Here is a 57,667-nt window from a genome sequence, read left to right as displayed (position 1 = left end):
AAACGGGTCGTATCGTTGTCCATGACCGCCTTTTCGTGGTTTCCCCAGATCTTCGCAACAAACTTACCGTCCATTTCACGGACCATGTCCACAGTTTCGTTCGGGCGCATGCCGTAATTGACCAGGTCACCCAGCAACACGAACTTGTCGACACGGCGACGTCCGACTTCTTCGAACACCGCATTCAGAGCCGTCACATTCGCATGGATATCCGACAACAGCGCTAGTCGCATTTTTATTTCCTCAGGAACTCCATGAGAGCGTTCTTGTTCTCGACGGGTGTTGTCGTCGGGCGGCCCAAATCCTTGCGGTTGCCCTTCTTTACCTTGACTTCGAGGAGCACGGGACCTTCAATACTGCGCAACTTGCCCAGCGCTTCAGCGAGCGATTCCTTACTATCGGCAGTCAGGGCGTCCTTGTAACCCACAGCGCGTGCCACAGCGGGAATATCAATCTTGAGGCCAACCGTCGGCTGGCCGCCCACAGAATCGTGAGCGCCGTTGTTGAATACCACGTGGACGTAATTTGCAGGGGACTTGCTCGCGACAATCGCCATGGACCCCATGTGCATGATGGTCGCGCCGTCACCGTCGAAGCACCAAACCTTGCGGTCATTCTTTTCCATCGCGATGCCGAGCGCAATCTGCGAGGCGTGTCCCATGGAACCCACCGTCAAAAAGTCGCGTTCGTGGCCTTCGCCCTTCTGGGCGCGGTATTCAAAGAGTTCGCGGCTGATCATGCCCGTCGTAGAGACAATGACATCCTTTTCGCCAAGCGCTGCGGCCACCGTCTGGATGGCTTCTTCGCGGCTCATCGTCAAATCGTTCTTCTCGACGCTCTGGAGCTTGTAATCCTCAAAGGTGTCCTTCTCGATGACAAGCGCGTAGACCTCGCCCGTTTCCTTCATCGTCTTGACTGCCTTCGCAATCTGCTTCGCGGCCTTGTCCTCTTCCTTGCTGAGCACGTCGAAGTTCACACCCATCGTGTTGAGGATGCCGGTCGTGACCTTGCCCTGCTTCACGTGCTGCGGCTCGTCGTGAACGCCGGGGCGTCCGCGCCAGCCAATGAGGAGCAGCACGGGAATGTTGTAGACTTCCTTGTCTGTAAGCGAGGCGAGCGGGTTGATGATGTTGCCTTCACCCGAGTTCTGCATGTACACGACACCGATGTTGCCCGTAGCAAGGTGGTAACCCGCGGCAAGCCCGACAGCGGCACCTTCGTTCGCAGCAATAATGTTGTGCTTGGCATCCTTATTGTCGGCGATATAGGCGCAGATATTCTTGAGCAGGGAATCGGGTACACCCGCAAAAAAATCAATGCCGTAAGAGGCTAGCGTGTCGATAAAAAACTTAGGACTGATCATGACTACTTCTTCATTGTTCCGGGAATAAGGTTCAAAATCTGCTTGATGGGCATGCAGTACTGCTCCGACGCCTCGAGGCTACGGCTGTGCGTCAGGATGGATTCCGCACACTTCACCATGGCGGGGTATGCAGACCTAAGCATGTGGTTTGCATAGATGACAATGTTGATGCCCCAAGTCGCCAATTCCTCTTCGGTAAACTGGTTGTAGGTCGTGGGTACTGCAACAATCGGCGTATGCGCATCCTTCTCGCGGAAGCGCTTGCAGAATTCCTTGATGTCCTCGCCGCTCTTGTCCTTGGAATGGATCATGATGCCGTCGGTACCGGCTGCCACGTAGGCATGGCAGCGTTCCAGAGCATCGTCCACGGACTTGCCCGCAATGAGCGATTCGCAGCGGGAAATCACCATAAAGTCGTTCGTAATCTGGGCATCCTTGCCCGCACGGATCTTGGTGCAGAAGCCCTCGATAGTGTCCTGCGTCTGGATAGCATCCGTCCCAAACAGGGAGTTCTGCTTGAGGCCAACCTTGTCCTCGATAATAACCGCAGAGATGCCGAGGCGTTCGAGTGTGCGGACCGTAAAGCCGAAGTGTTCCACCTTTCCACCGGTATCGCCATCAAAAATGACCGGCTTGGTCGTGACTTCCAGCGTGTCGTTCAGGTCGTGCAGGCGGGTCGTGAGGTCCACCGCCTCGATATCCGGCTTGCCCTTGCTGGTGGAGTCCGTCAGCGAAGAAGACCACATGCCGTCGAATTCACGGACGCAGCCGTTGATTTCAACACTCGTATGTTCAGCAATCAAGCCCGTAAGGCCGTTGTGTGATTCCAAAATACGAACAATCGGCTTTGCCGCAATTAGGCGGCGCAATGAAGACAGTCTCGCCTGCGGAGTCGTACCTAGTGATTCCATTTCCTTCTTGAGGCCTGTCGAGGTGATTCCCTGCGTATAGGGGATTTCAATCACCTTGCCCCCCTGGGCTTCCATAACCTTGAATACCTCGTCACGGATATACTTATCCGGACCGTAGAGCCAATCATCGCCGTGAATAATGTAATCGGGCTTATACTTTTTCAGGTTTTCTACATAACTCCATTCATCTTGCGGAACGACCTTCGAAACCCCCTTGATATTCTCGATGACATTCTTGCGCTGTTCGTAGTTCAGGTACGGGAGGCGCTTGTGCGTCGCAATCGCCTTATCCGTAAAAAGCCCAATCATCACATCACCGTACTTGACACCCTCATTGATAATATTGATAAGACCGGGATGCATAATATCCCCAATCATTCCTAGATAAACAGTCTTTGCCATGCTTCACCTTTTACAAATCTTTTTTTATGCCACTAATTTAGAAAAAAGTTGAAACCAACATCGTAAATAGAAGCTACATTGACCATTTGCACTCAGATAAATATATTTATCGCCAAAAAGTACATAGACTATATGATCAATCGCACGCAAGAAGAGATTACAGCCCATTGGCCAACAAACGAGACACCGCTTGTAAGCATCCGCTGCACAACATTCAACCAAGAAGAGTTCATTGCTCAGTGCCTAGAGGGTTTCTTAATTCAGCAAACCGACTTTCCTTTTGAAATTTGCGTGCATGACGACGCAAGCTCTGACCACACAGCCGACATAATTCGAGAGTACGAATTCAAATACCCTAAAATCATTAAACCGCTATACGAAACTGAAAATCAGTGGTCAAAAAATGACGGTTCTTTCACACGAATCGTCACATCCATGTTGACTGGCAAATACATCGCCATGTGCGAAGGCGATGACTATTGGACAGATCCGAAAAAACTACAAAGACAAGTGGAATTCTTGGAGAAGCATTCCGAATATTCTCTCTCGGCAGAAAACGGTTATACCCTATTTACAAAAAACGGCGTTGTCAAGCCATTTTCTAACGATCCCGAATGCGAGCTATCCTTTGATGAGCTTTTGATAAAGCGGAGATTTCCCACTGCATCTGTCCTATACCCACGAAAATATCTTATTGAGTATCAGAAACTGGACGTACCCGCATTTGATTCAAGCCTATGGGCATTCCTTTCGACAAAGGGAAAAGTCCACTTTGATCCGGTAATTTCGTCTGTGTATCGCCGTGGTCCCGGCATTACAGAGAACAATAAAATCCGTTGGGCCTATTCCAGTGAAGAACTGAATAACGAAGTAGAAAAGTATTACAAGCCTAATGCAACCGTTAGAAAAGCTCGTAAGCGCACTCTTTTCTTTGATTTCAAGGCAGGTTGGAAAGCAGCCAAAGAACAAGGCAAGAAAAAAGATGCCCGGAAACTACTTTTCAAAATGATTTTCAAGACACCCTCGTTTTTCATGAAAGACTTCATAAAATGCAAGGGCTCATATTACAAGAAAAAGCTTGCCACAAAATTTTGGAACATTTATTACACGGTAGCCCCAGCAAGAAATCTAAACAAAGTCAATGACCGAAAAGTGCCTATCATAATTTCACTAACAAGTTATCCGGCACGATTCAAAACATTGCATCTAGTCATAAAAAGTTTGCTGAACCAAGACATGCAGCCCAATAAGGTTGTATTGTACTTAGACAAAACAGTAACTTTAAATGAATTACCGACAAACGTTTTAAAATTACAAAAGAAGGGACTTGTCATTCGTAATATTTGTGAAGACATCAAGCCACACAAAAAGTACTTCTATGCAATGCAAGAATACCCTGACGCGGCCATTATTACCGTAGATGATGACGTCATTTACACAAAGGACACCGTATCCTCTCTCTACAAGTCATACCTAAAAAATCCAAACTCTGTTTCCGCAAGACGCGTCCATCAAATTTCGCGCGGGCTAAACGGTGAAAGCATGCCTTATAACACTTGGGACGAGGAAGTAAAAACATTAAAAACGGGTGATAAAAACGCATTTTCTGTTGGTGTAGGCGGTGTATTATACCCCCCAAAAATATTCGATTTCAGTAAGCCTTACCTACAATCAGCAACAATCATTCAGCAATGCCTAAAAGCCGATGACATTTGGCTTGCATTCATAGAAAGAGCAAACAACATTTCTGTTTGCTACGTTCCAAACAAGCATCCGCATCCTTACGAAATTTTAGATTCTACACTTAAAAAAACGGCCCTCAGAAACCAAAACGTCTTTGAGAGCCAAAATGACTTATATATTAAAAACTGTAGAAACTACTTCCGCTTTGATTTATAGCTTTTTTTGACATCATTGTCAATTTGGATAAAAACCGGATAATGATCCGATGGTAATCGTTGGCTATTTTCATACCAATAGGATTCAGTCAATATTCCATATTTCCTCACACTAACTTGAGGAGATACAAAAATATGGTCAACTCGGTCATTCGATACGTGGTTTGGATCAAATTTATTAAATGTTCCATTATTTGCCATTTTTAGCAAAGTCAAATCATATGCATCCTTTATCACTTCCGAGTTATTCAATATTCTATAGCCCTCTCCACGTTGGTTAAAATTAAGATCGCCCATCAATAGAACAATATCTGATTTTTTTGATAGCAGATTGATTTTCTTTATCAACAACTTAGTGGATTCACGTTCAGATTCACCACCAGCATAGTCCGTGTGGGTATTGAAAACTAAATAGTATTTCTTTTTCCCTATTTCCTTAAACCTAGCCCAGGAGCAGGAACGGATATATTTAGCATTCCATCCGAGAGTCGGTTTGTCTTCTTCAGGAGACAAATAGAACATTCCACTATCAACAATGGCAAAACGTCCCTTCTTGTAGAAAATGGTATTGAAAGAGCCCAAAAATCCATTTTCATGATTGGGAAAACCAACTCTCTTATAATCAGGAAGTTTTTCATTCAATTCATTCAACTCTTTTTCATAGTCTTCTTGGACTCCCATAAAATCAAAATCATAGAACAAGACCATATCCACAATCGCACGGCTACGATTACCCCAAATATTTCCCGCAATAGAATCATTCTTTATATTGATACGGATGTTCCATGTAGCGATATTAACAGTCTCTGCAAAGGAGAAGCTCATGATTGAGCTACAAAACAAAAGAAAAAAAATAAGTTTCTTTTTCATTTTCTTACCTTCTTAAAGTTTAGTTTTATAAAATTTAATCTTTTTTGAACAATGCCAAAGGCATAGCCCATCAGAAAAGTGCGAAAACAAGCCTTTAGGATTTACTTTTCAGCACATCACTTTTCAGGTTCGAAAGAAATCCCCTAACAAAGCTCTTAAACCCTATAACTTTCAAGACACGAAAACAATTGCAAATTCCAATCCATACGGACTTTTTCAATAGCAAGTAGAACCAATACTCCACATGTTTCGCCCTGTATTTTGACAAGCTTTTTCCAATCAACTCGCCTTCGCATTTTAACGCAACATCAAGCCGGCAAATTAAAGCCTCCAAAGAAGACGCCTTAATCAGGGAATTTTCTCTGTATGTATAATTATAAAGACGAGAGTTTACATATTTAACATTTGAAGCAAGCAAAGCGATCCGCGTACTAAACCAGGCATCATTACTCCAACGAGTTTCATCAAAGCATACATGATTGGCCACAACAAGTTCCCGGCAAATAAACTTCGCCCAAGGTGCATTCCGTCTATACAAAATATATCCGTTATCGTTTTCTTTTTTAGCCAAATCAAAAATAGAATTCGCCTTATGCTCAAAATCAGCCAACTGCAACGTTTCCGAATCCCTGTAATTTATCTTAAAAAAAACAAGGTCGCAAGTATCATCCTTGAACGCATCCATTTGGGCATCAAATATATTTTTTTCAAAAAAATCATCACAATCTGAAAAAACAAGCCATTTTCCTTCAGCCAAATCCATTCCCACATTTCGAGCATGTCCTGCACCCAGCCCAGACTTGTCAAAAACAACCAATGTATTTGGCTGATTCAATCCCGGAAACGATTTAAAATCTACAATGTCACCATCACTGTTATCATCAACAATAATAACCTGTAAATCATCACGTACAGGCAAAGATTCCAAACAGCGCCTAAGCAAATCGGGATTATTCTTATGCGGGATTACAACTGAATAATTATACATCTATACTTCAAAAGTTGATTTATGCGGTAATATGCATTCAAAAGCATCTATAATACGCTTTTTTAAAGATTCAAAATCTATATCTGAATCACTATCATTTAGACAAACCATAGGCGCGTTCCTACCTACAATCAGCTTTTCAATTTGCCCTATGGTATTATCGTTAATTTCCACAAATTTTCCCCGTTTTTTGCAGGGAATAAATTTTCCCGAAGCAAATTGCCAATAGCGGAACAGCCAATGAGTAAGATCTTCTTTTGTTCGGAACCTGTTCTTAGTAGTCAGAAGCAATGATTGATTTTCTTTCGACCAGACCTCTTCCAATATTTTTTTATCGTAAGCGACCGGCAAGTGATCATCATAAAATCCGGTAAACTGCCCCCAAGGCAAAAGAGCTACATTTCTATAAAGATCAAAACCATATTTCAAAGAAAAGTATTTAAAAAAATGATTTCTAAGGCATCTTCCCTTACTAAAATGCCTATTTACAAGAGTCATATCATTTGCTCGAAAAGAGAATGAATTCTCATCACTAGGTATTAATGCATTAAAAACAGCCCGATCGCAAGGAATCCCCTTTTTAAAGAAAAAATCAGGGCGCAAACACTGCAAGATAAACGTATCATCATTAAAAAAAACAAATTTATCAGACAACCCGTCAATGCGGTGCATATTCAGCTCTAAAGGGTTACAGCTAAAAACAGGAAGAACCTCATTAGGCAAAAAATCAGAATGCTTAACAATATTTAATTTAGGATGTTTCGTATTTAAAAAAGGTGGTAAATGTCCCCAAGTAACAAAATGAATCTTTCTAACCCAAGGAGTACATTTTTCAATAGAACGGAACCAATACTTTAAATTATCCCAATCTCGATAACGGTTGACCTCCCCCTTTTGTGCATTCGGATCCCATTTAGTTTTTTCTTCAAGCCATCTAGGGTCATTTCCATCAACCCATAACAGGACAAAATCTATTTTTTCATTCATCTTACAACCACTGTTTTAATATATACGACGAATAAGGATATGTTTCCTGGAATCCATTATATATGAACATATAATACCAATATGCAAAATAATATGCAATTCCAAATATCCCAACAACTCGCTGCTTTACCTTACTTAAATGAGCACAAATAAAAGGCAATGCAAAAATTTGCGTTATCAAGAAATAGGTCATGATTCGTTCAGCATCATTTCCGATTAGCTCTCGCGCCTGAGTCGAAACAACCATCACGACTAAAGAAAAAGCCAAATAGACCGTTTCTTTCCTAAAGAACTTTTTTCTATAAATAAAAAACAACATAGGGATTGGCAGCGATATCAAAAACTTCGTTACAAAAAAACCATGAGTGCTATCTTTAAAATAATGAGCAAAAACCGCATTTAATCCAAGAGCCGCAAGAACAACATCAATAGATTTTTGGACTAACAACGACGCAATAATACCCATCGCCACCATGGACCACATTAATTTATAAGACCGGGTATTCCGAAATAGAATGAACAACGGATAAATCGCAAAAGCAACAAATGCAGAAACATGAAACGCGCAAGCAAAAGCGACCGTCATTAAAAAAGGCAACAACTTGCGTTTATAAGCAAAAGTGCAAGCGTATAGAACAATTGCACAAGCAAGACTCTGTCTCATCTGATTCAAAGAGATATTATAGTACGATAAGTAATACACGACTAAAGCAATCCATACGGGCATCCGATTCTTGAAAACAAGCAGAGTTTTCATCACAAAGAACATCTGCAATGCCATAAGGATGCCAAAGAACACATTATAGCTATCCGTAAACCGGCTTACCAAATAATTCAACAGCAAATAGCCCGGTTCCATTCGAATCATCCAATAAAGATCTATTTCCGAATACCACCTGCTTTGATAGACATCCAAAAAACAGTCCTTGCCATACACCATCACATCTGTTCCGATACAGTCATCACGAACACCAGCAACAACGGCCACCGGCAAAATAGCAAGAAACAAAACAAACCAACGTTGCTTAGCATCGCCTAGCGTGGAAGCCGCATAAAAAAGCAGCGTTGAAATAGTAAATGTGATAATATAGGCAGACAAGATTACAGCTCTTTCAGAAAGACGGGAATCGATTGGCTTTGATACTTTTCAAAAAATAGTTTCTTAAATTTAATTCTTTCTTCACAATCGTTCAAAAGCGAATTCATAACTTTGCCATAATCCGCTTCCGTTTTTGCCTTTTTCATGAAGCTTGAAAATTCCTGCGATATGCCTTCAAAAGCAAGCTCATTGCCAATAACAGGCGTTCCGCAGGCTAGGGATTCTACAACTTTAACCTTAACACCTGCCCCCGAAAAAATAGGAGATATAACAGCCCGCGAATTGGCAATAATCTCATAAGGATTGTCAACAAAGCCTAGGTACTGGACATTGGGCAACGTTTTTATGTAATCGGAAAATTCTTTAGGCAATCCGATTCCTATAATTCGGAATAGTTCAGACTTGGGACGGCTAGGATAAACCGTATCAAAGAACCATTTTAAACCGTCAAAATTATCAGGGCGCTTCCACTTTCCAAAAAAGACATAAACGTTCTCCACTTTTTTCGGAACCGCCTTAACAATACTATTATCTAGATAAAAATTCGTATGTTTCGCTTCTAAACCATACGCACTTTTCACAATGCCAACATCTTTTTCGCTAAACGTGAATATGGTCAAATTAGGCATGCGCATAAGACAGCCTTCCGAATAACGAACAATTTTGGCATTCAAATTTTCTTTATGTCCATAACGTTCAGCCATTACATCATGAGACATCAAAATCTTTTTCGCTTCAGGAAAAAACTTTCCATATAAAAGCATCTGACTATGATCTAAATACAACAAGTCGTAAGCATTCGATTTCCAAATCTTTTTCAAAAAACGAAGCAGTCTATAACTGAAGCGAATGGTAAATGTTGGATGGAGCAACGGATACTTAGCACTATTCCAAAGCTTCACTGCCGTCGAATTCTTGCAAACCATTAACACGCGAATATTTTTATTCGGGCTGACATAATCTTTGTCAAAGGAATACTTATAATAAACCAAATCCACTTGGTTTTCCCTTGACAAGTCCTCAAGTAACAATCTGGTGAACTTTTCTCCACCAGCCCTATCACTAGGTACATAAGGAGTCAAAAACAAAATTCGCATAAACAACCTATTCGTGCGTTCTCCAATAATTTTTACACGAAGCAAAACGAATTCTATTCTTCTTTGACAGGCTTTTATACCTTGCTCCTAACTTATTCGCCAAAAGCTTTGTAGCGCATTCCAAGACATAATAAAGGCATAAAATAAAATGGCCTTTTTTTGCTAAACGAGAAAGAATCCATTTTACCATTTTCATGCCCTCAGATACGGCAGACACATTTGAAAATAAATCTTCATTCATCTTCATGAATGCGCCGACATCAAAATTTCGAGCAAATTGCTGCCTTAACGAATAATTATGGGAATGATAAACTCCAGCAGTTCCAACATACGCAATTTTATAACCTGCAAAAATAAATTGGGCGGCAATTTTCATATCCTCATTCACAAGGATATCCTTATCAAAGCCACCTATAGCATCATAAGCAGAACGACGATACGCAGAGCAGCAATCCGAAGAAAAAAACGTTTTAACTCCCAAACGAGGCAAATCATCCTTATCACGGACAAAGACTCGTTCCGAATAGTTGAATTCTCGATTCAACTTTTCGATCAAGGGAGCATCATGTCTTGCAATCTGCCGACCACTAGACATTGCAATACGATCATCTTCCGCAAAAGGAGCAATTAAACGTTCCGCATAGCATTCATCTACAGGCAATACGTCTTGCGTCAAGAAAAGGACAATATCACCAGTAGTCTTCTGAAGTGCCCAATCGCGAGTTCCACCATGGTTGAATTTTTTCCGTTCAACATTAAAAACAGTCACTCCAGCAAACGAACTTGAAATTTCAACAGTCTTGTCTGTAGACTCTGAGTCAGCAACAATAATCTCATTGAATTTGACTGTCTGAGAAAAAAGACGTTCTAAAAGAGCGCCTATATAGCGCTCAGCATTTAAGGTTGGAATTACAACACTGACTTTCATTCAAGGACCTTCTCATCGCAGTCCTTGAACCAATCCTTGAAAGCTTCTTCCAATGAATACTTCAATGAATAACTCTGCGAGAGTTTTTTTCCATCAACATTTGTACTAATCATCAATTTTTTTACACGAGCAGGGCATATGCCTAACCCAAGTCCACCCATAAGCCCACAAACGGAAGCCACCATCATCATTGGCTTTTTAGGAATAAATGGAATAAACCGTTTCATTCCCGTAGCCACCATCATTGCATGACAAATTTGTTCAATAGTAAAAGACGGATAATAGCAGCAGTTGAAAAGTTGTACCTTTTCGGCATTCCTGTTTTCAGCCATTTCAAGCATGACGCGAACAAGATTTTTCACATAAATGCAAGCTTTGATTGTATCCTTGCGACCGGCATAAGCAAACTTATGACTTTTCAAGCCTTTGTACAGGCGAGTCATATTACCATTTTCGCCGGTACCAAACACAATTCCCGGACGAACAATGGATAGTCTATGGTTTGAATTTTCCGCAGCCCATTCTTCATGCGTTTTTTCAGCAACAAGTTTGGCAATTCCATACGGTGTATTAGGAGTAGGGAGTGTATCCTCCGTTTTCAATTCCTCAGCGGCTCCATACGTAGCGATGCTGCTAGTAAACACAATATTTTCAATACCATACTTGCGCGCAAATTCGCAAACGTTCTCCGCACCACGGATGTTAGTCTCATAATAAGCGTGGTCCGGATGCCCCGGCGTACGATGTATTGCAGCAAAATTAAATACAAGAGTATTCTTGCCAAATTCGCCTTGCATTTCAATCGGTTTACGGACATCGACTTTTTGATAAGAGACGGCCGCATCTTTTTGATCCATAGAAGGATCTGCAAGTAAATCCGCAACATACACTTTAGCATTCGGATACTTTTCCCGAAGTAACCGAAGCATATGCGTTCCAATAAACCCAATTCCTCCGAAGATTACAAAAGAGTCAAACATTCCTTATTCCGCCTTGCCTTTACCAATGCTAGTCACTTCGAATCCGATCTTTCTCAGTGCGTCAGCATCCAAAATATTGCGGCCATCAAATACAAATGCAGGCTTTGCCATCGAGCTGTAAATACGCTTCCAGTCGAGTTCTGCAAAGCACTTCCATTCAGTGCAAACTACGACGGCATGAGCGCCTTCGGCAGCCTTGTATGGGTCTTCCTCGAATGCCACTCGGTCAATCACATCCTTGAGGTCGCGCTTAGCATCGGGGATTGCCTTCGGGTCGGTCACAACAGGCAGAGCATGTTCGGCGAGCAAATCGCGCACAACGAGGTTTGCGGGGCTTTCACGGGTATCGCCCGTATTTGCCTTGAACGCAAAACCGAACACGGCAATTTTCTTGCCGGCAATCGTATTGAACATCGTTTCGAGCATGCGGTCCACCACGCGGTGCGTCTGCCACTCGTTAATCTTCACGACGCTTTCCCAGTAAGCCGCCACTTCCGGCAAACCGTAATAGCCACAAAGATACACAAGATTCAAAATATCTTTTTTGAAGCAGCTACCACCAAAACCGATGGATGCCTTAAGGAACTTGGAACCGATGCGGCGGTCCTTGCCCATCACGTAAGCGACTTCATCAACGTCTGCACCGGTGCGTTCGCAGAGGGCGCTAATCGAGTTGATAGAACTGATGCGCTGAGCGAGGAAGGCATTTGCCGTAAGCTTCGTAAGTTCGGAACTCCAAAGGTTCGTTGTCAAAATGCGGTCACGCGGAACCCAATGCGCATAGACGTCCACAAGTTTCTGGCAAGCCGCAAGGCCTGATTCCGTCTGATGCGAACCTATGAGCACACGGTCCGGTTCAAACAAGTCGTTGATAGCCGTACCTTCTGCAAGGAATTCCGGGTTCGAAAGCACTTCAAAGTGAAGGCCCTTGTCGTTCGAATTCAAAATGCGTTCCATGGCAGCCGCAGTGCGGACTGGGAGCGTAGACTTTTCGACGATAATCTTGCCTTCGTCTGCAATTTCCAAAATGTTGCGAGCGGTCTTTTCCCAATACTGGAGGTCGGACGCCTTGCCCGCGCCATGCCCAAACGTTTTCGTCGGAGTATTGACGGACACGAAAATAATGTCGGCTTCCTTAATGGCTGCGGGAATATCGGTGCTGAAGAACAGGTTACGGCCACGAGCGCGCTTCACAACATCATCTAGGCCGGGTTCAAAAATCGGAAGATTTTCGCTATTCCAGGCATCAATGCGCGATTGGTTTATATCAACAACGGTAACCTTAACATCGGGGCACTTATCGGCGATAACAGTCATGGTCGGTCCACCAACGTAGCCGGCACCAATGCAAACAATTTTAGTTTCGAAACTCATGATACTACAAGATAGCAATTACAACGCAGCATGATAAGCCTCACATCTAAAACATAGGCTATTTATAAGGTTTCAGCGCTATTTGGCTTATTTAAAGAGAGCCGTAACTTCACTGACACTTTCAGGCAGAATCACCCGCGTAGAGTTTGTTTCACCATCACTCCAACCTACAAAAACAGTTCCTGCAAGAGGCTCCGCGCTGAGCAACACAGGGAATCCCGTAAAGAAATTCACAGTCATTTTCTTCTCATCTACAGGGAGATTATGCACTAGAATCCGGCCAAAACCATTTACAGATAAGGTTACAGTAGCCTTTTTGCCCAATGCGAAAAATTCCTGCAATTCATCGTAAACGACTTTAGGGCGATTCATCGCAAAATTCTTGATGGCGTTGAGCTGTTTTGTCATTTTCGAAGCGTTCAGTCCCCAGCGTTTTTGGTCGCGAGGAATTTCCGACTGGATTTCAGCCATCATATTCTCGATACGTGCAAGCACCCGCGAACTTTCAAAATTCATCTGCAACAGCACCGCCATTCGGTTGATAAACGCCGCCTTGAAATCTTCATTTTCGAGCAATCGCCGAAGCAACAACGTAAATTCAGGCCCATTCGGCCACGAATCCCCATCTTCTGCCGCAGCAAATTCAAATATGTTATTCGTATATTTGCTGTAATCATTCCCAAAACCAAAATCAAGATCATACAGGAACCATTTCCACGGCGCTTTGGGACTTGTGCTGCGCCACTTCTTGAGATTATTCGCCGGCCAGTCGCGGTTATTTGCAAAAATTTCCGTATGCATGTAATTGATGAAATTGTCAACATCTATTTGCGATGCGATGTAAGCATAGTTTTCTTCGTCATCCAGATTGTTTGACTCCAGCCACTCCATCAACGCGACGTAATCGACAGCCGAGCCCGCCGACACCTCATTATTGGCCTTGAGCAAATCTATTTTATCTGGATCAAGCCCATAATGTGTTTCAAAATAGTCTGCCGTTGAGCGCTCACGAATGCTGTGGATACCGAAATATTCGCCGTTATAATACACGACTGCGAATCGCCCGCGCTGGTAATCGACGCCAAGCCCTTCACTCACGGAACTTGCCAATCGGTCGCGAATGTAATCGTTTCCGCAGTTGCTCCCGTTATTGCGTAACAAGAACACCTTGAACTTATTCAGCTCCGGGAATTCAGGGAACAGCGGATAATTCAGGTGTGAATCGCCATACTTTTCACGGAACGTGATCGCCACCGACTTTTTGTCTTTTTGCCTACTGTAATTGCCAAAAATCTTGAGCCCTGCATTCTTCGCAAACGCAGGCGTACTCGTCCCCGGCTCCATCAACTCCACCGTCATGGGAATTTCCTTGTCGAGCCAGTAATTGGCCCCGTAATGAGGTTCCTTGCTCTGCGCATACGGACCTTCCACATAAATTCCAGTATCCGGGTCAAAAAGCGAATTCGGGTCAGCAGAAAGGAATACCGCAGGCACTGCAGGCGCACTCTCGAAAACGTAAGTACGCGTCACCACGTCGCTCGGGAGGCTTTGCGGAGCAATTTTTGCACAGCGTATTACCGTCGTCTTGTCGATTAAAATATTCTTCTGAAATGGCGTCTGTTCCGATGGCAATTTTCCGCCAGTTTCGCACACGGCATTATTCGTACTTTCAAGATTTAGAACAAATGGTTCCGTATAAAATCCCGAAGGCGGGAATAGCAAGGTGTCGATATTTTCTTCACGAGTGAATGTCAGCCCGCTTTCCGTATTGCCATATGGCGAAGGGTCGGCATAGCCCCAGCCATTCGCGTTGTTCCATGTTTTTCCTAGAGGCAACTCCGGATAAGCCACAGAATCCACAATTGCGGTGTCAGCATTCACCAGGTAAAGCGAGCCTCCCTTTTTCGAAAGCTTGAAACCCGCATGCGGTTCATGGCCACGGTTCCGTGCAATGTAGCTGAAAACCTTAAGAGTCACTTCTTGCGATTCATTCGCATCGGGGCTAAATCGCGTCCCATAAATGTTCGCCAAATCAGGAAACGTAGAGCCCGTCGGGAGAGCCATGCGGTAAACCGTCGAAGAATCCCCCGTCCCTTCAAGAATCATTTCGTAACCTTTCCAATCATCAATGTCGGGCTGCGCCAAGCGCACAGAAACCTTGCGGCCCTTTGTAATATACGCCTGCATCAAAATTTCATTTGCCGCCGAAATATCTAGCACATCCGAAGGGTCGGAACTCCCCGTCCCTACAAAAAGCGAAATAGACGCCCACCCAAGTTCCTCGTTTTCGCCCAACTTCATCACCGAGCCTATGCGGCGCTTACCATTTTCACTAAAGCAATTTTTCTTGTATCCCGGCAACGGATCGGCATAGCTGTATCCCGGCGGATCGCTTTTCGCATCCGTCCATGTCCAACAACCAGGCCCAATCATATCCATCGAATCATGCGGCATCACGTAATCGGGATAATTCTTCCCCGACAAGAAAATGACCAAAAACGAATTCGGTGCAATTTTCACGTTGCCCAGTTTCCACTTAAACGGATTCTCTTGCGAGTCCGTTAAGTACATTCCAGACAAATTCACTGTATCAGCAGAAGCATTGAATAATTCTACCCAACCGGCGTCATCGCCTTCGTGATCCTTGTAATCAATGTTAATCGGATCAACCTCAGTGAAAATCACAGGGCCGCCAACAAACGGGAGGTTCACGCCATCTGCATTACCATTTGCAGAAGAACTACTCCCCAGATCAAAATTCAACGAACTTGGATTATCGTCAGAACACGCCGACAAAACCAGCGCAACAAAGAAAATTGAACCTATGGCTCTACTGATTTTAGCAAAACAATCATTCCAACACACCATAACTGGGAATATATATTATGAACGGGTATTCGGAATGCTAGACTCGGAATATAAGAAAAAAACTACTTCCTTGTTTCGAGTTCCGAATTATTAGCTTTCTTTCGGCGCGGTCTGCGAACAATAAAAAGACAAGCACCAATCAACACTAAAGTCACCGAAATCACCTTGCCCATCGGAAAAGCTTCGTTGAATACGAGCGCCCCAGCCAAGGTCGGGACCGCAGCACCGACAGCCGCACTGAACGGGATAATAAACAGTGCACGTCCACGCGAAAAAGACACTTGCGAGTACAAAAACGCAATGCAATAAGTCGCCACATAGCCAAGTGTCCTAAAATCCATAAGCAAGTTAGCCACTGACGAAAACTCGATATGGTCGAGGTCAAAATCCATCGCCAGACTCTTGTAGAATGCCGCAGAAAGCCCAAAACCTACGCCCATGATGAGCGAATCTACCATTTCGCGGTCTTTTACCCAAAGATGCGCAATTAGCGTTGCAAAGCAAAGTCCGCCCGCATACGCCCAAAGCGTCGCGATATTCTGCACCGCCGTCGATTCGCCCAAGTTTTCCACCGAATACAAAAGCCCGGCCACCACAAAGCAAATCGCCACCACGATGCGCTTAGTCAAGACTTCCTTCAAAATGCAAAAGCCCATCAACGCCGTCAGCACCGGATTCAAAACCATCATCGGCTGCACTTGCGAAAGATCATATTGCGCCATGGCAATGTAATAGCCAAGCGTTGCAAGCCCGGAACAGCAAATTCCAAGCCACCAATACTTATTTGTAATAATGCCCTTAAAAAATTCCCATGGCTTAGACGTTCCGCCAGTACGCTTGCCCACAGTGGACACCCCGGATTTTTCCAAGATGTTTCCACAAGCAAACAAAAACGCAGGACCGATTGTCAATAGCAGAAATAACATAGTTAGACGAGAGACGAAAAACTAGAGACGAGAAAATGAGCGATTTCTCGTCTACTTTTCACCATAAATCTCTTTATAAATCCAATAGTTTCCCATGACGCGTTTCACGTAATCGCGGGTTTCCCAGTAGCTGATTTCTTCGACACGCAAATCCCACGGGAGGCCATCGCTTTCGGACTGCCAGCGCTTCGTCGGTTTCGGCCCAGCATTGTAGTTGCAAAGCACGTACATGTAATCGTTCTTGTATTCTTCCTTAAGATCCACCAAGTAACGGATACCCAAGCGAATATTCATGTAAGCGTTGTACAAACGCTTCGGATTGAAATTCTTGATTTCTTCCTTGTCGGCAAGCATCTTGCCTGTCGCGGGCATAATCTGCAATAGGCCGCAAGCGCCCGCCGGAGACGTTATCTGAAAATCAAAAATAGATTCCTGGCGCATCACGCTATACACAAAGAACGGATCGATACTGCTTCCCGAATGATAAACGACCGGATCTGCGTATGGCACCGGGAACAAATAATGCAACACGTCAATCGGCGGAGTCATCAACAAGCGTCTATCCATCTTCGCTTGGAATTGGCGTGCAAGCCTGTAACCGGCTGCAGTTTCGCCCATTTCGTAGAACAGCTTTCCGTATTCGTAAAGGAAATCCAGGCGCTTGAAATTTTTCTTCTTGACTTCTTCATACAGCCTGAAAGCTTCTTCCTCAAAGCCGTACAAGAACAGCTTCTTGATCTTTTCAAAGCGTTCCTTGCTATACGAGGCATCGGCCTTACCGAGCTTGTTCACAGAGCGAATCCAGTCAAGCGTTGCCGCATGCGACATCGGCACGCCATGAGCGTAAGGAATCTGGTCTGCCGGCATCAAGCGATTATCCAGGAGCTTCGTGCGACTGCGGTGAGCATAATACGAAAGCGGGAAATCCTTGATGCAATCGAGGTACGCTGCACGAGCAAGAGAATCCTCGCCCATTTTCATGTACGAATCGCCAAGGAACATTCGCGAAGCGCTTCCGCTCCACAAGAACGGATCCTTAGTCGCATCGCGGAAATAAGCAGCCGCCTCAACCCACATACCGCGCTTGAAGTAGCAATAACCAATGCGGAACCTCGCCCATTGGCGCTTTAAGTTGCTCTTAAAACGTTTATGAATGAGTTTCTTGTAGCAGTCAATGGCCTTGTCGTACATCAACTTTTGTTCAAATTCAAAACCGCGCAACCAAAGATTGTTGGCATTTTCATTGCTGAACTGGCTTACATCCTGCAAAAGCGAATCGTACGTGTGGATTTCTTCGTCAAAAAGACCCGCAGCTTCCTTGCGATAAAGCTTGAGAATCGCCTGAATCCAAGACGGGCGCGCTTCCACATTTTCAATCAGGTAACGGAACTGTTCAATGGCATCAGCATTGCGGTTCAACGCGCGCAATGCACCGGCACGTTTTTCCCACAGCACAATGCGAGTATTCAAATCAAGCGTGCTTTTTTTCAAGCGGGAATAGGCTGGATCATCGAGCACCACTGCCAAAGCCGGATTTTTTTGCACCAGCTGTGCATCCATAATCTGGATAGAATCAAGCAGCTCCAAGCAATTTTTCATTTCGTCCTTGGTGCACGCCATCTTTGCATAGGCAACCTTTTCTGCAAGCGATTCCGGAGTACCAAGCACTTCTCTCAAGCGACGGATCGAGGCATAAGCAGAATCCTTGTACGCTGTACGGCTCGTCAAAAGCTTCATGTACATACGCTTCGCTTGTTTCAACTGGTAAGAATCTTCCAAATAGCGGGCGTAGCGATACTTCAGCGGATCGACATCATCACCATCAGGATTTCCGTTCAAATACACCATCAACGAATCTGCGCGAGCCACATCATTCAGCGAAAAATCAGCCATCGTAGCTTCGATTCTCATGCGGTCTGCCGATTCGCGCCAAGCCCTATCATTTTCCAGGCTTTTTTCGAGGCGGAGCGTTTCGCGCATTTTGGCGAACTGTTCCTGCTTAAAGTTCGCCTTAGCCATACGGAGCACAACAGAGCCCAACAATTCCGGTTCACGTTTACGCAAAGAATTGTAGGCTGCATAGGCGCTATCCCACTGGCCACTGTAATAGTAATAAGCCGCGCGAGCAAAATCACGATGATTCTGCGAAACGGAAATATCATTCATTGTTTTCTTTGCACGAGCCGCACGGATAACGGCATCCTGGAACTGTTCCGGAGCCACCATTTCCTGATCCGAAAACGGGGATTTATACAAAGAATATGCCGATCCATCCGCCTGTGCATACAAGGCGGCAGTGCACGCAAACAACAACGAATAAAATAATTTCATTTACAAACCAACTGTTTTTTATTTTTCAACCTGTCCCACAAATCCAGATATACCAAGTTCCATAATAGTTTGAGCATACTTCTTATGCAAAAACTCATTCACACTTTCGGCATCATCCATTTGCAAAACAGTCAATGCAGCATCACGAACATCTTCAAAGTTGATAGAACGGATAATTTTCTTCGTGGTCATCACGCTCCACGGAGTCATCGAAAGTTCATCAACACCAAGTCCAACCAACAACAATACGCTCATCGGGTCCGTACACATTTCACCGCAAACAGCAACCGGAATACCTTCACGATGCGCCGCAACCACAGTTTGGTAAATCATGCTAAGCACAGAAGGATGGTGCGGTTGGAACATATCTGTAATAAGTTCGTTCGTACGGTCCACAGCAAGCGTAAATTGGATCAAGTCGTTTGTACCCAAGCTAAAGAAGTCCACTTCCTTAGCAAGTTTATCCACAATCATTACGGCTGCTGGCACTTCAATCATCGAGCCGATTTTCACAACCGGCAATTTATGGCCTTCGTCTTCCAACTGTTTGCGGGCTTTTGCAATGCAAGCCTTTGCACGCCTGAGTTCAGTCATGCTCGAAATCATCGGGAGCAAAATACGCAAATTGCCAGTCGTATTTGCAAGCAACAGCGCACGCAACTGCGTAATGAAAATATCTTCGCGGTCTAGGCACACGCGGATAGAACGCCAACCCATAAACGGGTTCGATTCGTTCACCGCCGAAACGCCCGACACAAGCTTATCGCCACCCGCATCAAGCGTACGAATCACGACTGGGAACGGATTCATCTTTTCAAGGATATGCCTGTAAGCGCTTTCCTGTTCGGCTTCGGTCGGGGTATCCTTTCTGAAGAACAAAAATTCAGAACGGTAAAGGCCGATACCCGTTGCGCCGAAGTCCGTTACTTTGTCCGCTTCCGTCGGGATTTCAATATTCGCATGCAGCACAATGTACTTGCCATCGCGAGTCATCGGCTCCAGCTGGCGCATCGTAAAAAGTTCACGGCGCTGGCGTTCGAACATTTCCTGACGTTCGTGGAACTTACGAATATCGTCTTCGTTCGGATTGATGATAACCTTACCATCAGCACCATCAACGATAATCGTATCGCCGCTCTTGACAAGGGCCGCCACATTTCTAAGGCCCGAGACTGCAGGGATTTGTAACGCTCTCGACAAAATGGCCACGTGGCTCGTACGGCCACCGGTATCCATCACGATTGCATTCACTTGTCCCGGCTTGAGCGTCATCAAGAAACTTGGAACAAATTCATGAGCTACAAGAACAATGCCTTCCTCGTCAGCCACATCCTCCAATACCGGTCCGGAGTCGTCCATCGCAGACATCAGGCGATTGTACAAGTCCCTAAGATCAGCGGCCTTGTCTCGCATGGCCGGAGAATCAACCTTCTCGAACTTTTCAATGTAGGCATTGAATACAACATGTACCGCCCACTTTGCATTCTTGTGCTTCTTCTTGATCTTGTCGAGGACTCCATTCACGAGTCCCGGATCTTGCAAGATCATCAAGTGAGTTGCAAAAATCAGGCTGTCCTTGACACCAACTCTGGTTTCTGAAATTTCTTTGATTTGAGCAATTTCTTTAGAAGTCTTACTGATGGCTTTCAAGAACATTTGCTCTTCTGCAGCAAGGCGACTTTCTGGAAGAGTTTCATCGACCACAGAAAATTCGCGGTTTGCAACAGGGAACACCGTCCCCATGGCAAAGCCCGGAGACGAAGGCACACCGACAAGTTCAGTTCTCGGACATTTCCGAGAAGAACTCTCAGCAGGTTTCGCCACAAAATCAGCAGGGTTCTTCGTTGAAGTGGTCATCAAAAAGCTTTTCCAACTGCTGAACAACTAGCTCTTCATCCTCACCATCGATTTCGAACTTGACTTCGGAACCGGCTGGGATAGCAAGCATCATCACGTTAAGGATGCTCTTCGCATTGGCCTTTGATCCATCAAATATAATGGACACATCGCTTTTGGCCTGGCCCGTGATATCAACTATCATACCGGCCGGTCGAGCGTGAATACCCAATTTGTTGGAAACTGTAAATAACTTTGTAATCATCAATTCCTCAGAAGAAATCCACATTAATATCAAGGCCATCCTGCAGGATGATCTTGAACAGGCTGTCAGCAGAGTGTACCGTTTTCACGAGGTCATCATGAAGTTGTCTATCGTTAAGCAAGATACCAACGGTATTGTCCTTTGAATCCATCTTGGCCTGCACCTTAGCAATCAGCCCATCCAAATGCTTTGTCACGCCTTCCAGTTCCGAAATCAACTGGTTCGCGTTACCCATAACCTTATCCGTTCCGGCAAAGAGACCGTTGATCGGTTCCTTTACACCATCGACAAGCTCGTTCACCTTGACCGTAACCTTATTGAGGTTTGCAAGGCTCTTCTTGAGCTGCGGATCAGTCGTCACCACAAGCGACATCAAGCGATCTTCAAGCTTTTCCGCTTTCACGAGAAGCGTCTTGAATCGGTCCTGGAATTCCGGATTTGCAATCGTTCCATTCAACGCCGTCTTTACCGCTTCAAGCAGAACCTTCGTAGAATCGCAAACTTCGCCGGCAAGACCAAGCGCTTCGGCAATGCCAGCGTCGAACTGACCGTTAATAGTATCGCCCGGTACAAAATATTCTTCGGAATCGCCAAGAATCATGCCAATCTGACGTTCACCCATAATGCCAATGTTCTGCACACGGACTTCGGAATCCTTCGGAATTTTCACATTAGATTTGAGCCTAACCGACACCACCACGCGATGCCCAGAAAGTTCAATCGATTCCACTCGACCAAGCTTCACACCGTTAATCTTAACAGGGTCATCCAAAACTAGCGTACTCACCTGTGTAAAGCGCAAATGGTACACATCAAAAGTCTCACGCAGATCCTTCTCGTTCAAGAAAATCATGCCAAAAATCAAGATGAAAATGGCTAGAAGAACGACAAGTCCGACAGAAAAATATAAAGCGGTATTCTTTTTCATTCTAAAAACAATCTAGCATATTTTGCGATTGGCATTGGAGGCTTGTTCAAAAATAAGGGAAGAATCTAGTCAGCAGAACTTAGAAATGCTTAAAGAGAAGAAAGATGTTCTAAGTGAGATTATCGCTTCGCTCTAATCTCAACCGCTAGGCTCGGGAAAAGCGAATGAAGCAGTCAAAAAATATTTGACTATTTCTGAGCTCAAGAGACAACGCTTTAGCGTTAAATAGGCTTGCAAGCAATCCTGCTTCACTCACCTTACGCAGTTGTCTAAGTTCTAATCACCCTTCAATTCTCACGATGGGGCTGTTTGTTTCAATTCCGTTTACATGACGGTCAAGCCAATCGAGCAGCAAAGCATCTCTTTCGGCCTGCGGCAGCGCGAACTTTTCGCGGCCCTCTTTCTGCATGAACACATCCAGGTAAGTCATCAAGACGCCGCCAGCCACAGACACGTTCATGGATTCCGTGATGCCGTACTGCGGGAGTTTGAATTCGTAATCGGCATGAGCAAGCGTATCCGGGTGGTTCCCGTGAAATTCGCTACCCAAGTAAAAAGCCATCGGTTGGCTCAAATCGAGATCGAGCACGGAGTTTGTGGTGTTCGTGCTTGCAACAGCAATCTTGTAACCTTTTTCGCGGAGCTTTTCCATACAGAGCATGCGCTTCTTGTACAGATAAAGGCTCATCCATTTATAGGAGCCTTTCAAGATGGACTTGTTCACACTGTAAGCATTGTCTTCTTCAATGATATGCACATCCTGCAATCCAAAAACTTCTGCCGTACGGATAACCGCAGAAATATTATGCGGGTCAAATAAATCTTCAAGCACCATGCAAAAATGACGCGTGCGACGATTAACAACAGAAGTCAAGAGTTCACGGCGACGTTCCGTAACGCGTGCAAGCAATGTTTGCAAATCCTTAGGTTCACTCATTTTTAATCCTTTTTAATAGTAATTTTATCTGTAGGCTCAGTCGGTTCCGCAGGCTTAGCAGGCATGGGCTTAGGCTTGCTCAACTCCATCAGGGAACGTTCAAGGCGAATAGCATCCCCGAGTTTCCACGGGGCGCCAGCAACAACTTTATCAAACTCAGCAACATGGCGCTGGTTTTCAGGAGTCCGCATCTTGGCGTTTGTCGTAAGCGGGCGGCGATTTCCGCCATAATACATCGACGACGCTTTCTTGATATCGTTTACGACATCGTCAATTTTAGAGTTTACGACACTCTTGAAAACACGCAACTGCATAATCGAATTCAACACGGAATTTGCGGGGAACACGAAAGCAGTGAGCTTGTACTTAAGCTTCCGCGGAGCAACCAAGTCCATATCCAAGAACGCAACAGCGGTTCCTTTGAGAGACCATTTTAGAATTTGTGCATAACCATAGCCAAAAAACATGTTTCGCAACATCGACTTTGTACCAGCGCTATCTTGCAAGGCCCAGTAAAAATCACCAGAAAGTCCATGACCATTACCGCCCGAAAAATAGCGACGGTCGTGACTGTTGTATTCAAGCGTATATTCCGATTCCAGATAAGCGTTAATCAAGTCTGCCGTAAACGGCATGTTGTCGAACAAGAACGTAATTTCGTTGACTTCGAGCGGGAGAGTTCCTTCGCTAGAATAAATGGCTCTATACTGGCGCCCCAAGCGCAAAAAGACATCGGCCACCATGGGCTTGTTGATGTCTATCGAAAAACCACGCTTTACAATTTCCTTATAGGGGGCACAAAATTCTTCATCATAATTAACTTTAGGCCACGGCTTCATGTCATTTTCAGAGCAAGCTTCGTACCTGATATCAAGGCACTTGTACATACCCGAGCAAAAAGCACGCACATCGTCTTCCTTATTGTGCATCTTCTTCAAAAGCGTCTTGCCGGAAACTTCCGAAACCGGGATGACTTTTGCGGCATACGACAGAGATGAGCCCAGCGCAAGCACAACGCCCAAGCACACGCCCAAAAACGAAAAATGCAATCCCTTGCTCTGCATAGACACCTCGCTTTTTAAAGTTTAACGAAATTCAAGACTATCCAAAGGAATCACCGTAAACGGTTTCAGCGATTCGAACATGGAAACAGGACCGACAATCGAAATCGTCATCTTGTTTCTATCAAAATACTTAGCGATCATTTCCTTGACCTGTTCAGCCGTCACTGCCGTGATTTCCTTCACATAATCTAAATAATGATCGTCCGATTTTCCAAGAAGTTCACCCTTTGCAAAAATGGAAGCCGTCGAAGACGGTGAGTCAAAAAGGCTCGGCAAGCTTTCAACCAAGGACTTCTTAGCCTGTTCCAACTCTTCGGGAGTCGGACCTTCTTTCGCAAGTTTTTCAACTTCTTCAAAAACGAGTTTCAAGGCAAAATCCACCGTTTCCACTTTCGTCTGGAGCGCAATCGTCGTCATCGCCGTATCGCGATAATCGTTGCCAACCGTGCTATAAACGCTATAAGCAAGGCCTTCATCGCTACGAACGCGGTTCATGAGTCGCGAACTGAAACTGCCACCACCCAAAATAAAGCTAGCCACAGCGGTCGGGTAATAATCCGGATGCGGGCGCATCACAAACGGTTGGTTCATGGTAATGTTCGCCTGTGTGATGTCCTTATCGACCACGTACACACCGGGCTTACGTGCAAACGTAAGCTTTTCTGGCTTCGGCTTTTCCGTCTTTGGCAAGGCAACATTCCAATCTGCAAAGAACTGCTTGAGCATGGTCACCGCAGAATCCTTGTTCACATCACCGGCAAGCGCAAAGACAATTCGCTTAGAAGAGAAAACGCCCTTGGCCAAGCGCTTTACATCAGCAGCGGTCACTGCCTTGTATTCGGCAGCATTCGCATCCCAGAGGCGCGGATTCGGTGCATAGTTCACCTTGGATTTCAGTGCCGAAAGAACCTTGGCCGGAGTTTCGTAGCGGCGCTCATAAGCCGTGACAAAATTCGCCTTAACAATCTCTAACTGAGTCTTGTCGAACGCAGGCGCCGTGAGCACTTTCCTCGCAAGTTCAAGCATCGACGGAAAATCCTTCGAAAGGCAGTTGATGTCGAACGCAGAGAGGTAAGTTCCGACACTTGTGGAAATCGAGGCGCTCACAAATTCAAGGGAGTCTTCAAGGGCATGCGGAGTAATTCCACCACCCGCACCACGACGGATCATGGAGCCAACCATTTCGAAAGCGGCCTTGTCTTTGAGGACCTGCGGCACATTGTTTTCTTCAAAATAGACCGTAAAGTCCACAAGCGGAAGCGTACTGTCGCTTACGATGTAACCCGTAATGCCATCTGCAATTTCCACGCGGAAATCCTTTGGATACGGAGCCACATACTTGTATTCCGGAAATTCAATCTTACTATAATGTCCGGGCACACCTTCCAAAGCTCCCTTCACATTGGCAGAATCCTGAGCGGCAGCGGCATATACATCCACCGTTCCCTTGGATTTTGAGCCAAAATTAGGCATCAAGGAACATGCAGTCAAAGAAGCCAAAGAGGCCAAAAACGCAGCAGAAACTAAATATTTCGTATTCATCAACTAGAAAATAGTAAACTAAAAAGGAACATTCCAATATAGAGCAATCATTTTCAGGTTTATCGCTCCCCATTCTGCAAATAAGCATATATTAATAAATGAGCCTTCCTAGTGGCCCCACAACACGCGTAGTAAGCCTACCTCCGGCTTCCGCACCGATCTCCAGTCGAGACACAGCCCCACCAGGAAGGCTTCTTCAATCCCTCCTATGAAAAAGACCCGACGCGAGCGCGCCGGGCCTTTTCTATACTCTGTCACCCCGCACTCCGTTGCGGGCCTTTTTTATTGCAATTCAAATCATGCCTCAAAGTGCCAACGGCACGACCTCACACCCCATGCCTCAACTGAATCTTCCATTCAGCTGCTTACGGCGGCGGCCGCGTTCCGAAACAACGGCTTCAATCAAGAATAACAGCGCGGCAAGCCCGAGGAATATCTGATAGCGGTCCTGATAATTTTCCATGCGGTCGCTGCTCTGGTCTTTCTTTTCAAGAGTCGCGATTTCGGTCAAGACCTTTTGCAACTGGAACTCGCCTGGACTAGCATAGAAGTATAGCGCGCCGGTCACATTCGCAATTTCTTGGAGCGTCCCTTCTTCAAGGCGCGTCGTTACGATATTTCCCTGCATATCCTTCTTATAGACACTCCCGCCATTTTTGTCCTTGAGCGGTATAGGCACGCCTTCGCGAGAACCGATACCAATTGTGTAAATCTTGATGCCCATCTCGGCAGCTTCCTTGGCGGCATTGACTGCGGCGGCTTCAAGTTCTTCACCATCGCTCATGAGAATCATGATAGAATGCTGACTTGCACCACCGAAATTTTTGAACAAAGTCATTCCTTTACGGATAGCCTTTTCCAAGTTCGTGCCCGGCATGAGCCAGCCCGGATTCAGTTCGCGAAGCACCATCTGCACCGTGCCATAATCGAGCGTCAAAGGCACCATTACCTGGGCTTCGCCACTGAACGCCACCAAGCCCACACGGTCACCCGTGAGCGATTCGAGGAAAGATGAAATCTCATGGCGGCTACGGACCAAACGATTCGGCTTTACATCTTCAGCGAGCATCGAAAGTGAAATATCCTGCACAAGCACGAGATCTTGACCACGGCGTTCCACATGTTCCATCTTGCGGCCCCACTGCGGACGAGCTAACGCTACGAACAAAAACGCAATGGCCAAGAGCAACAACAGAACTTTCGTCAATCGGCGCCACGGAGAAACGCTTGTCGAAAGTTTCGAAAGCATCGAAAGCGATACAAAACGAGCCGCCAATTTTTTACGACGATGGTACGCATACACAAACAAAAGCGCAAAAAGAGGCAGTGTAAAAAGGCCCCACAAAAAGTTCGGTTCAGCAAATCTCATTATCTACTCCGATAAACTGCTTTAATTCAAATAAGCAAGAAGAATATACAAAATTCAAAGTTACTAGATATTAGTCAATAGTTACCAGCTTGTGTTTTAGAAAGTGGTTGGTGGTTAGGAATTGTCATCCTCGAAGAGGATCCATACAGTACTGTTTGCGAAATATGTATGGTTCCTCGCGTAGCGAGGATGACTGCATTCCTGTTTACTAGCCATTGCCTACTTTCTACTGTTTGCAATTGTTTTCATACAAAAAGCTTGCAATTATTTATATTTTGGTTTAAGGTTTAGGTTGCGAGAATGTCATACATAGGTTTAATAGAAATAAACGTCATCTGTATAGCAGTGTTGCTTATTACGCTGCTACAGTTCAAAGACAGCATCCTTAGACACCTCGAAGAGCGCATTCTCGGTTTTACCATCATCGATACCATCATCTACATCGTGCTAAGCACGGTGACCAAGATGCTTTATTCGATCCATATACAGAGCGACCTTTACGCAAGCAATCAGAAAATCTGCGTTATTTATGCAGTCATGTACGCGCTGAGTCTTAGCGCCTCGCTCCTCCTTGCTCAATTGTGGTTTTCTTTCATTTTTCTCAGAATCCGCAAGAGCGTCTACTCATACAAGCACCTATTTCCGCTGTTTTCGACGCCTAGCATCATCGGTATATTCATTTGTATCGGCATCAGCATTTATGGTTTTACAAACGACTGCCACACGACGTCACTCCAGTTCAGAAGGCTTATGCCGTTCCTCATTGGGCTGAACTTCCTTTATGTTATTGCAACAATGTTCCTCGGCATCCAGCATGCCATTACGCAAAAGAATTCCACGAATAAAAAAGAAGCGTTCTACCTTTCGTTCATCGCCCTTGTTCCAAGCAGCACCTGCATTATTCAGTATTTCGTCCCAGACATTCCGCTCACCGACCCTATTTTTGCACTAACACTTTTGCACGTTTACGTCACACTTCTAAAATTCAGGATTACTTCGGACCCGCTCACTAACGTAAACAACAAGATCCGCCTGGTGGATTACCTCCAGTTTATCACACAACATCAGGACCCAAGCAAGCGATTGTTCCTCCTCGTTTTGGAAGTGGACTACTTCAAAGCGATTGTCCGCAATTTCGGTTACGAAATGTCCGACCGTGTACTCGTAGACCTTTCCTCGTTCTTGAAGCGCCAATGCAGAGGCCAAAACACATTTTTGGCAAGGACCGGCGAAAGCCAGTTCGCTATTGTAATGGAACGCGATGAAGTGTCCGAAATCGAAGCCTTCTGCCAAAAGCTCGTCCGCGAATGCGACCGCGACAGCATGCAAACGGACATGACGACATGGAAAATTTCGTTCAGCCTGCACTATGCCGAGATTTCAAACATCTCGACAAGCAATATTTCCAAGATTTTCGCCGAAGCAAAGAAGAACTGCTACAAGCCAGAAACTCCCGCACCTAAAGAGTAGACGAAAGAACGGCTCTACGAGCCTATAGACGATAGACGAGAGAGGTAATTAGTCGCGGCATAGCCGCCCATAAAAAGATGCACGAAGTGCCATTATTATTCTCTCGTCTGTAGCGAACGGCGTGAGCGTTCTCTAATCTCTCATCTAAATTACGGGATTCTCACGAATCTTGTGTTCGCGAGGATTAATTCCAGCAAAATGAGGAGCGCACCGACCAAAAGCCACGGATAGAATTTTTCCGCATAGCGAGCGTAGGCAATTGTCTCAATTTCAGTTTTTTCGAGTTCATCGATTTCAGAGTAAATCTTTTCGAGTTCGTCCTTGTTTTCGGCACGGTAGAAACGGCCACCCGTCTTTGCAGCAATCTCTTTCAACACGCCTTCGTCAATGCCTTCTTCGGGCTGGATATCGCGTTCGCCCCAGGAGATTTCACCTGTCCACGGGTTCTGCTGGAACGCCAAAATCTTGCCATTCTTTTTTCCAACACCAACCGTATAGACCTTTACGCCCAACGACTTTGCCACTTCGGCAGCGCGTACCGGCGGCACAACGCTCGCATTGTCACGGCCATCGGTCAAAAGAATCACCACGCGGGACTTGGCATCCGACATCTTGAGTCGGGCAAGAGCATTCATAAGGCCATCGCCAATTGCCGTCCTGTTGTTTACAAGCGTATCGCGAGCCAGGTCATCGCTAGCCTTCAGGATTTCGAGCAAGGAACCGTAATCCATCGTGAGCGGGCACTGCATAAACGAGCGGGAACCAAAAGCGGAAAGCCCAATGCGGTCGCTATGGCGCTTACCGATGAATTCGGCAATCACGTCCTGAGCATATCCGAGACGACTGTATTTCCAGTATTCACCTTTTTTCAAAATGCGTTCAGCGTTCATCACGCCAAGCTTAGCCTGTTCCGTGCGAGTGAGCATATCGAGCGTTCCCATAGAACCCGAAACGTCTAACGCCAGCATAATATCAACACCATCGGTCGAGGTGTATTCGACTTCCATCGCATTCTGCGGGCGGGCGAGCGCCACGACAAAGCAAACAAGTGCTGCAAGTCGCAACGCTGGGACTATATGCCTAAACTTTACACGACGGCTCGGCACAGCCTTTTTTGCAAGGGCGAGCGCCGGGAACTTAATCGTACTCTTACGGCGCTGTTGACGGTAAACATAAAGAGCAATCAACAGCGGCACGAACAACAACAGCCAAAAGGCTTCGGGATTTTGAAAATGAAGGGTTCCAATATCCATTTCAGCTCCAAAATAACGAAAAACAAATTCTACACGCAAGAATATACAATTTAGTCGTCACGGAGACATGCTTTTTATGTTCAGAAAAAACGAAATTTTCAAAAATGCCCTCTTTTTACGTCAATTTCTATTCAAATTCAACATTTTTAACGTAATTTTACAACGTTGTATGTAACAAATCCGGCATTTCAACAAGGACTCCAATCTTTTTGAAAACTTTTTAGCCCTTAAACAGGTATTTATCACCCTAAAAAATCAGGAAAATGTCCTACGAGCCACTTTTTTCGAGCGATTTTATTTACTTTGTATTCAATTTTACGTAAAAACTCCGCAAATTCGCCTCATTTTTACGTAAAAAACGGCAAAATTTCAAAACAAGAGCATCAGCCCATCAACGCCAAGCACGGTAATGCAAGATACCGCGGCGACGGTCACAAGGCCACCGCCAAGGAGCGAAGCGACTACCGCAGCGAAAAGCGCACAGGCTCCCGTAATACGGCTGTCTGTCGCAAAGAAAATCGCAGGCACCGTCATGGCACTCAGCACCGTGTACGGCACATAAGCGAGGAAAGAACTCCAGAATACGCTCTTAAGCTTTTTGCGAAGCAAAATGAACGGCACGGCACGCAAAAAAAGTGTCACGCCAGCCATGACGAGCAAATAAATCACGTAAGTCTGCATGTCGATATTCATTTGCCAGCTCCTTCGCCATCTGCATTCAAGTCTTTCATGGGGAACAGCGCTGCCGCCACAAGGGAAGCAACAAGAGCGCAAATAATAATCGCAAAGCCTACGGAAACGCAACTGAGGGCAGGGATAAATTTAAACGCGCAACTAAGCGCAACAGCAATCGCCACCGCAAAAATGGTCGGCTTGTGCACCTTCATCTGCGGGACAACGATTGCAACAAACATGCCATAAAGCGCAACGCCAAGAGCGTTTGTCACCATCGCCGGGAGGACTTCGCCGCAAATTGCACCAACGGCAGTCCCCGAAGACCATCCAATGTAAGGTAGCGTCATGAGCCCTAAGAAATAGATCGGAGTCACGCTTTTTTGCGACATGGCAACAGCAAAGATTTCGTCGGTAATGCCTGTTGCCAAAAGCAAACGCTTCCCGGTTCCAAAATCCGGAGAAACCTTTTGCGACAGGGAAATAGCCATCAACGAATAGCGGAGGTTGATAAAGAACGTCGCAAGCGCCATTTCGATAAAAGTTCCGGCAGCATCCGTCATAATCTGGAGGCCAGCAAACTGCCCTGCCGAGGTCAAGTTCGTCATGGAAATAAGCGTTACAAGCGGCCAAGACAAGAAATTCGAGCCAGCAATACCGAACGAGAACGAAACCGCAAAATAGCCAAGCCCTATCGGAAGCCCGTCTTTTACACCATCTGAAAATTTCATGGACGCAAAGATAGTAAAAAAAGACGACTCGCGGCTATTTCTATGCAAATATTTAAATATATGCAACTACATTTCAGTTTGCAGATGGGTACGGATCACGATTGGATATCGCGCTGTCCAAATCCGCCAAGGGGAATTTCAGGAGACCCTTCCAGTTCGCCATATACAACGTGTCGCCCACAACTTCCATATCATAAGTACCTTCGGTAGATGTGCAGGAAAAAGTTTCTTCTGAGCACCAGTTTCCATCAACATAGCGCCACCCTTTTTCCTCGATACCGTATGGCTCTCCATAATCGCCCATATACACCGCCGGGAGAGAAGGATCATCTCCAGCAACAAAAAGATGCTTTCCATCAGAAGCAAGGGAATACTTGTAAGGTGGCGTATTTCGATAAAGCCTTTGCCCCCTATAAGGATCAACCCAAGCAGCATTAGTATCTATAGTGTCATCATACGTTGCAATGACACTGTCAACAGGATTCCACATATCCATCGCCTCATCATACTCTAGCACATATGTTGAGGACTTTTCCCCAAAAACGTAGATTTTGCCCTTATGCACAACAATATCCATAATTATCTCGCTTGTATCATAGGCATACTGTTTTTCCCAAATCGCCCATTCCGCATGAGGGATCCTGGCCATTTTTTTCCAACGTCCATCATAGCGCCACATCCCGCGAGCGCCGCTAATCGCATACAATTTGCCGTTCAGCTCCACGCCCTTGTGAAACTGGAAAGGATATTCCTTGGAAGAATCATAGTCATACGTGATATCCGCCCAGCCTGTATCCGTCTGCATTTTCATAAACAGTTTTATTGTTTCTTGACGAAGGTCCGTACTATCCTCAAATCCGGCAATACATACTACAGGCCAACCCCTATACATTGTTATTCCATAAACACTGTAAAAGCCAGCTGAATCGAATTTCAACGCATATATTTCATTCCACATATGACGTTCAAAATCATACTTCAGCACCTTGCCACTAAGCTGCGTCCCCGCATACAGCCCCGAGGAATCGCCATAGATATACCTGATCCATTCAGAACTAGACAAAGTATCCCACTGCGTTGAACCAATTTTTGAAGCGAATATTCTTGGAGTCAACGTAATTTTTCCAGGGGATGTATACTCATTGCTAGAATAATAGTCATCCCTCAAAACAATCCAATCCCCAACATGGAATATTTCCCTCAATCCGCCATATAACCTCGAGTGGTCAGGAACAGGAACAAAATCATCCCACCGCCAGCCAAACAGGCTCTCCTCTTGCCCATTCCGTCCATCATCAGGTCTTGTCGTCACACTGTCCGTACAGGCTAAAACAAACAACACTATAAACAGTATATAGAGCTTTTTCATACTAGAACCTCCACACATACTGTGTTTAATTCCCATACATTTTTCCTTTAAGTCAAGAAGGAAAAATATAAAAATTCAAAACAAATTCAAAGCCATTTATAGAATATTTTTCACACAAAATAAATCATATTCTAAATGCGGCATTGACTGCATAAAAAAAAGCCCGCAGCGCTTTAGCCACGGGTTAAACATTCATGAATGTCAAGCAATTAGTTTTCGCCGTTCTTCATTTCGATTCTTTCACGGTCGAGCGTGTGCTGCAAGTATTCCTTGAAGTCACGATCGATGTTCACACCGTCAAAGTCGATATCGTCGTTTTCCAACACGAACACGGCACTCGGGTTATCGAGCCAGCCCACGATGTCCACGTCATCCAACTTCATGGACTTGTCGCCAGCCTTCTGGGCAACATATTCAATCTTAGCCTTCGGAACCCAGCCCTGACCGCAAGAACCCTTCACGAGGACTTCGGTATCGCCTTCTTTCAGGACAGTCAATTCATCGTTAAAGCCTGCCGTGCAGACTACGGAGCCACCATCTTTTTCTTTGGTGAGTTCCACATCGCCAAGCTTAGACTTCACCTTCTTGGCCGCAAAGGAAGAAGCTACCAGCAAAGCAAAGGCGACAAACATAACTTTTTTCATCATTTTCATAGCGAATCCTCAAAAGATGGGAAATATTCAACAATGCTATACGAATATACTTTTTATTTTGCCAATCCGTTGCATTTTCTTTTAAATTTTTACGCAATGAAGAAGATTTTTTCAATTACCGCCGTTATAGTCCTCTTAATCGCTGTTTTTGCGTACATCCACGTAAATCAACGGTTGAGCGCCGTTTCACTTAACGAAAAAACTGTCATTTTGGAGATTCCGAAGGGCAGTTCCCCTACAAAAGTTTTACAAATTTTACAAGAAAAAGGCGTCTGGGACGACGACTTGGCCTTCACTTTATGGTGCAAAATGAACAAACCGTCCCTCAAAGCTGGCTGGTACGAAGTTCCCGCCCACCAAACGCTCGACGAACTCGCCGCACTGTTCCAGAGTGGCAAGAGTGCCGTCCGCAAGGTGACCATCCCCGAAGGTCGAGCCACATGGGAAATTCCCGCCTACCTCCAAAAGAGCTTCCCGAACCTCGACACCGCTCGCTGGAACAGCCTCGTCCAAGACTCGAAGTTCGCCCATTCTCTTGGCGTCGAAGGGAATACCCTTGAAGGTTACCTGCTGCCGGACACGTATCCGTTCGCCATCAACTCCGACGAAGAGTCCATACTCAAGCAGATGGTCGCCGCAAATCTCAAGCTGCGTGACGAACTCAAGGACCGTAAAGGCTCCATGTGGGAACAACTAGGCAACTGGCATCGCGTGCTCACACTTGCAAGCGTAGTCGAAGAAGAAACAGGCATTCCAGCAGAACGCCCGCTCATTGCTGGCGTGTTCCACAATAGGCTCCGCCTTGGCATGCCTCTTGGGGCAGACCCGACGGTGCGGTTCATTTTCAAGAACTTGACCGGACCGATCTACAAAAGCCAGTTGAACAGCAACAACCCGTACAACACCCGCAGGTTCCCAGGACTTATGCCAGGTCCGATTTCGAATCCGGGACGCAAGGCCATCGAAGCCGCACTCTTCCCCGAAAAGACCGAAGCTCTTTACTTTGTTGCAAAAGACGATGGTTCGCACACGCACTTCTTCAGCAGCACTCTCGCCGACCACAACAAGTATAAAGACATCGCCGCCAAAAACCGCGGAGAGAAGAAGTAGCGGAAGCAGTAGAAAGTTGGAAGTAGGCTGTTAGAAGAATCCAGCTAGGTTCCGGCCAGAGGCCGGAATGACGTGCAGGGTTGTACAGCATGAACACTTGCGTGCATATTGGATAACCGCAGCAGTCAAGCTTCGAAGAGGAATGACGTCATGGCGGACCTGATCCGCCATCTAAGTTCTAAAACAGACTACAGTCGCCGATACGGATAAAGTATCGGTAATTTTTTATCCGTTTGATATCGCCAAATGTTTCTGTATCGACTATGCGATTGAGCCCTGCGTAGACCGTAAACGAGCGGTACTTATAGCGCAACGCAGGTTCAATCACAAACTTATTGGAATTCAGTTTCGCTGTCGATTTATCTTCGAAATCATGGACATACGCCAAAGAAAGCCAAGCGCCAAAGCCGTTGCGGTGAACGCCACCATTCACACGAAGCAATGCATACCCGTGTGTGGACAATTCTGGATCAAGCCAGTCGTTGGACCATGGTGTTGCAGCAATATGCAAGCGGAATCGGTCTTCCATTGCCGTATTATCAAAATTCTTGGGGAACCTGAAGTGCCCATCACGATAAGCATCAAAGCCCATCGCCGCGCCGACTGTCACCGAAGTATTTCGAGTTGGAGCATAAGAGAACCTTCCATCAAAAGAATAAACGCCATAAATCGGGCCTCTTTGATGGAACCCGAAACCAACCAAGTTCATGCCAAGATAGGCATTGGCGGCATAGCCCTTTGACGCAAACCACGGATCATCTTCACCATTCAACAGTGAATAATGGACAGTTTGTGTCACTGGACTTGTCTCATAGTTCGTGCTAGTATCAACAATTTCATCATCCCAAAAATCTACTTGCGGAATCGCTTTGGGCGACAATTCAAATTCACGGTCACCAAATAAGAACTTGACTTCAACGGATTGATTTTTGTCAATTGCATACTTTGCCGACAAGAAAAGATCGTTACGCATTTCGTATTCAAAGCGATTAGAACCTGGAACGTTATCGTTTTCAAACGCTTTTAAATAGCGGAGTTTCATAAAGTCATAGCCAAAGCCAAACTTCCAACGACGATTAATCAGATTCGAAATTTCTAGGCGCGGTCGGAAACCATAAGAGGTTGTCCCGTAAAAACCGGCAAGCGTCAACGCAATTTCCATCTGGTTCACATAGTTCAGCGTCACCTCGCCATAAGCATTTGCACCAATGATGTTCGAGCCAAAACCACCTACAGCAACATCCATAGTCGGATGCACGCCCACATCAATCAATAGCCCGCCATCGGGCTGCATATTGAACGTAATCGTATCGTACGGAACCTTGGAAGCAATCGAATAAGCAAAATTTGCCGGAGCGGCAAAGCCCGTATCTTGAGGATTCCAGTAAGACAGCACAGACGAATGATGTTCCGAAGAAAGGCTATCAAACACCGGATTGAATTCAAACCAAGCTTCAGATTTTTGCTTGTCGGAATATTCCCTACGACCATCCACAATAGGAATAATTTCGCGCAGTGCATGTTCCACTGACGAGAAACCCGCCTGAATCATGGACTTGCGAGAAGTATCGCGAATGGAATGAGCCCTTACAAAAACGCCCTGAACATCACCTAATTTCGACAAGACCTGTTTCTTGAGCGTACGCAATTCGGCATTACCTTCTAGTTCATAGCGTACAGGGTCTGCAACAACAATAATCGAAGCTTCTTGCGTTTTTTTAGATTCCGGGAACGTCAAGTACGGACAAAGTTCTCCAGAATTTTCATTGCCCGCAAGCGGAAGCGAATTCACAATATCTGCATACAACGGATTTTCAATAACACTATCGCATGTCATGAGCGTAATGGGGATACGATATGATCCATGCTGGCGGTAAAGGGATTCCTCAAAGCGAAGACGCGATAGAGACCGTTCGATAGATGCTGTATCGGGAACAAGCGCATGCATGCTGCGATAAACATTCCCCGCAGTATCCGCATAAAACGAGAATCGCTCACGAAACGATGGAGGACCACTTACAGAAACGGGAAGACTAAAAGCATCATGTTCCGTCTTTGCATGAATCGAGTTGACCCCCAAATGCTCAACGACATACGGATCCATCATCAAACGCTGGATATCGTCAATCGACACTCCCAGCGACCACAAAGCTCCCATCCAAGCGCCCCACGATGTAGCAACAATAGAATCAACAGGAATCTTGTATTCTTCTAATGCATACAAAGCGCCCAAATGAAACCACGGAGAGCGTTCTCCCCCGCCAAGGTAAAGCACAGACTTTGTCTTTTTCGCCTGTAGCGAATCGGGTACCAGTTGCATAGCGCTCAAGAGCGTTTCATCAGCGGAATGTGCCGCCAGCGCAGGCGCCACATAAGCGGAAACCGAAACGGCCACCGACAGCAAAAAAGCTTTTTTAAGCCAACCTAGCGGGATTGGAAACATAACGACCTGCCTCTTCGGACGTCACAATGCCAGAGCGAACATATTCTGCAAGGCAATTATCCATCAAGAGCATTCCTTCAGAAGAAGAAGCTTCCATGATAGACGGAATCTTGAAATGATCTCCACTGCGTATAAAAGATGCCACTTTTTGCGTATTAAAGAGGATTTCCCAAGCCGGAGGAACAACAGCGCCCTCTTGTGCCGCCGGAAGCAATCTCTGGACAACAACAGCCTTAAGAGCCGCAGCAAGCAACGTACGGACAAGGTCTCGTTTTTCTGAAGGCACGGACGAAATAAGCGCATCGACAACGCCCACCGCATTACCTGCCGTCACATTCATGACAACCAAAGCACCAGCCTCAGCAGCACTCAATACGGGGATCAAGGCGGAACTATCGAAATCGCCTACCCAGAAAAGATCGGTACCACTGCGAAGGCCCTGTTCCAATTTTTCGGAGATAGAGCCAACAGTATTCACAAGCGCAAGGCTTTCGCCAGTTTTTACAGGCAGCTCGCGCCCAGCATCCAAATCGCAGAACCGGAGCATTCCGGACTGGCACATTGCCGAAACATACGATGTCGCCGTTACCGTTTTTCCAGAGCAAGCCGGGCCAGCAAAAATAACCAAGCCAGAACTGAGTCCCAGTAAATTATCAAGCGCCGCCGGAGCCCCCAAAGACGAGAACTCAGGGCATTCAGCCATCAACGGGCGGAAAATCGCCGCATTACCCAAAGCTTCGCGAAAATACTTCACGCGCCATTTGGTGTTCAGCCAAGGGCCACCGACAAACGACCCCGATTCACCATCAAGCGAACCCAAAAATTCAAGCAACGAACCAAACGGGAACGCGGGAGAATCGGGAATAGCGCAAACACGCCCCGCAAAGCGGACCGCCGAAGGCGCCCCTTCGGTCACAATCAAGTCACTCGCCCCGACACTCAAGGCATATTCCAAAAGAGATTCAATTTCTGATGCCATGACGAACCTCGCTATTAAACCTTACGATAAGAGGCAAAACGACGGCTATCGCTTGCACGCTTCCATGCCTCGACGCCTTCGATGTAACCGGAATCCACGCACATTTGCAAGGATTCGTCCAATGTAATGCCCTGATCTTTTTGACCACTAATTGCAGAAACAATTTGCGACACATCTCCCTTGCGGATCATTCCCGCAATCGTCGATGTCACCTTCATGGCTTCTGCCGCAAGGACCAAGCCTTGGTTCTGCACAACAGGAATCAAATGCTGCACGATAACGCCCTTGAGCTGGTCGGCAAGCGTACATGCAAATGCATTGCGATTTTCACTAGGAACTGACATGAGAAGCCTTGAAAGCAGCGCATGGATGTTGTTGCCGTTCGTTACGGCAAAGACAAGCGCCCCCGCATTCGAAGCCTGCATCAAAAGCGAAAGTTCATCCATCGATTCCAAATGATCAAAGAGAATGACATCTGCACCCGTACGGATAGCAAGTTCAATACCGGCCACACCAGAACGCACATGCAAGCCCACTTCGCGTTGCGCAATGGAACCATTCGGGTTCAAAAGCAAACGTTCAATCGGCTTTTCAACCGTCTGGATAAACACTTGTCTGTTGGCGGCAATACACTCGGCAAACGCAGTCATCGTCGTAGAGCGCCCACTTGACGAAGGCCCAGCGATAAGCACAAGACCACTATTGAGTGTAGCAAAACGCGTTGAAAATTCGGGCAAGTAGAGATTTTCAAGAGCAATTGATTCCATCGGAATAATACGAATGGAAATACTCGGGATAACATCGTTCCATGTCACAGAAATACGCGCACGACCAACACCAGGAAGAGCAAAAGTCTTGCTGAAATTGCGCCCGACAACGATTTTGTAACCATCAGCAAAACCGGTCGCCGCTTCGGTCAAGCGATCCATCAAATGTGTTTTTTCGAGTACTTTTTCAGAAGCGACAAAAAGCTTTCCCGACTGGCGCATCGTAATTTGTCTGTCGGCATACAGATAAACATCTGTCACATTAAACTTGCGGGCATACGCAATGACTTTTGCAAGCGATGTAATCGGGTGCAAAACATCGGGAGCCTCGATCGATTTGCCATCGCCGGTGGCAACGGCAAACTGCGACGGGAGTTCTTCAGAAGAAGTTTCTTCGGTAGAAGTTTCTGTTTCGACCGGAACTTGCACGCTCGCCATGCTCGTCGTTTCGAGACCTTCGACTTTTTCAATAACAACCGTCGAGGAAGAAGCTTCACCATAAAGGCTGCTGTTGCCTTCGATCTTGATAGCCGGTTCTTCAGCCGGCTGCGGAGCTGCCGCCGCAACGGGCTTTACCGCAGGAGTTGGAGCCGCTTGAACATGCGCAGGGGCCGCAGGCGCGGGTGATGGCTGAGACGCCGGAGATGCGGGAGCACTTGCAGGCTTTGCTGCTGCACCCGCAGGTTTCGCATTTTTCGCCTCAAGGTTTTCCACAAAGGCAAGAACCTTCGCATACATGGACTCTTTCAAGATTCCCGCATGAACGAGAACCTGACCGATATCCATCGAATCGGTAATTTCACCCCAATGGGCCTTAACCTGTTCCTCGGTCACAACTTTATTGTGAACGAGAACCTTTGCCATATACTGATTTCTCATAAGAAATCCCTCCGGCTGAACCACCAGCTTGCAATCGTGAGGAATACACCAATATAGCCTAGCGCATAAACAGAATTCCAGAACAAATACAAGTCCGGAAGCGCTACACCATGTACAACATAGTTCGTTACGTTAAATCGATAAAGTCCAGGGAACACGGCATGAATTACAACCGCAGCTTTTTCAAGAATCGCAGACGAGGTACTCTGGAGTTCGCCCATGCGGCTTGCAAAACGGACCTGCTCCAAAAGCTGATCGCTCAAATGCCCCGCAAAATAAACACCCAGCGTAAATAGCGCCGAAAGCACCGTGCTGCTAAAGCTACTGAACAAAAGCGCCACCGCAATCACGACCGCCATTTCGCAGAATATCAGATAAATTGCCATTAAAAGACTAAACGTCGGGCTAGAGTTCGTCACCCACAAAATACCGTAATAAATCCCCGTAAGGAGAATCAAGTGAACGGCAACTACCGCCAAAAGTCCAAAATACTTGCCCACAATAAACGCGGCACGGCTAATCGGTTTCGATAAAAGCGTAAGCACAGTCCGTCGCTGGATTTCCTTTTGCACAAGGCTAATACCCACAAAGATGGAAATCAAGAGCCCCGAAAGGTCCATCACCGAAAGCGTCGTAGACTTGATCACATAAGCGCGGTCGAACACGGACCACTCGCCAAGCACAATGCTAAAAAGCGTAAGCGCAATCGCCAAAAAAACGATATTATAAAGAATCTTGTCGCGAATAGATTCGCGGAACGTATTGAGAGCAATAATGCCAATATGCTTAAGCGTCTGCACGGGCAATTTCCTCCGTCAAAATATCTTCGAGGCTCGGACGCTTGTGGTCCATCTTTTCTACAGCAATTCCTTTAGAAAGGCAGAAACCAAGCAAACGGTCACGAGCCACATCATCAGCGCAAATATATTCTTGCGGGTGTCCCGTCGCAGAAACGCCTCGCGGCAAGTCCGCACCCAGAATCGCCTCGCGAACGCGAACATGGTATTCAACGCCGCACGACTCCGTAATCTCGTCAACCGTACCTTCGCGAACAATTTTCCCATCAACGATCATCGCCACGCGGTGGCTGATAGATTCCACATCGCTGAGCAAATGGCTCGAATAAAAAATCGTCACGCCATCACGGTTGAGTTGCTGAATCGCTTCGCGCACGTCACGACGCCCCATCGGGTCCAAGCCGCTCATCGGTTCATCGAGAATCAAAAGTTTCGGCTTGCCAAGAATCGCCTGCGCAATGCCAACGCGCTGCATCATGCCCTTGGAATACGAACGCAAGCGGCGGTCAATCCAGTCCTTGTTCGCATGCAAAAGTTCGAGCGCCCAGCCAATGCGGGATTCAAGTTCGGCGCCATTGAGCCCCACGAGCTTTCCGTAAAAACGCAAAAGTTCGCGACCCGAGAGGTAATCATAAAAATACGGCTGTTCCGGAGAATAACCAATGTAGCGGCGGCTCTTGGAATCACGTGGACTAATCCCGTTTACAAGCACCTTGCCCGAATCGAAATTCAAAAGACCCGTCAACACCTTGATCGTGGTGGACTTCCCCGCCCCGTTAGGTCCGATAAAGCCATACACCTTGCCCGCCTCGACATTGAAGCTCACATCCTTAAGCGCAAGCTTAGGCTTCATGGTAAAGCCACTGCGGTAAGTCTTGTGCAGGTGTTCAATTTCAATCATAAAATCACTCATACACGCAATCACTTCTCAGAAGAATTTTCATCGCTGTCACTATCGTGAGCTTCAGCGCTATCGTCAGAGTCATCCGATTCGTCAAGGCCAGCTCTCTTATAAGATTCTTCAATTTCGCGACGGCGGCGTTCCGCCTTTTCTTTTTTGTTGATGAAAAAATAAATGACAGCACCAATCAAGTAAACAACAATGCCCGAATAGAAAATCGGATTGATGGACATGCCCTCAAGACCGGGGAACAGATTTAAAATGATTTCATGGCCAAAAAGTGCAAGCAGGACTAAAATAAAGCCAAGTCCCCTCAGTACATAAGTAACAATCACAAGTTTTTGCATCGAAAACCTCGAAACGATGCCGCACAACCCGTACGGCATTCTCAATTTCAATATATGTATTTATAAATCAAAAAGACGAGTCCAAACTCGATTATTACCCCTTTTTCGCGAAAATGAGGGAAATTTCACATTTCACAGCCATTTCCCCAAAAAAAGAAGTCACCCTGAACGAACTTGATAGGGGCTATATCGTTCAGAGTGACACGGGATGTTGCTTTCCCAAAGATTTTATTTCATAATATCAAAATCCGCAGACTACTTCACCTTGACGCAGCGGACGGAAGCAGCGATGGTCTTGTTGTAATGTTCGTACGTTACTTTGTCCTGTATACGAACCATGACCGCGCGGGAATCATCAAAAGCATCGGCAGTCCAGAAACTGGCGCTCACATTTTCATCGGCGAACTTTCCATCGTAATAGCGGAAACCATCCTTATTAATATTGAGCAACTTCAAGTCGGCTTTTTCAAAGTCAGCCTGTTTCGGGAGTTCCCAACCTGTGGGGCAAGCATCATTTGCAGATTTCCAATCGTAAAGGCGGCCATACTTTTTGCAATTGTCGAGGTTGTTTCCATAGCAATAGCTGGAATCGAAATTCACGAGGTTTGCGTTTTCGGCCATCCAGATACGGCCACCCGTTTCGACGGTAGCATAAGTTTGACCTTGGCACTTGAGCGTCTTGGCAACTTCATCATAGTGGCAGTTTTCCACTTTTTCGCAAGCGGCAAACAGTACTGCCGTAGCGATAATAAGTGCCGCCATTCCAATGAACTTGAACTTCATATATTCAATCTCCTTAAGATTGTTTTTTAGGGAGTCTCTAAAAATTGCTGAATTTTCAGAGACGACCGTTACGATGAATTTTTCAAGAGCTCTTTTTTTCGGGCACAAATGTAGATGGAATTAGCCGTTTTGACTAATACTTTCTTTCAATCGGATTCATAATTTAAAATTATGGATTAGGGATATTCTATAAAATTGTCACTGGATCCTTCGACTTCGCGCTATGCGCTCCGCTCAGGATGACACGCTCCATCACACTGATCGAAAGGTTATAAAAGCGAGTAAGACGAGGCGCCTTATCGACCGTAGCGTACTCACGTACGTGAGGAGTGCTGCAACGCACTTACAGACCGTTCAGTGCAATTAAAATTTCGCCTCACTCTCGCAACCATGCCTCGTTAATACGAGGCACTCATTGCTCACAGGCGACGCTTTGTAAAAGCGAGCGAGAGCAGGCGCAGCACGACGTAGCGTACTCACGTACGTGAGGAGTGCTGCAACACACTTACAGACCGTTCGGCGCAATTAAAATTTCGTCTCACTCTCGCAACCAAGCCTCGTTAATACGAGGCACTCGTTGCTCACAGGCGACGCTTTTTAGCCTTTCACGTGGATTGCGGCGGCGAATTCCTTAAGCAACGCCGGATCGTTGACCTTTTCCCAGAGAGTTCCGGTCACGATGATTTGCGCACCGGCAGCAACGCGGACGGCCGCAGTCTGCGGATCCTTGATGCCACCACCGGTGATGATGGTCATTTCGGTGGCCTTGCGCGTATAGGCAACGTGTTCAACCGGCACTGGTTCTTCGGCGCCGCTACCGGCTTCGAGGTAAACATAACGCATGCCCATGAGTTCTGCAGCAATGGAGTTCACCATGCTGAGCTTGGGCTTGTTTGCAGGCACAGGCATCGTGCCACTGATGTATTCGACCGTCGTGCGTTTACCGCTGTTAATGAGCTGGTATGCCGTCGGAATAGCTTCCATGTTGAGCGCGCGCACGAGTGCACCACCGCGAACCTGTTCGTCGATGAGGTAGTTCGGATTGCGACCGCTCACAAGCGTCATAAAAAGCATGGCATCAAAACCGGGAACAACCTGAGAAGCCCCACCCGGGAAAAGCACCACCGGCAAATCCACGGCAGCCTTGAGCGCCGCCACTTGCTTCGGGAGCGTAAAATTGCCCAAGTAAGAACCACCCACCAAGAGAAGGTCCGCTCCATTTTCAGCAGCGAGTGAGCCAGCCTTTACAAAGGCGGCTTCGTCCGATGTATCCGGATCCAACAACACGGCAAACAACGCACCACGTTTCTCGATTTCTGCATTCAAACGGAGTTCAGTCTTCCCAGGTTTCATAGCAAATCCTTTTTATGCATTTTTCATGCAAGATAGATTAAAGATACAATATTTAAATGAGGAGATTCCCTGTCAAGGCGAGAATGACAAGGGATATCTTGTATAACGAGAGTTTTTCAGTCAAGCCGGGAATAACAAGAAAAGAAGGCGGGCCGCAGCCCGTCTTCCCTTTTCCTCCTAACAAATAATTTTTATGCGATTTTAAACAGTTTAGTTTTTGATGCAACGGACAAAAGCGGTTTTTGTTGTCGACCTATGGTAATCATCATCAATCAAGTGCAAATTCCAATACCCAAAAATAAAGGTATGGTCAACAACACCACAAGAATAAATTCCAAAGCCACAACGAGGACTCCACCGATCAAAGAATTCAGCGATATACAACGGCTTATCGACTATCACAAAAGCATTAGAGAAACCATTATATTGGAATCGAACAATTTGCAAGGTTTCATCAAACCAAGCTTTAGCATGCGCATTCAATCCAAAGCCAGTCGCCGTTTCATCATATAGGGTTGGAACAACGTATTCATAATCAACATCATATTCATTGCCCAAATTTTGCAGCAAGGTCATCCAATCAGCAGCCGTCGGAATCCTCCAGCCATCCGGACAAACCCCCTGGTAAGAGTTCCTATTCGAGGAAATTACAAAATCATCATAGTTCCAGGTCCAATCAAAATAGGTCGAGGTCCAATCATAAGAATGCTCGAGAGAATCCAAATACGCCTTGTCAACAAATGTGGTATCGCCCAAAGAATCGATGGAATAAACATTCACATCACCATCGCCAATATTCATAGCGGCTTTCCACTGATACACATAATCATCCGGATCGCAACCCGATTCATATTGTTCAAACCATTCCCAACCATACCCAGGCAAAAAACAAGATATTCTCCCTGACAAATTCGATTTCAACGCGCTGTCAATCAACGATGACGTCGTATCCGTGAAACTCAGGTTTTCAGCCATCCAAGTCTGAGAAACGTCACCCCAATTATACGTCACCGTCTTATAAATCTTTCCATCTCGCTCATCCGTCATTGTCCCTTTCGTATGAGCAACCGTTTTAAATCCAAGAGTCCAACTTCCAGAACGACATACGATAGTAATAAGCCTTGTATTAGCAGCTCCAACATCCCCAGAAACATTTTCATGCGCCTCATCACATCGACCTAAACCATCTTTATTAGCCAAGTAATTTACCATATACTTTATCATCTTCATGGAATTTAAATAAAATTGTTCCACAGCAGATTTTCGATTAGAAAACGCCTTTGGCGAAGAATAATAGAGCTGGGTTTCAAAGTTCAATTCCGAGCGTATATCTGATTCACTTAAACGAGCCATTGTATTAACATAAGGCAATTCTGAACCATCCTCATTCATTTTTTCAAATGCACCAAGATCCTCGTACACGCCGAACTCTTCAAGAATTTCACGCTCAGCCATTTTACTTGCTTGAGCAAAAGAATTTCCTTCTGCAAAATATTTTTGTAAAAGTGGAACTTTCATCGTCGTCAAAGTGCTAATACTTACGTTTTTCACATTCCGCAAATCTACTATCGCACTGTAGTTATAATACGTATAAACTATAGTACCTCGTTTATCGCGGACATCAGGAGAGCTAACTTGCTCTCCAATTAATACATAAGGGCTTCTTAGATTCATTTCTTTAAACTCAAAGTGGCCACTATCGTTATCCACTGTATCTACAAAAAAACGACCTGTCGTATCGAGAGTCAAAGAATCCAATTCATAAACGGTTATAATCGATCCTTTTTCGGCAAACACTGAGCCCTCATATTTTACAGTATCAACGTACACACCCGACGAATCCGCAACCTTCAGCAGTTTTGGACACACATCGCCCACTCGGCCAGACAATGCATAAACTCGTGTTTCTTCGGTAACACCGCCCGAAACCTGATTATCGGAACAAGCCGCAAATGCAAAAGCAAGCAGCACCAACATTTTGCAGACAAGCTGTCCGCTAATTTTTAAATAATTCATAGTTTCCTCCTAGACCTTTTTATTTAAGCTTTTATTTGTAAGCGGGAAAAGCTGAAAATTCAAGCGATACACGTCATCGACTTCAGCATCCCTTGTCGCAATTGTGGCAATGCGTTTGCGGCACGCATCGAGTTCTTGAACGATTTCATCATACGCTTTATGCGTAAGGCCCATCGTAAGGCCAGAGAAATGGCGTTCATCCTGAGCAACGCCTTCAACGGCATCTACCGCAAACTCGCCCATTTGGCGGTGCATTCCGCGAACAGCTACAGGAGTCACTTCCATTGGCCCCGTCGTCACAAAGGTGTCCGTTTGCACGTAGCGTCCTTCTTCGTCCTTTTTGAGTAATCCCGCCTTGACCAAAAAATTCAAAGTCTCGCTAACCTCAGCTGCAGTAATTGCCGGGCGACATGTTTTTGCAAGCGTAAGAGGTTTTGCGCCAGGCATCGCTGGAGCAAGTTCACGGAGCACTGGATTTTTCCAGCTTTCAAAATAGCGGAACGAATCGCCCTCAATGATTTTCGCCTTATGCGCATCAGCGATGGAAAGCATTTTGCTAAACGCGGCCTTCTTTTCGGCATCTGTTTTCGCGTTGTCAAACTTGACCATCTCGCAAAAATATTCCTGTTCAAAATCGACAAGATGCATGGCCTGCGCCACACGCAATGCAGCCGCATCGCTCAAGTTCAAGCGGCCTTCACTTGCATATTTAAGATGAACCGGCGAGGAGAAGCCTGCCGCCCGCGTGAATTCTTGCCAAGTAAACGCAGACTTCGCCTTTTTCTCAGCGTAATAGTCCGCAATATACTGACGATAACTAGTGTATTCTAGTACATCTTTCATTGTTTCCTCCTAGCACAAACAGCATCTCGACTTTACGGTCCGTGCCGTTTTCAAATTCAAATATAAATTCAAAATTTCAAAAAGTCAATACTTCACCATAAATTTTTAGCGTTTTTAGTTAAAATTATACAAAATTCAATAATTGATAAAAATTTTAGAATTTTCAATAATACAAACAAAGTATTTGCTCTCAATACAAAACGGTAAAACGAGAAATAATGGATCCTCGCCTGCGCGAGGATGACATAAGCCTATACAGGCATGGCGACATACATTTTAACGGTTACTCGCGTAAGCGAGGATGACTGCGAGAAACAACGGGTTCCCTCTCTTCGATCGAGAACGACGAATACAAAAAGAAGGCGGGCCGCAGCCCGTCTTCTGTCCCCCATTTCCTCCTTACACTCATGTTTTGGGGGATCAAATTCAATTCTTGATGCAGCGGACAAACATCCTCCGATAATAACTTGATAACGCCATAACGTTATAAATATTGAACGTATACCCTATGAAAGAGAGGCTAAAGCGTCTTGATCTTTCGCTATTCGTAGGAATAAACAAATACGTACTATTCTCTACACCAACCCGCATTCCATATTCTTCATCCAGTTCCGCTTTAGCCGTATTGTATATACCCAGTCCAAACGGCTCTTCGATTGACGGAGTCGCCATGAGATACGTGCCCACATCAATTTTACCCCATTCGTCTTCGATAATTTTAAAGAACTCTTCCCAATCATCGAAAGTGGGGATTCGCCAACCCCCAGGGCAAACGCCCTGACTCACAGCAATGCTATCTAAATCAACATTAGACAAATAAACATGCCAATTATTCGGCCCCATATAAGCATTACACATTTCAGTAATCCACTGATTAAAAAATACCGTATCTACATTCTCACCATAACCATAAGACTCACACTTTTCCTTGGCCAACGGATCCGTATTTTCAAAATGTTCTATACATCTTTGAACATATGCAGAATCATAAGGTTGTGAATCTTTCCTCATATATATATCTGACAACGCATCCCGACATGCATCCATATTCACATACGACCAATTCCGCAAAACAGATTTGCCTAATCCCACCGCCGTGTGCCAATCATACTGACGGCCAAAGATTTCACAATTTTCAGCTTTATCGTCATAGCAATATGTAGTATCAAGCATAGCGCCATTGTAATTCAAGTTTTCGGCCATCCAAGTCGCCGTTTTTTCACCAAAATCAATTGTTACCGTCTTGTACGTTCTTCCATCACGAGCATCCGTCATCGTCCCAAACGAATGACTTACATGTTTATCAAAAGTCAAGTGCCAACTTTCCGAGCGACAAACAATTTTGAATTCTTTCATATTTCTAATACTATCGGGAATACCAAGCACTTGCCCTTCTAACGACGTCGTGCAACGCCCCACCCCTATCATTGCAGATAAAATTCCTGCAAGATATTTTTCGTAAAGTTTTATCGTTTGATACATTCTAGCGCCCCGAGCCCCCATTCCGTCATAGAAAGCCTGCGGAATACTCAGCACCCTTATCAATTCAGTTGTTTTATCAGTAATCTTACTACTTAACCATTGATATTCCGCAAAAGATCCCCTTTGCGCAAAAACATCAACTCCCGAACGGAGGCCAATAGCATCAATCACAGACAACATCGCATAATAATCTAGACTTTCCAAATCTTTATAATCTGGAACCACATCATAGACCCCAATCGCATCAAACAATTCACGTTTTGCTCGATCCATCGCCTGTACAAAATCAACATCCAATTTAACCAAAAAACGAACGCGAGCATACAACAAATCAGAAATCACGTCAACAACAATAGGGGCACTATCACGAACATCAGCAACGGCTCTAAAAACACGATTATTTTCGCTATAGCCAATACCTTGATCATTCACATTCACGATTTTCCCCATATCAGCCGCTATCAACACATACGGGGATTTCAACGCCTCCACTTGAATATTAAAGAGCCCTTCATCATTGTCGATAGTATCCGCATAAGCAACTCCCGTTGTATCCAACGAAAGAGAATCCAATTCGTAAAGGGTCACTATAGAGCCTTTACGCACTCCACCCAAAGCAAACTCCAATTGCGTACTATCCAGAGATTCATACCGCGGGCTCACCATTGCCAAGCCTTTTACCGTAATATTTTCAAGCAAAGCCGTTTCTTCCGTAGAACCACCGTCACGCGCCAACGGAGACCGATCAACATCTTCGGAGCAGCCCGCATACATCATGACCAGAGCAAACGCCATAAACAAACAGAACGCCGCTCCAATAAAATCACTCACCAACGAATTTCGTCTTGGAAACTTCATGATATCCTCCTAATCCTTATTAACACTCTTTTTTGTCATCGGGAAAAACTGCACGTTCAAGCGATAAACTTCATCCGCATCATCATCCCTTGTTGCAATCGCTACAATCCTTTTACGAAATTCCGCAATTTCTTGAACAATTTCATCGTAGGCGCTTTGAGTAATGCCAAGCGTAAGGCCCGAGAAATGGCGTTCATTTTGCGGCACGCCTTCAATGGCATCAAGCGCAAATTCACCCATTTGACGATGCATTCCGCGAACAGCCACGGGCGTCACGTCCATGGGGCCGGTAGTCACAGATTTTTCAGTCTGTACGTAATTTCCGCTTTTGTCCTTTTGAAGCAAATTGGCCTTGACCAAAAAGCTGAGCGATTCGCTGACTTCTGCAGCAGAAATTTTGGGGCGGCAAGCACGGGCAAGTGCCAGGGGCTTAGCCCCCGGCATTGAAGGAGCAAGTTCGCGGAGCACCGGATTTTTCCAGCTTTCGAAATAGCGGAAAGAATCACCTTCAATAATTCTGACTTTATGAACATCGGCAATGGCAAGCATCCTGTTGAACGCAGATTTTTTTTCATCATCCGTTTTGGCATGGTCGAACTTGACCATTTCGGCAAAATATTCTTGTTCGTAGCCAGCAAGCCCCATGGCATTGGCTACTTGATACGCAGTATCTTCGCTCAGATTCGAGCGGCCTTCGCTCACGTATTTCAGGAACACAGGCGACGAGAAGCCCGCCGCTCGCGTAAAAGTTTGCCAAGTAAACGCAGATTTCGCCTTTTTTTCGGCATAGTAATCTGCGATGTACTGGTGATAGTTCGTGTACTCTAGTACATCCTTCATTTATTCCTCCTAACACAAACAGCCTCTTGATTTTAAAGTCCGAGCCGTTTACAACCTGAAATATAAAACAAAAAATTTAAAAAGTCAACAGTTTAAGGATAAATATTTTACGTTTTTATTTAAATTTAAGCATTTTTGTTATTTTTATAAAATTTTTTGCATTTTCTGTGATACAGATAAGATAGTTTATAGTTACTAGTTTTTAGTTATTAGCAAATAGGTATAGAGATGGCGGATCAAGTCCGCCATGACACCATCTTCGACCAAAGCAAAAAAAAGAAGGCGGGCCGAAGCCCGTCTCCTGTCCCACATTTCCTCCTTACACTCATGTTTTTTGGGGATCAAATTCAATTTTTGATGCAGCGAACAAACATTTCATTATTTAGCACAAAGAACGGGAGTGCATTCCTAGGAGCATCTGTAAAATTCATATACATATCTATAGAAACGTTCTCACTTCCAACAAAAGCCGTAAAGGAGATACGGCCTACATCATTCTCGCTAGGAACCAAAGCATACCTGACGTCGCTCATCGGCGCAGTATATCCGAAACCGCTTCCATAGACATCGGTAAACGAGGCTCCTCGTGCGGCAACATTTTGCCCCAAGATTTCCCAATCTTCCTTATTGGGGATTCTCCATCCTTCCGGGCACACACCGCGATAAGCAACAGGCTTTGTTCGGAAAACAGATTCCGACAAATCCAAGTGACAACCATCATACTTTCTATAACAATAACTGTAAACGTTATCTGCGGTATCATTAGCCACACATTTGCCATCCGGTGATTTTACATAGCAATAAGCATACTTTACACTATCACTTGCGCCTTCAAGATAACCTTTCTTCAAACACATATCCTCTACAGCCACGGTTTCCCATTTATCCTTATAAGTACTGTCGGCATCATTCCATATAAATTCATGAATACGAGACGTCATTTTTATAGAAGACCAATCCAAATCCATCGCAGTTCGCCACGTATAATAACGGCCATAATCACAAGAAGAATCACCATCCCAGCACGTTTTACTAGATGTCGCATCTGTATAGTTCAGATTTTCGGCCATCCACGTCTGCGTAATATCGCCCCAATTATACGTGACAGTCTTATATGTTTTGCCATCGCGCGCGTCCGTCATCACTCCGCTAGAGTATTCTAACTTTTTACGCCCCGGTTTCCACTTACCGGAACGGCAAACAACCGACATATACTCATGCCCTAGTATTTTATAGACTTCATTTTCACGAGATTCTGTGCATCGACCAACACCAATTTCTTGTAAATAATAGCCTATTCCATAATCAAGCATCTTTATCTTATTCAAATAAACCTGCTCCATGTCACTCCCAAAAGCATTGGCTGCGGCAAAAGTTATGTAATAATAACGATCAAAAGGTATCGGAAAATTATAAACGAAAGCATCACCAAGAGTTATAATTCGAACAATCATCCGCAAAACATAAGACAATTCACCATTTACATTTTCAGCATTTTCAAATTCTCCCAAATCTTCATAAATGCCAAAGTTTTCCAAGATTTCTTGTTCCGCCTTTTTACCCGCCGCAGCAAAAGACATCCCTTCGGCAAAGTATTTCTTCAACAACGGGATTTTCAGATAACTTAATGTGTTAATGCTTATTTTCGAAGAACCTGATTCTTGGTAATTCCGTACATCAACTATAGCGCCTAAAGAAACCGGATATTTGGTAGAATCCAAAATGCCACAATCGGTAGGCCAAATTCCTCCCCAAGAGGAATCAATCACGGATTCGCATGGAACTTCAACATACGTTTGATAAGACGAAGAGCCCCACACACCACGTTCTTGACAATCAAACGCAATGCAAGAATCCCGTATTTCAATCAATACATACGGGCTACCCAAAAAAATATTTTCAAACGCAAAACGACCTTCACCATTGTCGATGGTATCCAAAAAAACACGACCATTCGGTTCAAGAGTTAGGGGATTCAATTCGTAAACAGCGACGACAGTTCCTTCAGGTACCTCCAAACGTCCATCATTAATTCCAGAAACTGAGTCAAGCCCATCCAATCCCATCACTTTAGGATACACATCGCCAGCTCGCCCCGCCAAAGCATACACGCCCTGTTCTTCGGCGGCACCACCATGAGCACCGTTTATCGGAGAATTGTCTTCGGAGCAACCCGAATACATCATGAGAAGAGCAAACGCCATCATCAAGCAGAACACCGCCCCGATGAAATCACGCACAAGCGTGTTACGATTTAAGTTATTCATAGTTTCCTCCTTAATCCTTTTTATTTAAACTTTTATTTGTCATCGGGAAGAACTGCACGTTCAGACGGTAAACTTCGTCTGTTGCAGGTTCACGTGTTGCAATCTCGATGATTTCTTTACGGAACTCAGCTATTTTCTGCACGATTTCCTGATAAGCCTCACGGGTAATGCCAAGCGTAAGGCCCGAGAAATGGCGTTCGTCCTGCGGCACGCCCTCGATAGCGTCCAACGCGAATTCTCCCATTTGGCGATGCATTCCGCGAACCGCCAGTGGAGTCACTTCCATCGGACCGGTCGTCACGACTTTATCCGTTTGTTCGTAATTTCCGTCTTTGTCTTTTTTCAGAAGGTCCGCCTTGACCAAGAAATTCAAAGTCTCGCTCACTTCGGCAGCACTGATTTTTTCACGACAGGCATGAGCAAGAGCCAAAGGCTTCGCACCTGGCATCGCGGGAGCGAGTTCGCGGAGCACCGGATTTTTCCAGTCTTCGAAAAAGCGGAAAGACTCGCCCTCCAGAATTTTCATTTTGCGAGATTCTGCAATAGAGAGCATATTGCTGAACGCAGAACGTTTTTCGTCATCGGTCTTTGCATGGCAAAACTTGACCATTTCCACAAAGAAGTCGCATTCGAAATCAGCGAGATGCATGGAACGCGCCGTGCGAATCGCAGCTTCCTCACTCAAGTTGAAGCGACCTTCGCTCACATATTTAAGGTAAACCGGCGACGAGAAACCCGCCGCAGTAGCGAACTCCTGCCAAGAAAACGCAGACTTAGCCTTTCGATCGGCATAGTAGTCTGCGATATACTGGCGGTAGTCCCTGTATTCAAGTATATCTTTCATTTTTCCTCCTTACACTCAGTCTCTTTTCCGGACTGACTGTTCGATGTTTCAAAATATAATTCATTAATTTTCAAAAATCAACAGTTTTACAATATAAAATTCAATTTTTACGCAAAATTTTAAAGATTTTTATAAAGAATTAGAATTTTATCAATTTTCACAATATGAATTAGGATATTCAAGACGTAACGAGAAATACGCTGGAAAAGCGCGAAAACACGCAAATGTCGCGCTAATGCCGCGCAAACAACGGTTCCCCACACTAAAAATCCTCTTTTGGTCATTTTTTTACGTAAAAAATTTGAAATTAGATAGTTTTTTACGTAAAATTAAAGATAAATTAATCAAATTTTAGAATAAAAGCCCGCAAAGCGACACCAAGCGCCGTCTTTCGCACCCAAAACGAAGAGATTTGTTGGTAAAATCAGAAGAAAAGCTCATCAAGAGCCCTTTTTCCATCAAAATATTTCGAACAACATTAAAAAATTACGTAAGGAATAAAAAAATCACAGTCATTATTACGTAAAAATCGTCATTTTTTGAAAAACAGAGTTTTTTACTACATTTTTTTTCATGAACTTTTTCACGAAAATTGATATTCCCGCGTTCAGTTGGCAAATTGATTACAAATCGCGACTCGCTTTTTTCGGATCGTGTTTTGCGGACAATATTTCGGCACAATTTGCATCGCGGAAATTTAAAGTTTTGGCTAATCCGTTCGGGACGGTGTACAATCCGCTTTCGTTGGCGAAACAGATCAAGGCTATCGCCGACGGGAAACTGTTCGACGAAGAAGATGTTTTTCAGGACATGCGTCTTGGAAATCATGCGGACTCCGAACACTGCGGCGCATCTTGGCATTGCTGGGATGCCCATGGATCGCTTTCTGCCAAGACTCGCGAGGAATGCATTGCCAAGCTGAATAACGCAGCAACGCAAGCACGTGAATTTTTGCAAAAGGCCGATGTTGTATTCATCACGTTCGGGACTGCCTTCGTGTACTTTTTGAAATCAACTTGTGAAAATGGAGAAAGTTCAAACGAGACAACACGCGGACAGGTGGTTTCAAATTGCCACAGGCAAAATCCGAGATTATTTGAGCGCCAGATGATTTCGGTGGATGAAGCCGCGACGGCAATTCGTGAAATTGTGGAAGGATTATGCAAGATTAAAAATGACAGGATCCTTCGACCAAAATTTAATGGATCCCCTACGCAAAGGCCGCAACAAGAAAAGATGGATTCCCTCCCTTCGGTCGAGAATGACTGCGTTGAAAAAGACCATTCAACGGAAAACAGGAAAAGCGAAAGTCACGAATTTCATATCGTCTTTACGGTTTCGCCGTTACGGCACATGAGCGATGGCGCGCACAACAACACGCTTTCGAAGGCAACGCTGCAACTTGCAATTAATAAAGTCATTCAAGAGATTGACGAGGCGAACCAAACATGCGCTTCGCGCAACACCACAGTAACAAATCCGGGGCAGTCTCAACAAAATCCAGCGTTTGTCGAACACTTCCCGAGTTACGAGATTGTGATGGACGAGTTGCGCGACTACCGCTTTTACGACAGCGACATGATTCACTTGTCCAAAACCGCCGAAGAATATATTTTCGAGCGCATGGCAGAAACTTATTGCAATGAGAAAACACGCGAAGACATCAAGCAAGTCGAAAAGTTCTTGAAAAGCGCGAATCACCGCATACAGGATGCCAATTCACCCGCCACAGCGGCGTTTCTGCAAAAGCTACACGCAGAAGCAGCAAGACTTGAAAGCCAAATTGCGGGACTAAAACTAAGACTCTGAGGGGATTCCGGCTCGGGGGCCGGAATGACATACAAGGGAATCAAGCGAGAGGACACTTGTGGACTCGCATTTGATTCCCGCCGCAGTCATGCCTCGAAGAGGAATGACAATGAGGCGAGTGCCGCGACAAAATGCTTGCATTTTGGCATGGTTGAGCCGATAGGTCATGCACGAAGTGCAATGACGAGATGCCGATCCCAGAATAAATCCGGGAAGACAATGCATAAAAGAAGACGGGGCGAACCCCGTCTTCCTTTTTCCTCCTAACAAATATTTCTAAAGCTTTAGAACAAAATTAGTCCTGAACACAACGGAAGGAGAAATAGCCATAAGGCCACAGATACGTATCCCAACCATACATCACCTCAACATTCCAACCCGCCATTTCAATAGCTTTCAACTCCCATCGATCCGTTGATTGGACTACAAAGGCGAAAGATTCATAGGAATAATCTCCAAATCCAACCTGGGGTAAATACTTCGACGCATGATAACCCAAATATTCATTTTCAACGAAATCATCACTACAACCATAATTAGCACAACCACCCGTCGCTTGTTCCAAAAGATACAGCAAACGAGACCATTCTTTCAAAGTCGGGACATGCCACCCTTCTGGACATATTCCCCGGAAATGTTCCCCCTCAACTTTCAACGAATCATAGCCAACCAATTCAGGTTCCTTATATACAGACACCGTATTCCAATATGCAGAATCCAAAGAAGCAACATACTCTAAAAAGTCAAAATTACGTGATTTTTGACGCAAAGAAACATAGTGCGGATCAAAGTAATTCATCGGCTGGACGTTTTCATCACGATATCTCAAGTTTTCGGCCATCCAAGTTTGAGGCAGACCATCAATATCAAACGTCACTGTTTTATATACCATGCCATCACGACTATCAACCAACGTTCCTATTGTAGTAGGCACTATTTCCGCCATTTTATAGCGACCATTCAAAACAGTCCATTGCCCAGACAAACAGTAAACATTCATATAGCGATCCGGATTTCCAAAGACTTCTACACCTTTCCCCTCATTTTGAGCAGTACATCTTCCAAGTCCATGCATTCCAGCCACAATGTTATACAAAACATTCTTAACACTATCAGAAAATTCTTCGCTGTTCTTCATCCAATAAATTTTTTCGACCAAGAATTGTTTTATAGAATCTACCGCAGACAAAGATCCCATATTGGCAAACGCTTGAGTAATCAACAACGTTGAATTTTTTTCAGACCACTGAAAAAGCATTTCCTCAATGTAATCTAAAACGAACAAATGATTTTTATTTTCAACGTACGAAGTCTTATCAAAATCAAAGGAATCTCCATACATACCCAAATCATCAAGAAGTTCCTTATCAGCCTGACGCTTAGCTTCAGCAAAACGCTTTCCCCGCTTCACTAAAGAAAGTATACGAGCCGATTCCAAATAAGTCATTGCATTAATGTCAATATCTCTCGTTTCTCGAACATCAACAATGACACTATATGTCGCCACATACACCCCTTCCGAAGCATTATAATCATCAAAAGACCAAACACCATTCCAAGACCAATACACAGGATTTTCTGCGTAAGGAGCAAGTTCAAACATAACATACGGACTATTTAGCGAAACACTATCAAAGCTAAATTCTCCCGATGAATTTACACATTCTGTATAATAAACAACACCAGTCGTATCGAACGTAACAGAATCGAGTTCAGCCATTCTTATGATGGAGCCCATTTTAGCAGTACTGCTCCACCCCCCAAACACTTTATCTTTGTCTGCAGGCGATAACCGCATTGCACGCCCAATAAGGGAAATTTTTTCCAAACCAGTTTCTTCGACAGTACCACCGGCAACAGGGCCATTATTTTCCGAGCACGCTGCGAACACAAAGGCGAGCAGCATCGCCATTTTGCAGACAGACTGTCCGCTAATTTTTGAGTAATTCATACATTCCTCCTTATTTATTTTTTTAAATCTTGTTTTTGCGTCAGCGGGAAAAGCTGCATATTCAGACGATAAACTTCGTCCGTGGCGGCATTTTTTCTCGCAATGGCTACGACCCTTTTACGGCAATCGGCAATTTCTTGCACGATTTCATCGTAGCCTTCTTTAGTGATGCCAAACGTGACACCGGAGAAATTTCGTTTATCCTGATCCACACCCTCGATCGCTTCGAGCGCGAGTTCGCCCATTTGACGGTGCATCGTGCGGACCGCCAACGGCGTCACTTCCATGCGCCCCGTCGTCAAGGATTTATTCGTTTGCACATAGTTGCCTTCGTCATTTTTTTCAAGGAATCCGCCCTTGACCAAAAAGTTCAGCACATCGCTGACTTCGGCGGCGGTAATTTCTGGACGGCAGGCATGAGCAAGCGCAAGCGGTTTTGCGCCAGGCATTGATGGAGCGAGTTCACGGATAACGGGATTTTTCCAGCTTTCAAAAAAGCGGAACGAATCGCCTTCCAAGATTTTAGCCTTGTGCGCATCACCAATGGCAAGCATGTTGTTAAAGGCGGCCTTCTTTTCGGCATCCGTTTTCGCATGGTCGAACCGGACCATTTCCGCGAAATATTCACGTTCGTAGTCCACCAAGCGCATGGCCTCTGCAACGCGAACTGTCGCCGTTTCGCTCAAGTTAAAGCGGCCTTCACTCACGTATTTCAGATAAACACGTGAAGAGAATCCGGCTTCGTCAGCGAACTCTTGCCAAGTAAACGCAGATTTCGCTTTTTTATCGGCGTAGTAATCCGCAATATACTGGCGATAGCTCGTATATTCCAATATTTCTTTCATTTTTCCTCCTTACAGCGGCCTCTTTTTGTTATGGCCGTGTATTACAAAAACGAATTTCGGACTTTGCGCCCGTTCCGTTCTTGAAATCAAATATACAACTTAAATTAAAAAAAGCAATAGTTTTGCAACACAAAATATTGATTTTTATTAAAAAATAACAATTTTTATTAAACAGTATTAAAAAATAGCAGATTTTTACAATACAAACGTATTGTAGAAAACGGCCTATATGACATTTGGGTACCTAAATTTCTCGTAACCCTTTGATTTATAAGGCGTTGTAGCAAATTTTTCTTTTATGGGAAAAATTTGCTTTTTTTGTGGGTCAAACAAGGTCATCAAAAAGGGTCTTAAACAGGGCAAGCAGCGGTGGCTTTGTAAGACCTGCGGACACATTTTCACTCCAAGTTCTAGAATCAAGGATTCCCAAGTGATAGAACTT

At 45.2% G+C, this 57,667-nt stretch carries 46 protein-coding genes; 4 read left to right on the top strand and 42 right to left on the bottom strand.

The window, feature by feature from the left end:
* From HUF13_RS14425 to aepX, 3 genes are all read right to left on the bottom strand, one after another.
* Positions 1 to 233, bottom strand: a 233-nt coding sequence (locus tag HUF13_RS14425; RefSeq protein WP_173475781.1) for a metallophosphoesterase, incomplete at its 3' end; no start/stop codon positions are given.
* Between the two features lie 2 nt (positions 234 to 235).
* The gene (aepY, locus tag HUF13_RS14420; RefSeq protein WP_173475780.1) at positions 236 to 1,363 is read right to left on the bottom strand and encodes a phosphonopyruvate decarboxylase; all 1,128 of its coding nucleotides are present in this window, start codon (positions 1,361 to 1,363) and stop codon (positions 236 to 238) included.
* Between the two features lie 2 nt (positions 1,364 to 1,365).
* Positions 1,366 to 2,676 (bottom strand): phosphoenolpyruvate mutase, encoded by a 1,311-nt coding sequence (gene aepX / locus HUF13_RS14415; RefSeq protein ID WP_173475779.1) that lies wholly within the window; start codon positions 2,674 to 2,676, stop codon positions 1,366 to 1,368.
* A 132-nt stretch (positions 2,677 to 2,808) separates the two neighbouring features.
* Between aepX and HUF13_RS14410 the strand changes: the two genes are divergently transcribed.
* Positions 2,809 to 4,575: a glycosyltransferase gene (locus tag HUF13_RS14410; RefSeq protein ID WP_173475778.1), complete on the top strand. Its 1,767-nt coding sequence runs from the start codon at positions 2,809 to 2,811 to the stop codon at positions 4,573 to 4,575.
* On the opposite strand, the gene HUF13_RS14405 is transcribed toward HUF13_RS14410, so the two are convergent.
* From HUF13_RS14405 to HUF13_RS14320, 18 genes are all read right to left on the bottom strand, one after another.
* Complete coding sequence (locus tag HUF13_RS14405; RefSeq protein WP_173475777.1) at positions 4,554 to 5,444, bottom strand: endonuclease/exonuclease/phosphatase family protein; 891 nt, start codon at positions 5,442 to 5,444, stop codon at positions 4,554 to 4,556. The genes HUF13_RS14410 and HUF13_RS14405 overlap by 22 nt on opposite strands.
* 94 nt (positions 5,445 to 5,538) lie before the next feature.
* Positions 5,539 to 6,432: a glycosyltransferase family 2 protein gene (locus HUF13_RS14400; protein WP_173475776.1), complete on the bottom strand. Its 894-nt coding sequence runs from the start codon at positions 6,430 to 6,432 to the stop codon at positions 5,539 to 5,541.
* Positions 6,433 to 7,419, bottom strand: coding sequence for a Stealth CR1 domain-containing protein (locus HUF13_RS14395; RefSeq protein ID WP_173475775.1), 987 nt, complete (start codon positions 7,417 to 7,419; stop codon positions 6,433 to 6,435).
* Between the two features lies 1 nt (position 7,420).
* Positions 7,421 to 8,518 (bottom strand): EpsG family protein, encoded by a 1,098-nt coding sequence (locus tag HUF13_RS14390; RefSeq protein WP_173475774.1) that lies wholly within the window; start codon positions 8,516 to 8,518, stop codon positions 7,421 to 7,423.
* A 2-nt stretch (positions 8,519 to 8,520) separates the two neighbouring features.
* Positions 8,521 to 9,615 (bottom strand): glycosyltransferase, encoded by a 1,095-nt coding sequence (locus HUF13_RS14385; RefSeq protein WP_173475773.1) that lies wholly within the window; start codon positions 9,613 to 9,615, stop codon positions 8,521 to 8,523.
* 7 nt (positions 9,616 to 9,622) lie between these two features.
* Positions 9,623 to 10,543: a glycosyltransferase family 2 protein gene (locus HUF13_RS14380; protein ID WP_173475772.1), complete on the bottom strand. Its 921-nt coding sequence runs from the start codon at positions 10,541 to 10,543 to the stop codon at positions 9,623 to 9,625.
* Positions 10,540 to 11,523, bottom strand: coding sequence for an NAD(P)-dependent oxidoreductase (locus HUF13_RS14375; protein ID WP_173475771.1), 984 nt, complete (start codon positions 11,521 to 11,523; stop codon positions 10,540 to 10,542). Before HUF13_RS14375 ends, HUF13_RS14380 begins: the two co-directional genes overlap by 4 nt.
* A 3-nt stretch (positions 11,524 to 11,526) precedes the next feature.
* Positions 11,527 to 12,897: a nucleotide sugar dehydrogenase gene (locus HUF13_RS14370; protein WP_173475770.1), complete on the bottom strand. Its 1,371-nt coding sequence runs from the start codon at positions 12,895 to 12,897 to the stop codon at positions 11,527 to 11,529.
* Positions 12,898 to 12,984: 87 nt separating this feature from the next.
* A complete protein-coding gene (locus tag HUF13_RS14365; RefSeq protein WP_304039223.1) occupies positions 12,985 to 15,693 on the bottom strand; it encodes a CotH kinase family protein in 2,709 nt (902 codons plus the stop codon).
* A 134-nt stretch (positions 15,694 to 15,827) separates the two neighbouring features.
* Positions 15,828 to 16,634 (bottom strand): DMT family transporter, encoded by an 807-nt coding sequence (locus tag HUF13_RS14360; RefSeq protein WP_304039222.1) that lies wholly within the window; start codon positions 16,632 to 16,634, stop codon positions 15,828 to 15,830.
* Between the two features lie 108 nt (positions 16,635 to 16,742).
* Positions 16,743 to 19,022: a transglycosylase SLT domain-containing protein gene (locus HUF13_RS14355; RefSeq protein ID WP_173475767.1), complete on the bottom strand. Its 2,280-nt coding sequence runs from the start codon at positions 19,020 to 19,022 to the stop codon at positions 16,743 to 16,745.
* 18 nt (positions 19,023 to 19,040) lie between these two features.
* On the bottom strand, positions 19,041 to 20,879 hold the full coding sequence (ptsP, locus tag HUF13_RS14350; protein ID WP_173475766.1) for a phosphoenolpyruvate--protein phosphotransferase: 1,839 nt from the start codon (positions 20,877 to 20,879) through the stop codon (positions 19,041 to 19,043).
* The gene (locus HUF13_RS14345) at positions 20,851 to 21,123 is read right to left on the bottom strand and encodes an HPr family phosphocarrier protein (protein WP_173475765.1); all 273 of its coding nucleotides are present in this window, start codon (positions 21,121 to 21,123) and stop codon (positions 20,851 to 20,853) included. The genes ptsP and HUF13_RS14345 overlap by 29 nt, the downstream gene beginning before the upstream one ends.
* Before the next feature lie 7 nt (positions 21,124 to 21,130).
* The gene (locus HUF13_RS14340; protein ID WP_173475764.1) at positions 21,131 to 22,051 is read right to left on the bottom strand and encodes an MlaD family protein; all 921 of its coding nucleotides are present in this window, start codon (positions 22,049 to 22,051) and stop codon (positions 21,131 to 21,133) included.
* 280 nt (positions 22,052 to 22,331) lie between these two features.
* Complete coding sequence (locus tag HUF13_RS14335; protein WP_173475763.1) at positions 22,332 to 22,988, bottom strand: RNA methyltransferase; 657 nt, start codon at positions 22,986 to 22,988, stop codon at positions 22,332 to 22,334.
* A gap of 2 nt (positions 22,989 to 22,990) precedes the next feature.
* The gene (locus HUF13_RS14330; RefSeq protein WP_173475762.1) at positions 22,991 to 24,052 is read right to left on the bottom strand and encodes a hypothetical protein; all 1,062 of its coding nucleotides are present in this window, start codon (positions 24,050 to 24,052) and stop codon (positions 22,991 to 22,993) included.
* A 21-nt stretch (positions 24,053 to 24,073) separates the two neighbouring features.
* The gene (locus HUF13_RS14325; protein ID WP_173475761.1) at positions 24,074 to 25,594 is read right to left on the bottom strand and encodes a pitrilysin family protein; all 1,521 of its coding nucleotides are present in this window, start codon (positions 25,592 to 25,594) and stop codon (positions 24,074 to 24,076) included.
* Between the two features lie 340 nt (positions 25,595 to 25,934).
* Positions 25,935 to 26,963: a VWA domain-containing protein gene (locus HUF13_RS14320; RefSeq protein WP_173475760.1), complete on the bottom strand. Its 1,029-nt coding sequence runs from the start codon at positions 26,961 to 26,963 to the stop codon at positions 25,935 to 25,937.
* Positions 26,964 to 27,263: 300 nt separating this feature from the next.
* Between HUF13_RS14320 and HUF13_RS14315 the strand changes: the two genes are divergently transcribed.
* Positions 27,264 to 28,433 (top strand): GGDEF domain-containing protein, encoded by a 1,170-nt coding sequence (locus tag HUF13_RS14315; RefSeq protein ID WP_173475759.1) that lies wholly within the window; start codon positions 27,264 to 27,266, stop codon positions 28,431 to 28,433.
* A gap of 149 nt (positions 28,434 to 28,582) precedes the next feature.
* Here HUF13_RS14315 and HUF13_RS14310 read toward each other — a convergent pair whose 3' ends face one another.
* From HUF13_RS14310 to HUF13_RS14290, 5 genes are all read right to left on the bottom strand, one after another.
* Positions 28,583 to 29,686 carry a VWA domain-containing protein gene (locus tag HUF13_RS14310; protein ID WP_173475758.1) on the bottom strand — a complete coding sequence of 368 codons (1,104 nt, stop codon included), beginning with the start codon at positions 29,684 to 29,686 and terminating at the stop codon, positions 28,583 to 28,585.
* Positions 29,687 to 30,055: 369 nt separating this feature from the next.
* Positions 30,056 to 30,379 carry an AzlD domain-containing protein gene (locus tag HUF13_RS14305; RefSeq protein WP_173475757.1) on the bottom strand — a complete coding sequence of 108 codons (324 nt, stop codon included), beginning with the start codon at positions 30,377 to 30,379 and terminating at the stop codon, positions 30,056 to 30,058.
* Entirely contained in the window at positions 30,376 to 31,089 is a 714-nt protein-coding gene (locus HUF13_RS14300) for an AzlC family ABC transporter permease (RefSeq protein WP_173475756.1), read from the bottom strand. The genes HUF13_RS14305 and HUF13_RS14300 overlap by 4 nt, the downstream gene beginning before the upstream one ends.
* Positions 31,090 to 31,162: 73 nt before the next feature.
* Positions 31,163 to 32,458, bottom strand: coding sequence for a hypothetical protein (locus HUF13_RS14295; RefSeq protein ID WP_173475755.1), 1,296 nt, complete (start codon positions 32,456 to 32,458; stop codon positions 31,163 to 31,165).
* 209 nt (positions 32,459 to 32,667) lie between these two features.
* Complete coding sequence (locus HUF13_RS14290; protein ID WP_173475754.1) at positions 32,668 to 33,111, bottom strand: hypothetical protein; 444 nt, start codon at positions 33,109 to 33,111, stop codon at positions 32,668 to 32,670.
* A 33-nt stretch (positions 33,112 to 33,144) separates the two neighbouring features.
* Between HUF13_RS14290 and mltG the strand changes: the two genes are divergently transcribed.
* Positions 33,145 to 34,221, top strand: coding sequence for an endolytic transglycosylase MltG (gene mltG, locus HUF13_RS14285; protein WP_173475753.1), 1,077 nt, complete (start codon positions 33,145 to 33,147; stop codon positions 34,219 to 34,221).
* Between the two features lie 178 nt (positions 34,222 to 34,399).
* Here mltG and HUF13_RS14280 read toward each other — a convergent pair whose 3' ends face one another.
* The 14 genes from HUF13_RS14280 to HUF13_RS14215 all read right to left on the bottom strand — a co-directional run bounded on the left by HUF13_RS14280 (position 34,400) and on the right by HUF13_RS14215 (position 52,620).
* Positions 34,400 to 36,664, bottom strand: coding sequence for a patatin-like phospholipase family protein (locus tag HUF13_RS14280; RefSeq protein WP_173475752.1), 2,265 nt, complete (start codon positions 36,662 to 36,664; stop codon positions 34,400 to 34,402).
* Entirely contained in the window at positions 36,636 to 37,643 is a 1,008-nt protein-coding gene (locus HUF13_RS14275; RefSeq protein ID WP_173475751.1) for an ATPase, T2SS/T4P/T4SS family, read from the bottom strand. The genes HUF13_RS14280 and HUF13_RS14275 overlap by 29 nt, the downstream gene beginning before the upstream one ends.
* A 14-nt stretch (positions 37,644 to 37,657) precedes the next feature.
* Positions 37,658 to 39,289, bottom strand: coding sequence for a type IV pilus twitching motility protein PilT (locus tag HUF13_RS14270; protein WP_173475750.1), 1,632 nt, complete (start codon positions 39,287 to 39,289; stop codon positions 37,658 to 37,660).
* The gene (locus HUF13_RS14265) at positions 39,286 to 40,089 is read right to left on the bottom strand and encodes an ABC transporter permease (RefSeq protein WP_173475749.1); all 804 of its coding nucleotides are present in this window, start codon (positions 40,087 to 40,089) and stop codon (positions 39,286 to 39,288) included. The genes HUF13_RS14270 and HUF13_RS14265 overlap by 4 nt, the downstream gene beginning before the upstream one ends.
* Positions 40,076 to 40,987, bottom strand: a complete 912-nt coding sequence (locus HUF13_RS14260) for an ABC transporter ATP-binding protein (protein ID WP_173475748.1) — start codon at positions 40,985 to 40,987, stop codon at positions 40,076 to 40,078. The genes HUF13_RS14265 and HUF13_RS14260 overlap by 14 nt, the downstream gene beginning before the upstream one ends.
* Positions 40,988 to 41,007: 20 nt before the next feature.
* Entirely contained in the window at positions 41,008 to 41,373 is a 366-nt protein-coding gene (locus tag HUF13_RS14255; protein WP_304039219.1) for a hypothetical protein, read from the bottom strand.
* 216 nt (positions 41,374 to 41,589) lie between these two features.
* The gene (locus HUF13_RS14250; protein ID WP_173475747.1) at positions 41,590 to 42,117 is read right to left on the bottom strand and encodes an FISUMP domain-containing protein; all 528 of its coding nucleotides are present in this window, start codon (positions 42,115 to 42,117) and stop codon (positions 41,590 to 41,592) included.
* Between the two features lie 597 nt (positions 42,118 to 42,714).
* Positions 42,715 to 43,470, bottom strand: coding sequence for a geranylgeranylglyceryl/heptaprenylglyceryl phosphate synthase (locus HUF13_RS14245; RefSeq protein WP_173475746.1), 756 nt, complete (start codon positions 43,468 to 43,470; stop codon positions 42,715 to 42,717).
* Positions 43,471 to 43,680: 210 nt separating this feature from the next.
* A complete protein-coding gene (locus tag HUF13_RS14240; RefSeq protein WP_173475745.1) occupies positions 43,681 to 45,486 on the bottom strand; it encodes an FISUMP domain-containing protein in 1,806 nt (601 codons plus the stop codon).
* 9 nt (positions 45,487 to 45,495) lie between these two features.
* Positions 45,496 to 46,329 (bottom strand): TIGR02147 family protein, encoded by an 834-nt coding sequence (locus HUF13_RS14235; protein ID WP_173475744.1) that lies wholly within the window; start codon positions 46,327 to 46,329, stop codon positions 45,496 to 45,498.
* 426 nt (positions 46,330 to 46,755) lie between these two features.
* The gene (locus HUF13_RS14230) at positions 46,756 to 48,669 is read right to left on the bottom strand and encodes an FISUMP domain-containing protein (protein WP_173475743.1); all 1,914 of its coding nucleotides are present in this window, start codon (positions 48,667 to 48,669) and stop codon (positions 46,756 to 46,758) included.
* Between the two features lie 9 nt (positions 48,670 to 48,678).
* Positions 48,679 to 49,509, bottom strand: a complete 831-nt coding sequence (locus tag HUF13_RS14225) for a TIGR02147 family protein (protein ID WP_173475742.1) — start codon at positions 49,507 to 49,509, stop codon at positions 48,679 to 48,681.
* A 347-nt stretch (positions 49,510 to 49,856) separates the two neighbouring features.
* Complete coding sequence (locus tag HUF13_RS14220) at positions 49,857 to 51,776, bottom strand: FISUMP domain-containing protein (RefSeq protein WP_173475741.1); 1,920 nt, start codon at positions 51,774 to 51,776, stop codon at positions 49,857 to 49,859.
* A 10-nt stretch (positions 51,777 to 51,786) separates the two neighbouring features.
* Entirely contained in the window at positions 51,787 to 52,620 is an 834-nt protein-coding gene (locus HUF13_RS14215) for a TIGR02147 family protein (RefSeq protein ID WP_173475740.1), read from the bottom strand.
* 573 nt (positions 52,621 to 53,193) lie between these two features.
* Between HUF13_RS14215 and HUF13_RS17435 the strand changes: the two genes are divergently transcribed.
* A complete protein-coding gene (locus HUF13_RS17435) occupies positions 53,194 to 54,429 on the top strand; it encodes a GSCFA domain-containing protein (protein ID WP_304039217.1) in 1,236 nt (411 codons plus the stop codon).
* 295 nt (positions 54,430 to 54,724) lie between these two features.
* Here the strand turns inward: HUF13_RS17435 and HUF13_RS14200 are convergent, their stop codons facing one another.
* Both HUF13_RS14200 and HUF13_RS14195 read right to left on the bottom strand, forming a co-directional pair.
* Positions 54,725 to 56,380, bottom strand: a complete 1,656-nt coding sequence (locus HUF13_RS14200; protein ID WP_173475739.1) for an FISUMP domain-containing protein — start codon at positions 56,378 to 56,380, stop codon at positions 54,725 to 54,727.
* Positions 56,381 to 56,394: 14 nt separating this feature from the next.
* On the bottom strand, positions 56,395 to 57,225 hold the full coding sequence (locus tag HUF13_RS14195) for a TIGR02147 family protein (RefSeq protein ID WP_173475738.1): 831 nt from the start codon (positions 57,223 to 57,225) through the stop codon (positions 56,395 to 56,397).
* Positions 57,226 to 57,667 lie beyond the last annotated feature (442 nt).

Source organism: Fibrobacter succinogenes, from assembly GCF_902779965.1.
Lineage (GTDB): Bacteria > Fibrobacterota > Fibrobacteria > Fibrobacterales > Fibrobacteraceae > Fibrobacter > Fibrobacter succinogenes_F.
Note: the sequence above shows the minus strand (reverse complement) of the source record. Positions and strands in the feature narration are given on the sequence as shown.

Excerpts from the sequence above, each read along its gene's own strand:
- HUF13_RS14255 (WP_304039219.1), bottom strand. The coding sequence starts at position 41,373 with ATGCCGTACGGGTTGTGCGGCATCGTTTCGAGGTTTTCGATGCAAAAA.
- HUF13_RS14240 (WP_173475745.1), bottom strand. The coding sequence starts at position 45,486 with ATGAATTATTTAAAAATTAGCGGACAGCTTGTCTGCAAAATGTTGGTG.
- HUF13_RS14235 (WP_173475744.1), bottom strand. The coding sequence starts at position 46,329 with ATGAAAGATGTACTAGAATACACTAGTTATCGTCAGTATATTGCGGAC.
- HUF13_RS14260 (WP_173475748.1), bottom strand. The coding sequence starts at position 40,987 with ATGATTGAAATTGAACACCTGCACAAGACTTACCGCAGTGGCTTTACC.
- HUF13_RS14310 (WP_173475758.1), bottom strand. The coding sequence starts at position 29,686 with ATGGATATTGGAACCCTTCATTTTCAAAATCCCGAAGCCTTTTGGCTG.
- HUF13_RS14355 (WP_173475767.1), bottom strand. The coding sequence starts at position 19,022 with ATGAAATTATTTTATTCGTTGTTGTTTGCGTGCACTGCCGCCTTGTAT.
- HUF13_RS14295 (WP_173475755.1), bottom strand. The coding sequence starts at position 32,458 with ATGAAAAAGCTCTATATACTGTTTATAGTGTTGTTTGTTTTAGCCTGT.
- HUF13_RS14300 (WP_173475756.1), bottom strand. The coding sequence starts at position 31,089 with ATGAAATTTTCAGATGGTGTAAAAGACGGGCTTCCGATAGGGCTTGGC.
- HUF13_RS14380 (WP_173475772.1), bottom strand. The coding sequence starts at position 10,543 with ATGAAAGTCAGTGTTGTAATTCCAACCTTAAATGCTGAGCGCTATATA.
- ptsP (WP_173475766.1), bottom strand. The coding sequence starts at position 20,879 with ATGACCACTTCAACGAAGAACCCTGCTGATTTTGTGGCGAAACCTGCT.
- aepX (WP_173475779.1), bottom strand. The coding sequence starts at position 2,676 with ATGGCAAAGACTGTTTATCTAGGAATGATTGGGGATATTATGCATCCC.
- HUF13_RS17435 (WP_304039217.1), top strand. The coding sequence starts at position 53,194 with ATGAACTTTTTCACGAAAATTGATATTCCCGCGTTCAGTTGGCAAATT.
- HUF13_RS14385 (WP_173475773.1), bottom strand. The coding sequence starts at position 9,615 with ATGCGAATTTTGTTTTTGACTCCTTATGTACCTAGTGATAGGGCTGGT.
- HUF13_RS14220 (WP_173475741.1), bottom strand. The coding sequence starts at position 51,776 with ATGAATAACTTAAATCGTAACACGCTTGTGCGTGATTTCATCGGGGCG.
- HUF13_RS14315 (WP_173475759.1), top strand. The coding sequence starts at position 27,264 with ATGTCATACATAGGTTTAATAGAAATAAACGTCATCTGTATAGCAGTG.
- HUF13_RS14270 (WP_173475750.1), bottom strand. The coding sequence starts at position 39,289 with ATGAGAAATCAGTATATGGCAAAGGTTCTCGTTCACAATAAAGTTGTG.
- HUF13_RS14200 (WP_173475739.1), bottom strand. The coding sequence starts at position 56,380 with ATGAATTACTCAAAAATTAGCGGACAGTCTGTCTGCAAAATGGCGATG.
- HUF13_RS14335 (WP_173475763.1), bottom strand. The coding sequence starts at position 22,988 with ATGAGTGAACCTAAGGATTTGCAAACATTGCTTGCACGCGTTACGGAA.
- HUF13_RS14325 (WP_173475761.1), bottom strand. The coding sequence starts at position 25,594 with ATGAATACGAAATATTTAGTTTCTGCTGCGTTTTTGGCCTCTTTGGCT.
- HUF13_RS14330 (WP_173475762.1), bottom strand. The coding sequence starts at position 24,052 with ATGCAGAGCAAGGGATTGCATTTTTCGTTTTTGGGCGTGTGCTTGGGC.
- HUF13_RS14250 (WP_173475747.1), bottom strand. The coding sequence starts at position 42,117 with ATGAAGTTCAAGTTCATTGGAATGGCGGCACTTATTATCGCTACGGCA.
- HUF13_RS14245 (WP_173475746.1), bottom strand. The coding sequence starts at position 43,470 with ATGAAACCTGGGAAGACTGAACTCCGTTTGAATGCAGAAATCGAGAAA.
- HUF13_RS14405 (WP_173475777.1), bottom strand. The coding sequence starts at position 5,444 with ATGAAAAAGAAACTTATTTTTTTTCTTTTGTTTTGTAGCTCAATCATG.
- HUF13_RS14345 (WP_173475765.1), bottom strand. The coding sequence starts at position 21,123 with ATGATTACAAAGTTATTTACAGTTTCCAACAAATTGGGTATTCACGCT.
- HUF13_RS14280 (WP_173475752.1), bottom strand. The coding sequence starts at position 36,664 with ATGTTTCCAATCCCGCTAGGTTGGCTTAAAAAAGCTTTTTTGCTGTCG.
- HUF13_RS14395 (WP_173475775.1), bottom strand. The coding sequence starts at position 7,419 with ATGAATGAAAAAATAGATTTTGTCCTGTTATGGGTTGATGGAAATGAC.
- HUF13_RS14230 (WP_173475743.1), bottom strand. The coding sequence starts at position 48,669 with ATGAAGTTTCCAAGACGAAATTCGTTGGTGAGTGATTTTATTGGAGCG.
- HUF13_RS14195 (WP_173475738.1), bottom strand. The coding sequence starts at position 57,225 with ATGAAAGAAATATTGGAATATACGAGCTATCGCCAGTATATTGCGGAT.
- HUF13_RS14225 (WP_173475742.1), bottom strand. The coding sequence starts at position 49,509 with ATGAAGGATGTACTAGAGTACACGAACTATCACCAGTACATCGCAGAT.
- HUF13_RS14305 (WP_173475757.1), bottom strand. The coding sequence starts at position 30,379 with ATGAATATCGACATGCAGACTTACGTGATTTATTTGCTCGTCATGGCT.
- HUF13_RS14320 (WP_173475760.1), bottom strand. The coding sequence starts at position 26,963 with ATGAGATTTGCTGAACCGAACTTTTTGTGGGGCCTTTTTACACTGCCT.
- HUF13_RS14290 (WP_173475754.1), bottom strand. The coding sequence starts at position 33,111 with ATGAAAATGATGAAAAAAGTTATGTTTGTCGCCTTTGCTTTGCTGGTA.
- HUF13_RS14375 (WP_173475771.1), bottom strand. The coding sequence starts at position 11,523 with ATGTTTGACTCTTTTGTAATCTTCGGAGGAATTGGGTTTATTGGAACG.
- HUF13_RS14215 (WP_173475740.1), bottom strand. The coding sequence starts at position 52,620 with ATGAAAGATATACTTGAATACAGGGACTACCGCCAGTATATCGCAGAC.
- mltG (WP_173475753.1), top strand. The coding sequence starts at position 33,145 with ATGCTATACGAATATACTTTTTATTTTGCCAATCCGTTGCATTTTCTT.
- HUF13_RS14400 (WP_173475776.1), bottom strand. The coding sequence starts at position 6,432 with ATGTATAATTATTCAGTTGTAATCCCGCATAAGAATAATCCCGATTTG.
- HUF13_RS14340 (WP_173475764.1), bottom strand. The coding sequence starts at position 22,051 with ATGAAAAAGAATACCGCTTTATATTTTTCTGTCGGACTTGTCGTTCTT.
- aepY (WP_173475780.1), bottom strand. The coding sequence starts at position 1,363 with ATGATCAGTCCTAAGTTTTTTATCGACACGCTAGCCTCTTACGGCATT.
- HUF13_RS14370 (WP_173475770.1), bottom strand. The coding sequence starts at position 12,897 with ATGAGTTTCGAAACTAAAATTGTTTGCATTGGTGCCGGCTACGTTGGT.
- HUF13_RS14410 (WP_173475778.1), top strand. The coding sequence starts at position 2,809 with ATGATCAATCGCACGCAAGAAGAGATTACAGCCCATTGGCCAACAAAC.
- HUF13_RS14275 (WP_173475751.1), bottom strand. The coding sequence starts at position 37,643 with ATGGCATCAGAAATTGAATCTCTTTTGGAATATGCCTTGAGTGTCGGG.